The organism is Pirellulales bacterium (genome assembly GCA_019636345.1).
In the GTDB taxonomy this organism is placed as follows: domain Bacteria; phylum Planctomycetota; class Planctomycetia; order Pirellulales; family Lacipirellulaceae.
In genome coordinates this window covers 288,358-335,430 of sequence record JAHBXQ010000006.1, presented here as the reverse complement: position 1 = coordinate 335,430, position 47,073 = coordinate 288,358, and the positions used below count along the sequence as shown (strand labels likewise).

The window sequence follows — 47,073 nt, the reverse complement described above, 5'->3', positions numbered from 1 at the left end:
AAAACGTGCGCCGCTCACGCCGCGGCTCCCCCGACGAGGGGGCCTGAGAATCGCTGGACATCGCAAGGGTCTCCTTCGTGCGTCATGCTAACGACTGTCAAGGAGAATTCCACTTCCGACTGAGGCAGGACAGGGAGAGCAGGCGGAGGGGAGCGACGAGCTCGCAATACAGTCTGTTTCCAACGGGACGCTTGGCGAACGGGTGCGCGTAATCTCAAGACCATGAGGTGGTTGGCAACGCCTGTTGACTTGCCATGCGTATGGTAGTCAGATGTCGCCCCACACTGAAGAGGCGACTCGACAATTGCAGGAAGTGTCGGGCTGCGGCAACGCCAAGAGTGAGGAAGAAGCTATTTCAAATGTCAATCACATAGACACGCTAGCCTTCGACCGCAGATTGCGGCTTGATGCCTCAGACTCGTTCACAGCTCAAGGACGCACGAATTGCGGAGAACCCCAATTCCTTCGATTTCCACCTCGCAAAGGTCGCCGTCTTGAAGGTAAACGGGAGGTCGGCGAGCAAAACCTACGCCCGGAGGAGTTCCCGTGAAGATAAGATCGCCCGGATTGAGAGGGAATATGGCCGACAAGTACGAAACGACGGACTCGACCGAGAAAATGAGCTGATTCGTATTGGACTGCTGCATCGTCTCCCCGTTCAAGCGGAGGGAGATTGCCAGAGACTGTGGGTTGGGAATCTCATCCTTCGTGACGAGCCAAGGACCAATCGGAGCAAACGTCTCAAACGATTTTCCGAGCGTCCATTGTCCTCCCGGTTTCTTGAGCTGCCAGTCTCGGGCCGAGACGTCGTTGCCGATTGTATATCCGGCGACGTAGTCCATGGCCTCGGACATTGGGACGTGGCGTGCTCGCCGCCCGATGACCACGACCAGTTCCGCTTCGTAGTCGACCTCGCTGCTCGTGGAAGGCAAGTGTATCGCCTCGTCCGGCCCCGCAAGGGCGGAGACGCACTTAACGAACACAATCGGCTCTGACGGGATGGGCATGCCGCTCTCGAGAGCGTGATCGCGATAGTTGAGCCCGATACCGAGGATGCCCCCCGGCTTGAGTATCGGGGCTGCGAGGGGCGGGCGGGCGAGGCGCGGAGTTGATTTGTCGTGAAGAACTTGTTCCGCTTCGGCGAGCAGATCAAGTTCGAGAACTTCCTGAATCGAGGACGGACGCGCATCCAGGTGCGTCGAAAGGTCGATCACGTCGTCGCCCGACATGACTCCAGGAAGGAACCGGCCATCGGCGGAAACAAAACTGACAAGTCTCATTGGATCAGATTCGCTCGGTGTGCGTTGAAGACAGGGACGCGAGCAGCGTCCCGAAACGAACGGACGGAGCTAGATCGCGGTCCAGCCGCCGTCCACCATCAAGTTGACGCCAGTGACGTATCGACTGGCGTCGGAGGCGAGAAATACGACAGCCCCTTGCAGATCTTCCTCGTTCATCATCCGTCCCAGCGGACAGCGTGCGCAATAGGCTTCCTGAAACGCCGGGGGACTTTGCGGGTCGAATCCTCCTGGCGAGACGGCATTGACGCGAACCCCGCTCCGCCCGTACTGGGCGGCCAATGCCCGGGTCAGATTCGTCACGCCCCCTTTGAGGAATGGATACACGATCGGCGGTCGATTGCCGGCCGAAGCATATAGCCCCGGGTCGTTCCCCACCACGCCGTAGATGCTCCCGATGTTTATCACGCTTCCTTGGCCGCGTTCGACCATATCGGCGCAGAATCGCTTGCAAGTCCAGATCAGGCCCACCAGATCCGCCTGCGCTGAGCTAGCAAGGGACTCGAGCGTGACGCTTTCGATCGGGTTCATGTCTGGAGGACGCGACAGTGCGCTGTTTACCAGAATATCAACCGGACCGAAACGAGAGGCGATTTCGTCATGGAGCGCATCAATTGACCGGCCGTCGCCCAAATCGACCGAGAGACCGTGAGCCGCGAAACCCAGCTTGCAAAGCTTTCCGGCGTAGGCTCGGTTATTTTCCAGCGAACGTGACGCGGTGATCACCGTGGCGCCTGCTTCCGCGAGCGCCTGCGTGCAACAGGAGCCGAACAGCGGACCGGCTCCTCCGGTCACCAACGCGAGCTTTCCGTCGAGGCGAAATTTATCGAGAACGGACATGGAGGCGTAAAGTTGTGATCGTACTGGGCTATCAATAAGGGACCTGAGCTAGCGACTTGCGTATGAGACAGCTATTCGAGCGGCGGATGGACGGCAATCGCATCAACTTCGAATTTGAGAAGATCGCCCAAGCATCCGACGATTGTCGTCCGCGCAGGATACGGCTGGTCGAAATACTCGCGGTAGATCCGGTTGAACTCCGGCAGATCCTCCTGTTGCGCGACAAATGCGGAGAGCTTGACAACGTTCCGTAGCGTAAGTCCAGCACCCGCCAGCACATGCCTGAGGTTTTCGAACGAGCGTCGCATTTCCCCGGAAAACGTATCGCTGACAATGCGCCCTTCCCCGTCGACCGAGGCTTGACCGGACACGAAGACGAACTCGCCGCAGCGCACGGCCGGGCTGAAAGGGAGATCGCTGCTCGGAACTCCCCGCCCGGCAATTGATTCGAATAGGCGATAATCACTGCTCATTGATCGATCGATCCGTTGGGTAAGCTTGCCACCATCAAGTGATTTGAATCGGTTCGACCCACCGCTGCTCGCGCCACGAGTCGAGCACTGCCTGACAGGCGGCAAGAGTCGATGCGCCCTCGACAAGACTGCAGGGAGGATCGACGTGTCGTTCGACTGCGTCGAGAAACGCTTCGGCTTGTCGCTGATAGAGATCATCGCGGTTGCGCAGCGGAGTCGGAACGTCGTGCCAAGAGCCGGCGACGCCGTCGATCCACTGCCACCGAGACAAGTGGTTTTCGAAGCGGCACATTCCCCGTTCGCAGACGACTGTCATCGTCAATTCGTCAGCCCCTTGAAACTGGTTTAACACGTAACAACCCAGAGCCTCGCCTTGTCGGGTCAAGACGGCGGCGGCGTCTTCGACCTCGACGCCTGGCAGAGCCAAATGCTCGGCGTCGGCGCAGAGGCGGGTGATCGGACCGACAAGCCAACGCCCGCAATCCAGTAAGTGGGTGAGAGCATCCTGGACGGCGCCCCCTCCCTGAGCGGGGTTGTTGTAATAGATTTCACGGTACTGAGGACGATACGTCGGGAAGTGCTGGCCGCCAACGATAATGAACTGCTTGGGTGTACCCCAGCGTTGCGACGCGAGTTCCGCCGCCATTGCAGTCAACGCTGGGTGTACGCGGTATACGTAAGCGACGCCGGCAATGAGATCCTGACTCTTCACGATGTCGAGAAGTTCGGCGACCCGCTCCAGTGACGTGCTCAACGGCTTCTCGATCAGCAGGTGCGATCCTCGACGGGCAAGTGCGATCGCTTGGTCAACGTGCAAGTCAGCGGGCGTCGCAATCACAGAGATGTCAGGAACGTAATCCGTCAGTTCATCCGTGCTCTTGAAATCTGCGGCCAGATCGTACCTGTCGGCAAGTTGTCGGAGACGTAACTCGTTCGGTTCGCACACAGCGACGGTACACCGTCTTGTGGCGAGAAAGGATCGGACATGACGCTCGCCGATTGATCCGCCGCCGATCACGAGAACTTGATGAGTCTTACTCACGCGCATCTCCTTGACGATACTTATCCGTCCTCTCCGGCGAAGCCGGCCCGCGTTCGACCACTCGTCCATCGTCGGCCTCGTCGACGTCTCCCTCGCGCAGGGCTCGCCACAGAAACCTGAGATCGAACGCTCCGCCGACTGCGACAACCAATGTAAATAGTGCGCACAAAACGGCGTTGATCGCTACGTACCAGAAGACGAACTGCGACCAGGGGGCAAGGTCCGAGTTGAAAGTGATAGTCCACATTGGAAGCGGAGAGGAGGGGGTGCTGCGGGGTTCGCGTGAAATGCTATGCCTCAGCTTCGTTCTGAACTTGCACGTCGCGTGCAAGATCCCAGAACCGAGTGGGCCCGCCGGATGCCAGCGAGACGACTACCAACGCGACGAGCGCAATGACGTATGTCCCGAGTCCCGTCGTTTCTGAAGCAATGGGATAGATGCCGTCCGGATGTCGCATTGCGTAAATCTGTCGCGAGGCCAAGTCCGCAAGCGGAAGTATCAAACAGATCAGGACGGCCGCGTAGGCTCCCGCTGTCGTCGTTTTGGACCAATACATGCCCATGAGCATTGCGATCCCCGTGCCGCCGATGATATTGGCACACAGCCACAAATAGTCCCACAGCGGCAGAGTCGGCGAGTAGAACATGCCGAATACGAAGAAGAGGCCGCACAAGGCGACGATCGTCATACGAACGGCGCGGATGTGCGTTTCGGGCGACAGGGGACTCTTCAAGAACGGGCAAATGCAGTCGTTGACGATCGCGGTCGACCAACTCAAGACATATTGATCTGTCGTCGAGATATCGGCGAACACCAGACCGGACAACAGCACGCCCATCAGTACGGGCGGTACCACGGACGACAGGTAGTAAGGCGTCGCCAAGGTACTCCATTCGGCCTTTGACGCTCCCAGCGCGTCTGGGGGAGTTTCGCCGAGCGCGGCGAGCGCGCACACACCAAGCCCGAGAACCACGAACGTACGACCGTTCGTAAAGAGAGAGCTTAACAAGAATGCGCGCGAGACCGTCTTGGGACGGTCCATCGAGGCGTACTTCTGCAGGTAGGGTCCATAGGAGAACTGCAGCAGAACGCTCATCGTCATCAGCCAGGAAAACCAGACGAAGCCGTAAGCGTCGCCTTCAGCGGCAAACGGATAAAAGCCTGCGAGTCCTTTAGTATTCTCCAACGTCGTCCATAGGTTTTGAACGCCGATGTCGGCGATCAGATAGAAAAATAGCCAATAGATCGCCACCATTATCACGATCATCTGCAGAAAGTTCGTGACGATAAGCGTCACGTAACCGCCCAGAAACGTGAATATCACGGTGCAACTCAGGAGCGCTCCCATGAGAATCCATTCCGTGGGGGCGGTCAGTCCCCACTGGGAGACGACGGCAGGCGCGTCGATTAGAGCCCGTAGAAAGCGAGCGCCGATGATCGGAAAAATGCACATCTGCAGCACGCCAGCCAGTGCATTGAGAATGCCGGAGAGGATCCTCAGTCGACGCGAATAACGCATCTCGAGGTACTGCGATACGGTCATCACTTTCGACGCTCGAAATCGCTCGATGCCAAAACCGAAGATTCCGAACAGGGGTGCCAGGATGAGTGTGCTGAGCAGGCCGATAAGAATGAAACCAAATCCGCGGAGATAGCCCTGCTCGCAGATGGAGACAATCGTGACTAAACCGACCTCGCCTGCGATGCCAGCGCCCATGCCCAGCCACAGTCGCACTTTGCGGCCAGAAATGAGATAGTCCGCCACGCTGCGGCACTGCTGGTTGATCTTGACAGCGATCGTCAGGAGCAGAACAAACGAACCTCCCAGTATCCACCAATCAACCGGGGCCACGTTCATCGCGATAAGCAGCGACTGAGTCGGCGTCATTGATCTTTGGAGAAAGGGAACATCAAGCGAGGGACGATCGGTCAGCGTCGGATCGCGCTCCAAGATGCCTGGTATTGCAGCCCAACTCGTGCAAAACCAGTCCAAGTCAGCGCCGACTTGCGGTGGTTTATTTTGCTCGTAAAATAACTCTCTGTCAATGGCGTATCCCAAGCCTATCCTGCTGCGCATGAGTCGAGACCCATGGGGACGATTGAAGTTGTCGGCACGGGAATCGTTTATCGCAATCCGCTGCCCCATTTGCACAGTCGCCATGCGTTCTTTCCGACGGCGGCAGAACTTCCGTCGGGCGAGGTCTTCGTCGCTTTCGACCTCGGCAGCGCCTTTGAGGCGATCGACGTTCGATCGGTATGCAGCCGATCGTGCGACGGCGGCGAGTCGTGGAGCGAGCCGGTCGCGATTCTCTTGCCCGACGAGCGGACGCACATTGTCTCGACGACGTGCCGCGTGGGACAGGTCAGGCCGGGCGAATTGTTGGCCTGGGGATGCCTATTCGATCGGAGTCGCCCGGACCTGGGACTCTTGAATCCCGAGACGCGCGGGTTCTGTCGTACCGACTTCGTAACTCAGCGATCTCTCGACGGAGGCCGCACATGGTCCCGGCCGCTCTCCGTCTCGCTCCCCGTGGACTGGCCATCGTTTGAAACGTGCGCCCCCCCCTTCTCCATAGGGGAGGACCGACTCTTGGTAGTCACCAGCGCTTGGCCGGATTGGTCAGGCCGAGAAAGCCCTTGGCGTCACGACGGACTGGCGTTCGCCTCTCGCGACGGGGGCGAAACGTGGGGCGAGTTGGTTCAGGTCGTTCGTCAAGACCATCCATCGCTAGGCGCCTTCGAACAAGCCTTGACTCGACTCAGCGACGGCCGCGTCCTTGCGATCTGCTGGAACTACGACATCGCGCAGTCTCGCTCGCTGTCCAATCGGATCGCCTTCTCGAACGACGGATTCGCGTTTGGAGCATGCCGCGATGCGCCGCTGAAGGGAGAGACGTGCCGCGTTTTGGGATTGCCGTCCAATCGCGTGCTGGCAGTGTATCGTCGCGTCGACAGACCGGGTCTATGGGCGCAACTGGCGCGAATTGACGGCGACCAATGGATTCCAAAGGCCGACTTGCAGTTGTGGACGGGGAGCCCCAGCTATGGCGACGCTGCTGACTTGGACGGCGGAGTTGCGAAGATGAGTTCGCTTAGATTCGGGTGTCCGACCGTTGTTCACCTGTCCAACGGCGAGGCGTTCGTGGCATTCTGGTGTTTTGAAGATTGCATTTCGGTCATCCGCTGGTTTCGCCTCGCCATTCAAGCTGAATAGGTTTGTCATGCCCTTGGACTCAGCGCTTGCGCCCTGCTTCATTTCGGCGATCGGCACCCCCTTGGATGATGGCGAGGAGCTCCATCGCGAAGGACTACGAGCTCACTTAGAGGATCAAGCCCGCGGCCAAGTGGACGGAATCCTGGCGGCCGGCACGATGGGCCTTCTGCAACTGCTGTCGGACGCGGTCTACCGCGAACTGATTAAGGAATGCGCAGAACACTGGGCATTGCACGGCCCTACGCTGGCGGGAGTCGGTGATTGCAGTTTTACGCGGACGCGTGATCGCATCCGTGTCGCCAACGAGTTCAAGATTGACGGCGTCGTCGTCCTTGCGCCGTATTTCATTAAGTTCTCTCAGGAAGAGTTGATCGATTACTACCGGGCGTTGGCCGACGAATCGCGGACGCCGCTCTATCTTTACGATTTGCCCCAGCGAACAGGAACGACGTTAACCTTGGACACCGTACGGACGCTGGCGGTGCACCCCAATATTCGCGGCATCAAGTGCTCCGGGGACGTCGCGCAAGCGCGCTTGCTGGCCGATGAGTTGGCGGGGCCCGCATTTCGCGTAATTCTTGCACAACCTTTGCTCGTCGATGCATTGCTTCGGTCGGGCCACGCCGAGCACCTCGATGGGGCGTTCAGCATATTCCCCAATTGGGTGCGGCTCATGAAACAGGCGGCGAAGGACCACGCGTGGAATCGCGGACAGGAGTTGTCCCGAGCAATGGCTGCTTTAGTCGGGGTTTTGCAGCGCTACGGCGTCTTTCAGGCCATGACTGGCATTCTCAACGCCCGCGGGATTCCCGGAAATTTCGCTCCCCGCCCGTATCGTCGATTGTCGGAAGCTGACTTGTCTTCTCTGCATGCCGAGGCGGCGGTCGTCGCGCTGCGCCAAGCGTAGCAGAAACCCTCACCGGACCTGTTGCCGTAGCAACATATTCTTGCGAACTCGACATCACAATTGTCGCTTTCTGGCAGACGCGAACAGGGTTGCCGCCAGAACTAGGACGAGGTGCCAGCGGCCCGTGGTCCGTTGTCAATCTCCCGATAGAGATGAAGCACAATGTTGTTTTCGCCCGGAGCAGCTGGTGCATCGTAGTGATACTCGACCCAGACGGGGCGATCAGGGCCTGGGGTGTCCAGCAGGTGTACGACGCCGGCTTGCGGATCGTAGCCGCCGCCAAATTCATAATCTGCAATGATTGGCGTGCCAGGGCGCTGCTCGGCGTTGACGCAGTAGTAAGTCGACAGCCAGTCGCCGCCAAAGTAAGCGTCCAGGTATAGATTGTAGCGGACGCGTCGACCCAAGTGACTGCGGAGAAAACTCGCGTCGTCGCCATCGATTTCGAAATTGCGGTTGAAGTCGTAAGCCGGAACGAAACCCTCGGCGCCGACGTCGCCGTCGAAGTACGAGTTGGCTGCGTAACCGACTTGGCCGAAGCAGAAGCGCGCGCCTATTCGTCGCTCGAGTTCGTACAGATCTCTCGCATCGATCGTGCCTGTCGTTTCCGCCGGAACCTGAATAGTCCGTCCGAACGAACGGTTCCAGGCGGGCCGACCCGAGACGCGAATCATTCCAAGTCGCGGCTCGTCGAGCGGCACGTGCATCGCGGCTGCCAAATACTCCAAATCGCCGCATTCGCCAGTCTCGGGATCAAACACTCGCGTCAAGGGATCTTGGGTGTCCGTCAGGTACAACCCGTGGCACTGCACTACCGGCGTGCGGGGCGTGGTCACGTAGACGGCGTTGTGCATCGACAACAGCTGGACGGTGCGCTGTGTGTAGTAGTTGCGACCCGTCCTTTCAGGATTGTCCCACACTCCGCGCACTGCGCTATTGAGCAGCGGGTATTGCACGTTGCCTTCGATAGTCGTACTGAGAGGCTTGTTCGCAACGAGCACGGATCGACCCGTCGCCGCGTCGGTTGCAGCTTGCTCCAACGGAATGTGCGTTCGGAATCGCGTATGCAAATGGCCGTGAACGAGATCCCACTCGTATTCGTGAGTGTAGAGACCGTGATCGGCGTACGGATAGCACAACAACGTGTGCGACACAGCCCATCGGGGACGACCGGCGGGATACTCGACGCGCGGATCACAAGGATAGATGCCGCCATCGGTGAACGAATCGTCCTGCACATGAAGGTCGTCGCTCCATGCCACTCGTCCGGACGACGGGTCGCGGAGCGCGCCGGGAAAGAACGTGGTTCGACCGTCGCCGCTCAAATGAACTGTCACGCGATTAGCGCGTCCCCATCGCTTCTTGTGAACACGCCACCCCTGCGGCGTCCAAATTCCCATCCATTGCGCGGGGTCGTGAATGATGTTGGGCTCGAACAGTCGCTCAGGGTATTTCATCGCTGAACGGCATCTCTGAAAACGAGAATCGGGGCAGACAGAACAGTATGCAATGAGTCAGAGGCGATCGCGTGCAAGTAGGTAAGCTCGCGCGAATCGGCGGCCGATTTCGAGTTTAGCGTCTTTGCCGAAATGGATGCCGTCGGACTTGAGCGCGAGGTCGCGAGTCCCGACGAACGACGCATCGTCTCGATGTGTCGCCAGTGCGAAGTGCTGGCGCGCCGTCTTCGCACGGCGGGGGTCGGACTGGCTGGCGGCGATTTCTCCGATGACGGCGTGCATGCCGTCGCTCGCTCCGGCGTATCTCGCCTCCAGCCATGCGTGCAGATCGTCGATAAACGCGTTCAGGCGCGGTCCAGCCGCAGCCGCTTCAGCGTCGCTGTTGCTTTCCCCCTGGAGGTACAGCAGGCCGCAGACGCGAAATCTCACGCGTTGCTCCACCAACGCATCAAGGCAGCCTCGGAGAACGTCGAGAAGGTGTCCCCACATGTGCCCTTGCGCCGGAGCTTCGCAGAACGCACGGCGGCTCCAATAGGTGTTGCCCCCTCCTCCACGACTGACCTTGATCAGCGTGAGGCGACGCCAACCGGCGACGTGCATCGCACGAGCGAAGGCGAACTCAGGACCCCAAAACGTTCGATCGGCTCCTTCGCCTTGTTGGGCGTGCAGCGTCCGGAATTCGTTGTTTGAGTTGCCGTACAACCGCGGCGGGTATTCCGTATTCAAGGCGTGAACGTTCGACCACGCGAATTCCACGTGTTTGTCGGCCGTGTTTCGACCGGGATCGGAGGCCTGTTCCTCCAGGCACGTCGTGCCGAGCATATTTGACTGCCCGACGAGGAGGAACACGGGCGTAAGCGGGGCCGGTTCCGCAAGGAGATCGGACATGGGCTCGTCTTCGTCCTACAGCGCGGATTGCGGATGAGCCAACCGGGGAAGGTCGAACAAGTCCCGCGCCACGAGTACGGCGGCACCCAGAAGCGGGGCTTTCTCCTTGGCGGCGGCCAAACGGACCGTGAGGTGCCCTCTCAATTGCGGCAGCACGCGCTCGGAGATCTGTTCTCGAATCGCCTCGAGCAAGATCTCTTCGGCCGTATCGATCGATCCGCAGACGACGAGTGCGTCAGGGGCCAGCAAATTGACCAGATTGGCCGCGGCCAAGCCGACGTATCGCCCGACGTCGCGCACAATTTCCGTGCAATCTTCATCGCCCTCCTTCGCAAGTCGATAGACAAGCTCGGGCCGGAGCAATTCGCCCTTTGCGACGGCCGCAGCGGCGGCTCGGCAGCGGCCCTTCCGCAACATGTGCTCGACTCGTTTCCTAACGGCGTCGGCGCTGACAAACGTTTCCAAGCAACCCCGGTTTCCGCATTCGCACAACTCGCCGTTGAGGTCGATAACAGTATGCCCGACTTCTCCGTCGAATCCTCCGGCGCCTTGATAGACTTCTCCCTGCCGAACCACGCTCATGCCGATGCCGGTTCGTAGAGACAGGATCAATTTCGTGTTGTTTTGGCTCGAGCGATCAATCCAATCCTCATGCATCGCGGCAAGGTGAAACGACCTTTCGAGTTGCGGTGCATGCCCGAGCCGTTCGGCGATCATGTCGCGAATCGGCACGTTCCGCCACTTTGGTAAGTTCGTGGAACTGATCAGGATTCCTTGCTCGCGGTCTATGAGTCCGGGAAGGCTCAAGCCTATGCCGTCGATACGACCGCGCCGGCCGTGACTGAGCATATCCTCGCACAGCCGTATGATCTCGTTGATTACAGCAGCCGGCTGGCTATGCCGATCGACTACCTGCTCCTCGTACTTCACCAAATTGAGCGTCAGGTCCACGATCGCGACGCGAACGAGCTCAGGCTCAATATCGATCGCCAGGAATCGACGAGCATTCTTGTTGAGTTCGAGCATCGTGGGAGGGCGCCCTCCAGTCGGCCCTGGCGCCGGGACGCCGCCGGCGACTTCTTTCAGCAAATTGCTCTTGATCAGGTCGGTCACAATGCCAGTGACGGTCGCCGGGTTGAGATTTGTCCAACGCGACACCTCAGCTCGGTACGTCGGCTGCAATCGGCGCACTGCTTGGAGAACGAGACACCGATTCACCTGGGTGATCAGTTCCGAATTGCCTATGTTGGGAGATTCCATGATCCGCTTTGAGTGAGATGGTGCTGAAATGCACGATGACAGTGTGGAGGTCGGACGCGGCGCGGCCGGCAGATCAGGAAACTAATGCATCTCGGAGAGCCATAATCGCCAGGCTCAGTCCTCGGCAACCCGCCTGTTCACGTGCTTAATCATGCTACCCGTGGCGCGGGGGGAAATGCCAGATCTTCTCAATTTCTCCGCGCTCCGTTACGAGCCCGCACAGTCATTCGCCGCGGCGGATTGCCGCGGCAACAAAGTCGACGGGATCGAGTTCGACTCTCCTGTCCTCGCTTGCTGATTGCCTGCAGCCAGCCAGGACGGATTGTATCCACAATCCTTGGCGTCCCGAAGCGACGGGCGGACAACCATGTCGAATCGCATCGCAGAAGTCGACGACCTGGGAGTGATACAGATTCCCCTGGGGCAGGGAGTATGCCACGGTTGACGCAGGATTCACGAGTGAAGGGTCGACGACGTCCTTGTCGGCGGGGCCCGTGGCAGTGAGCTCCAGCGTCCCGGTTTGAATTTGGCCGAGCGTGTTCTCCGCCAATAGCGAACCTTGGGAGCCGTAGAGTTCCAGCCGATTGCGTACGCCCGCATCCGGGGTGCTGAACAGGCAGTCGACTGTCGCAACGACCCCGGTTGAAAACTCCAGGAGTATCACGATGGTGTCTTCGACGGAGTACGAATGGACCCGTTGGGCCTTATGACAGAAGACACTGTGCACTGTCGCCCCAAGGATGTACTCAAGCAAGTCGATGCAATGCGAAGCAAGATCCGGCAAGGCTCCGCCTCCGCCGCGTTCGGGCATCTGACGCCAAGCGCCCGCCAGCGGCGGATACCAGTACGACAGTTGGGCGCGCGCATAGACCGGAACGCCAATCGCGTCGCTTTGCACCAGGGCTGCGGCGCGCTGGTGATGAGGATGGTGCCGCATCATGAACCCGACGCCCAGCAGAACCCCAGCGTCCTCGCATGCCTCGACCATCGAGCGTGCGTCGTCGACGTTCAGGGCCAGCGGCTTCTCGCAGAGGACATGAAGCCCGGCGGCGGCCGCTTGCTCGACTTGCCGACGATGGCAATCGACGGGGCTAGCGACGTACACGGCGTCCAGTCCGGCGGCATAAACGTCTTCTTCGCGATCTGCCGCGCGCACGCCGAATTGCTTGGCTACGTCGTGCCCCGAGTTCGGAGCGTAGACGATCTCCAACTGTGCTTCAGGAACTGTGAGAATCCCTTCAGGAATCATGCGGCGGCGGGCGATCCCGCCAGCTCCAACTACTCCCCAGCGGACGACTGCCATTGCTTAAGCTCCTGCCGGCTGTGGTCGGGCAATAGGTCGACGGGCAAACCTGCGGCCGCTGTGACATGGGGCGCGATGGCGATGCCCCCAAGTTCGAAATGACCCGCTTGGCTGACTAACTGATAAGCGTCCCAGCGATTGAGCCCAAGATCCGCTGCTAACCAATCCAGGAGTCGTGCGTAAGCGGTGCTCACTGCGGTTCGCAGATCAGACGCCGTAGCGACGGCGAACAGCTTGCCGTCGACGAGCAGCCGGGGCGCCGGCGTTGGCCGATTGGGAATTCGCCGGACAGCGATATAAACGACTCCGCTGGTCTCGATTCCGCCCCCCACGATCTCGCCGGGCCCTTGCGCGGCGTGAATGTCGCCGAGCATGAGCAGCCCTCCCGGTTCGTAAACAGGCAGCCAGATCGTGGCGCCGGGTCTTAGCAGCGGCAAGTCCAGATTCCCGCCGTAGACTCCAGCGCATAAGCTTGACTCTACTTGCCCCCGCGGCGGACAGACTCCGAGGCATCCTAACGTCGGCTGCAAAGGGATTCGTAGCTGGTCGCATCCCAGGGGATTCGCGACTTCGGCGAGGCCGTTTGGGACATCGATTCGCCAGCGATAGAGATGGCGCGGGATCGATTCGCCCGCAGCCGGCTGCATCCCCAATGCCTCGGTTCTCGACAGCAGTCCATGGTCTGGGGCAAGCAGCGTTAGGCCGTAATCGCGGGTGAGTTCGATGGCCTGCAATTCTACGGCCAGCGAATCCCGTTCAGTGACTCCTTCGACGTAAATCGGCCCTGCCAGAGGATTCGCTTCGAGAAATGTTGCGCTGGAGGGGACCTGCCGCCGATGCCGAGGCAGGTCGCTGCCGTCGGCCAGGCCGTTGTCGGCGTCGGGACAAGCGACCGCCACGGCGGAACCGCTCGGCAACCGAAGAGTCGGCTGATGCGGGCCCCAGGCGTAGCAGAACGTTTCGCTATGCCAATGCAGATTCATGAGTTGGGACTCAATGTCCTGTCTCATGGCGAGCCGCGACCGCCGCCGCGTTCAGGCTCTCGCCGGATCGCAAGAGCTCGGCCGTCAGCAACTCGCGTTCGAAAATTAGCGCAGCTTCCGCCGCCGTTTCTTCGTACATGCTGGCCGGAACGATTGTGACCCCCGACCGGTCGGCGACCACCCAATCGCCGGGATTTACTGGGACGCGACCGCAACAAATCGTCGTTTGCCATTCTCCGATTTCAGCATGAGTCCCGGCACGCGGACAAATATGACGAGCGAAGACCGGGAGCCCGATGGCAATGATTTCGTCGACGTCTCGAACGGCGCCATCGACGACAGCGCCTGCCAGTCCGCGAGAACAAGCTCGCTGCGACATCAGCGCCCCCATCACGATGAGGTCGGGGCGTCCTCCAGCGTCGACGACCAGGACGTCGCCGGGCGAAGCCAATTCAAGCGCCTGCTCAAGCGCCCATGTCGCTCCGGGATAGCAGCGAACTGTAAAGGCCGGCCCCGCGAGACGATGCTCCGGCGTCAAGCCGGGGAACGAGCCTTCGAGAGATTGAAACGCCCGACCGAGCGCTCGCAGTGCATCCGAAACGCAGGCGCTGCCCCACTGGCCCCAGAGGGCGGGTTCGATTCGGAGCGGTGAGGACGACGTAAGTAAGGATTCGGGCATAACTGCCATGATTTCCTAGGAACTCCGAGCACCTGCTTGCCGGCAGTTCGCTTCGTTGCCTCTTCACGGAACACCAGCCTGCATTGTCGCCCGATAGCTCCTCGATAAGGATCGAGAACTCTAGCGAGTGCAGCCGGACCATGTTACTTTAACACATCAACATTCTATCTGGGTCGTTTGACCGCCGCAACCTGAAACAGCCTCACGGGGGAGGCCGGCCATGGATTCCCTCGCACTTTGCCCGGCGGGTTGTCGCACCCGGCAAAGCCGCCTTGTCAGTCAGTTCGCCGGTTTGGCGATCGAAGGCGCCCTGATCAAAGATCGCCGCCACATTCAATACTTCACAGGTTTCTGGCCGACCCCCCACGACGCTGCGCTGCTGTACGTTTCCGCGGAGGGCACCAGCGTTTTGGCCGTTCCGGAACGTTTGGCGACTGGTGAATTTGCAGCCGATCGCTGTTTGGGCGTAACGGAAAACCGTCTCGGGACGATGCTGCAGGACCCGTACGCCGCCTCCTTCCATCGCATCAAGGACGTGCTCCCGACTTCAGGGCGGGTGGGCACGGATTCCCCGGAATTGCTATGGCTCGAGTCGCCCCGATGGAGGGACATTTCCCCCACATTGCTAGATCTTCGACGCACCAAGGATGCTGACGAAGTCGAGCTTGTTCGCCACGCCATTCGAGGATGCGAAGCAGCCTACGCACGGGCCCGCCAGATACTGGCTCCCGGCGTGCGAGAGATCGATCTGTACGCGGAAATGCAGTCTGCGGCTGTCAAAGAGCTGGGCGTCCCGATCGAGGAACTTGGAAACGACTTTCAGGCGGGGACCCCGGGGGGACCGCCGCGGCGAAGAGCGGTTCTGGCGGGCGAACTCATGCCTCTAGACGTTGCTGTGAGCGTGCGCGGCTATCGCTGCGATCTGTGCCGGACGTTCGTGGTCAATGGTCAGCCGACGTCAAAGCAGCAGGAGGCCGCCTTGCTCGTCCTCGAAGCATTGCGTTACGTTGAGCAAAATGCGAAGCACGGCGTCTCGGGAATGCACCTATACGACGAAGTTCGCGGTATGCTGTCCGGCGTACACCCGTGGACGTTTCCTCATCATCTTGGTCACGGGACGGGGCTCAACGCTCACGAATCGCCGCGACTCAATCCTCATTGGAACGATACGCTGCAACTTGGCGACTTGGTGGCTGTGGAACCAGGTCTGTACGGACCGGACTTGGGCGGCGGCGTTCGCATCGAGGACGACTATTGGATTACGGCGGGCGGATCGACGAAGCTCAGCACGTTCCCTCAGGAACTGGTCATACCTGACCGCTAGGCCGACTTGACATCAGCTCGCTCAGTTCGCAATCGTCCACCAGGGGACAGGCCGACAAGTCGCACATCGCTTCGGCAGCAGCCAAGTCTTTGAAGCCGCTGCCTGTCACAAGGCAGACGCAGGAGTCCGTCGCGTCGATCTCGCCTGTGGCGAGGGCCTTGAGACATCCAGCCAGCGCAACGGCCCCCGCCGGTTCGCAAAAGATACCCTCGCTGCGAGCCATACGACGCTGTGCCTGGAAGACTTCGTCGTCAGAGACCGTGAAACCGGTCCCGGCCGACTCTCGACAAGCGGCAATGGCGCCGTCGCCGTCGATCACGGTGGGCACCTGCAAGCCGCTAATGCGCGTCTTCGATTGAACGGCCACGGCATGCTGCCCTCCGGCCCGCAGCGGAGCGGTGATCGTTGCGTTGCCTTCCGGCTGAACGCAGTGAATGCCAGGCATTCTCGGCAAGCAGCCGTTTTCGACGAGGTCACGAAAGCCTTTGGCGACCGCCCAAGTCAGTCCTCCTCCTCCGGCTGGGGTGAAGACATGGTCAATCGCGTCCAACTGAGTCGCCAGTTCGTAGCTGATTGTCTGCACTCCGACCATGCCGTCGGGACTATAGCGATAGGCGCTGATCTGCAGCGACGCGTCCTGCTGGCGACCGATCGCTTCGAGCGTCGAAAAAGTCCGCTCCGTGACAAGCGGATCAAAGCCGAAGCCTCGAACGCGAAACAATTGAGCTCCGTAGGCCAGCATCTGCACAAGCTTCCCCGCTGGCGCCCCCTCGACGATCGCGATATGGCAGTCGAGGCCGTAGGCCGCGCAGTAGGCAGCCAATGCTGAACCGGTGTTACCGCTCGAAGTTGTGACGCAACGTCGTTTGCGGGTCTCTCGCATGTGGGAAATTGCCGCCGCTGCGAAACGGTCCTTGTAGGAACCGGTTGGGTTGCCGCTCTCCAGCTTGAACCACAAATGCGGAAGCCCAACCTCGGCCGAAATTCGTCGCGAGGCGATTGTCGCTGTGTCTCCTTCTCCGAGCGACGCTTGGAGTCTCTGGTCGACCCGCTTGCCTAGTTCACGCCATCGCCAGATGCTCATGCATTGCCTCATTTGCCTAACGGCAGTTGGATCGTTGATCAACGTCGCATGACGTGCGACTCGGCACTGGCAACCGATCGGAAGTCCTCGGAACTTTGTTGCCGTCGTCAGGACGCAGCGCGACGTCTCCGCACATGGCGAGCGTCCTCGAGATCACTGTCCGAGTGAACCGTCCCCGCTTTGTCGCGAACGGCCCCTTTACTGCGAAGATGTGCACTCAATCATGCCAGCAGGAAGAGACTCGTGACAGTCTTTCTTGCTACGTCAAGGGACCGGAGATTCAAGAAACGACTCGATGCTGCAACCATGAGCTTGCCGTCGAGGCGTTCCGCAAATCCCCTTTAGTGCATTTGAACCTCGACTTCGCCAATGCCGCCTCGATAGTAACTAAAGCGTACGTTGGGATGCTCAGCCAGCAGCGACATGGGAACCGAGGCGTCCGCGATACCTTTGCTGATCATGAGCGCGGATAATCGGATGCCAAACGGATTGTCGTGATGCCCGGGGTGCCAAATGGAAACGCATTCGGACTGCCAAGTCTCGACCGGCCCGACGGTAACCGCTGTCGTGGGCACCTGCGGCACGTAGCCGCCGCCCGACGTGCGTGCGTTCTGAATGACCGTCATGGGATGGAGATCGGTGATTCGCGTTGCGAGTTGACGATATTCTGACGGGCTCGGAGGTTGATCCTTGTAGGCGCCGGTTCGTCGAGGCGGATCATTGAACGCCCAGTGCTTTACCTCGCCTTGGCCGCCTTGCATGAGGACGCAACGAATGTCGCGAAAGCTGCGTTGGTACTCAGCGATTTCGATCGGAAAGTGGATGTTCGCGTCGGCCATGCGAAGTTCGCGTCGGATCCGATTGAAGCACAACTCCAAATCGGCCTTCGCGAACGAAAGAGGGTGATCGGGAGCGACCGGTCGCCCGTCCTCGACCCATTCGTCCATGCCCCAGAAATGCGCGTCGCGAAGATCGAGATCCAAGGCGTTGACAATCGTCGCCACCAGCGGGAGTTGTTCGGTAGGGCCGATCGGGCCGCAAATCCCTGCCGGCGCATCGGCCGACGATTTCCGCCACGCTGCGACGTACTCCAGGGCCTCGGCGCAGTAAAACTCTTCGAGCGTGTCGTAGATGGCGACATGAAAGCCGTCTCGCGACAGTTCCGCGAGGTCCGTCGCGGAAAGGTTCGCCGCGTCGCGCAGCAGTTCCGAGTCAAGCGTCGTGTAGTCCCACCAGTCCGGAGCGACTTTGCTAAGCGGACGTCCCATCGCCTACGCCTCCCCGAACAGTTCGAACAAAAGATCAGTCTGCGGATAGGCATGACCGCGGTGCTGGGCGAATGCTTCCGCGTAGGGAACCCCTCGTTCACGTCCCCGCCGCGCTACGTGCCTTGTCATGGCGAGAACGTACTCGTCAATTCCGTGATGGGCGCGCAGCCACTCTCGTTGAGAAGCATGACAAGCAAGCATCTCGGTTTTCCGTTGCAGCACTTCGGCGATATTGACGCTCGTGGTCGCGGGAGCCGGTTCGCCCGTGTAAGGGTCGTAACCATCCAACGGATCGCAATAGTACAGCCACGGCACGATCGACCCGGCCTGCACAGGAATCGTCGATGCATTGGGAATCGGAAAGCTGAAGCTTGCGGCTCGAGCAAGCAAGTGGACCTGCTCGTGGTCCAACATGTAGTCGCGGCGCGGATGCGTGAACACGATCGAAGGAGCAATTTGACGGAACAGATCGATCGCCTTGCGAAGGGTCGGTTTGTCTGCGACCACTTGCACGTCTCGCTCTTCCAGGCAGTGGTAGCGGGCGCCAATCTGTCGAGCAGCGGCTTCGCTCTCGCCGCGGCGGATCGAGGCGATGACATCCGGGGCCAGCGTAGTGGATCCGCAATCGCCCGCCGTCGCCGTTGCGAGATGGATCTCCCAGCCAGCGTCGGCAAGTCGAATCAATGTCCCGGCACACAGGATCTCCGCATCATCAGGATGCGCAAGAAATGCCAGGGCGACTTCGCGAACGGGCGGCGAGGACATCATGAACGAGATGCGATGGGTGGAAGAGTACGAGACGCCGCCGCAATCTGCAGGAGCATGAGGGCCACGCGCGAACCCGCACAATCTAACGAACATCGCCTATGACTTCGCCGCCGTCCCGCGTCGTCAATGCGGCGAGCACCCGTTGATCGATCGACTCGTTGATGAATTGCACGCTGGAATCGGCCAACGTGAAATGACAGCCGGAGGGGTGCAGGCTGGCAAATCCGTTTTGGGAGACCACCCAGGGATGCAGCGGCGGCTCGCGCAGCGGCAGATTGATGCCATTCGCCGTGTGGAGCACGTTCCAAGTCACCCAAAAGAACGCGTTATTTGGGCCTGAGCCGATCGTCTCTCCGACCAGCAGCGTGTGACTCGTGCCATCCACGATGTCCTTGACGGCCGTCTTGGAGCGTTGGTAGAGAACGCCATTGGCGCTCGCGCTGGGCCAAGTGCCGTCGCAACTCCAATCGAGACTGTCCGCAACGCCCGCCCAGTTTGTTTTGGCGAGATCCTCGTCCGGTGCGCTGCCGTTCTGAAGCGTGCTGCAGCAGAACACCAACTCCTGGCCGAGCGGATCGGAAGGGCAGGCGTAGGCGGGAATGAATTCCGCGCCCGCCGCGAAGTTCGGACCTTCCGCGTAAGAGGCGCCGGACCGTTTCTGAAAGTCAAAGCGACTGTAAACGTTGGAAGCTTCCATGTAGGGAATGACATAGACTCCCCAGCCCCAGCCGTAATAGCGATCGGAATCTCCCTCGGGCGCTCCGCAACTCGCGCGGCCTCGGGAGCCCGCCCCCCACATCTCAATGCCCGTAGGAAAGCGTCGAAGCGCCGCATGGTAATTCTGAAACGCGATCCCGATCTGTCGGGCGTTGTTTGCGCATGTTGTGCGTCGTGCCGCTTCGCGGGCCGCTTGGACGGCGGGGAGCAAGAGCGCAACAAGCACGCCGATGATCGCAATCACGACCAACAACTCGACCAGCGTGAAACCATGTAGGGGCCGAGCGAACCGGGAAGATCTCGACGTCGGGGCCGGCGTCGCTTGCGGGCACGGATAAGTTACGAAACGGCGAGACAGCTTCGTGCGTCTGTGGCCTTGCACGCGCGTCGCCGCTGATCTTGAACTCAGACCATGCGTTCGCCTCGCCAATCCGCGAATTGTGTTTCGATCGAGACTGAGCGAATCAGGGCGTGGCATGCTTCGGGCCTCTACTTCTCAGGGCGTTAGGTCAAAGTCCTGCACGGCGCTGGCGGAACCTGCCTCGAAGGTGGCCGTCAACGTAGATTGGCGGTTAAATTTGTCGGGCAGCAGTTGACGGACGGGCGGGTTGCCTGGACCGCGCGGGGCGTTCGCGTACTCCTCGGCATCGTACGCCGTAATCTCGACCCGGTGCGTGCCGTGCGGGACTCCAGACGAGGCTTGGGTCGTATAGCGACCGTTCTTGATGGCCGTGACCGTGATGGGGCCGCTGGTGCCCTCGGCAGGAATGAATCTTATCTGACCGACCGCCACCGGTTGCCCGTCAAAGTGCACATGGCCTGCGACGAGAATGCGACCCTCTCCGGCAGATCGGCCGCACCCGGCAGCGAACGCCGAGACAACGACGGCTGAAAACAGGGCGAATTCTTTGCAGCGCTGAGGCAAGAAGCAGTGCATAAGTGCGTATCCTACCGCCTGGGCTATGTTTATTCAAGACGTAACGATACCTCGGCGAGGTTTTTCAAGCCGGGACAATCCTGCGTGCGGGGTGGCGTCGCTGTCACCTAGAGCACTCCGCTGGATGAGCCCCTTGCACAGGTTGATTGTGAGAACCGAATCCGTTCTGAGATTCGAGGACCACGACTCGCGGCAGTTTTGAGAAATCGGGGCGAGGGTTTGTTTATTGCTTGACAAAACCGGTTGCGACGACAACCCTGGGAATACCGACGGGGAGGCAGCGACCGGGGGTGAACCCGAACCGCAGCCTGTCGGGCGGCGTCGAGTCCGTGATCGGCGTTGATCCAAAGTGAGCAATTGACAAGGACGACACGGAACAGCAGGGCGAGAGGCTCGTAGTCAGGCGGTTTCACTTGGCCATTCACCATCGCGAGTGGTCGCAACCTGGAGAACGCTAATGTCGAAAGTTCTGCCCATTTTTGCTGTCGCGTGGTGCGCAGCGACACTACAGATGCCGCAAGCGGCGGCAACGCTGTTGTTAGAATTCAATGCCGCCACAGCTGGGGCCGGCGTGACTCCCAGCGATCAGGGTTGGACCCGCTTTGGGACGCCGATGGTCAACAACGGAGTGTATTTGCTCCAGGACAACACGGGCGTTCCCGGGGAGCAATCGGGCGAGTATCTCTCGCCGACTCTGCCTGCCGGGACGTTCAGTCGCGGCGGAGCGCCCTACGGGATCGAATTTCGGGTCCGCCCCCTCACGGACGTCAACTTCGTCGGCGCCGCTTGGCCGGAGATGTATCTGACCTGGAGCGACGATCAATTCAACTACAACATCACGGTCGACAAGTTCGGCAACGCCGCCACGAGCGGCACGGGAGACATCGTTTACGGACGCAACAGTTTTAGTCCCGCCATCACGGGTATCGACTGGTCTTCGCCTCACACGATTTTCATCGGGCATCGCGGCAGCGGAGGAACCAGCGTGTTTGACTTCTACCTCGACGGCGTCCTCCAGTCGACTATCACCGACGGCAGCATCGCGAGAACCGGCAGCTTTGCTCGCGACGCGGTCGATTTCGGCGACGGGACCACGGGCAACCAGGACGTCGCGGGCGAGTGGTATTTCGTCCGCGTGTGGGATGTCAACAATCCTGCTGCCGCGGCCGTTCCCGAGGCCTCCTCGCTTGGCTTCGCGGCAGTTGCGGCAACGGCGGGAGGTCTTTTCGCTCGGCGGAGAAACCGTCAGGTGCGATCGTAATGTGGTCGGCAAGGAAATCATGGCGGCAGAATGCGAGGAGAGTTCTATGAAGCAGCCTTGCTTCTTGTTTGCGATGATCGCCTTGTTTGGCTTGACGTTCACCATGCCCCGCGCCGCGCTGGCGGCCGGGGCCATGGACGAGGCGGCGTTGGGATTCGGACTCTACTGCGCCACGTTCGAGACCGAAGCGGAAACGACCGCCTTTATCGCGAAGTGTCGGGAATTCGGCGTGCGTGCTCTTTTCCCTTCGCTCTCCGGGGGGAGTACGGTGTATTGGAAGACTGACCGCGAGTCGCTAGGCGCGGTCTACAAAAGGGGGCTCGACGAAGGCTACGATTCGCTCGCTTCGATGATCGAACGCGCTCATGCCGTGGGGATTGCGGTCTATCCGTCCGTCGCAGTCGGTCCTGCCGGAAAGCTGCTCGAGCAGAATCCAGAGTGGGAAACTCGCGATCGCGAGGGCCGCGCCTCTTCGGAAACGACGACGCGTTCCGTATCGCTCGCCTATCCCGAAGCTCGAGCGGCGAAGGTCCGGCTGCTGATGGATCTGGTCGAGGGCTACGCCGTCGACGGCGTGATGCTCGATTATTGCCGCTACCCCGAGACCACGGCTCAACCAAAAACGGCTTACGGTTTCTACGGCTACGATCCGCCGTTGATTCAGGCCTGCTTGGCGATTTACGGATTCGATCCTCGCGAAGTGCCGATCGATTCGCCGGAGTGGATGCTGTTCAACGACATGCGCAGCGCCTCGGTGACCACCTTTGTGGGCGAGTTCCGCGCTGCCGTGATGCGCAGCGGGAAGCACATTCGCGTAGGCGGATTCGGAGACACCGATCCCGAGCGGGAAAGACGCATGTGCGGACGCGATTGCCCAGGGTGGGCTCGCGCCGGCTTAATCGACGACTATTTCTTGGCGACATACAACGACACAATTGAAGAGATGCCTGCCAAGGTGAGCCAGGCTCGGCAATTGGCGGGCGACAAAGTCATGCTGCGATCATCACTGGCGCCGTTCAATCGCTTTCTTACGACGAATGAACAAATGATCGCGGCCGGAAAAGCTCAGTTGGCCGGCGGCGCGGACGGCCTATGGATCTATCGCTCGGATTTTCTTGAGGATCTTGGTCTTTGGCCAGGAGCTGCCGCCGCCTCGCAGCTGACTCCGCAGTGACGACGAGTCAAGGTTGACTTTGCGTCAGTTTGAATCACGCCATGCCGCTTGGGGAGTGTTGTTCCATGATCAAGCAAGTTCAATCCGCCTTCTGTCTACTGCTCGCGTGCGTTCCGACCGCTGCCCCCTGTTCGGCAGCGACGAAACTGCTGGAGTTTGACGCCTCGATCGCCGGAGCGGGCGTGACGCCGACGGATTTCGATCCGAATTGGGCGAGGTCGGGAGCTCCCATGGTGAACACCGGCCAGTTCCTTTACCAGGACCATGACGCCGACGTCGATTTCAACTACGGGGAGTATTACTCGCCGTTCCTCGCCCCGGGCACGTTCACGCACGCCGGGGCCGACTACGGAATCGAGTTCCGCGTTCGGCCAGTCGACGACCTGCCGTTCTTGAACCCCGCTTGGGCGAATCTGTATCTCACGTGGAGCGACAACGTCTATAATTACAACATCTCAATCGATCGCGACGGCAACGACGGCTCCGCACCTGAGCCGAACGGCGATATTGTTTACGGGCGCGGCAGTTTCACGCCCGCCATCTCGAATATTGATTGGTCGACGCCCCATACGATCTTCATCGGACACCGCGGGGACGGCACGACCAGCGTGTTCGATTTTTATATCGACGGGGTAATCCAATCGACGCGAATCGACGGCAGCATCGCGCGTTCGCTTTCAGGATTCGAGCTGTTTCAGGATTCGATCGGATTTGGCGACGGAACAACCGCCAGCATCAACGTTCGCGCCGAGTGGTACTTTGTCCGGGTCTGGGATGTCAGCAACCCGGCTCTGATTGCAGGCGCGACCGCGAACTTCAACGGAGACGAGGGCGTTGACGGCTCCGATTTCATGATCTGGCAGCGCAATTTCGGACGCAATGACGCGGGGGTGTCCGTCGCCACCGGCGATGCGAATAACGACGGCATGGTGGATGGGGACGACCTTGACGTCTGGAGGACTCAGTTTGGAAGTGCTCCGATCGTTGCGGCAATTAGCTCTGTTCCCGAACCTTCTTCTTGGATCAGCATATCAGGCGTGATCGTTGTGATGGCGCGAATCCGCAATCGCATTCGCCGTCCAGCTCTTCGTCGCGCCTAGAATTTCGTCGTTGATCGCATTCCGCGACAGGCGGACTCCGATTTACGGCATCAGTCTGGCCTGGTCTCGAGTCGGCGGGGAGAGGGGCGGGGCGGCGCCGCTGACTCGGATCAGGCCTTCTCTGACGACTAATTGCACCCGGTGTTAGCCCTCGTCATGGCTCGTCGTACACACAATTTCGCTCTCGGCAGCGCAGCCTTAGATCTCGGGGGGCGATTAGCCCTCTGGGCGGTGATCTCAGCCGCGCCGGCGCGAGCGGCAACCCCTCTCCTGGCGTTCAACGCCGCCTCGGCGGGGGTCGGGGTCACGCCGACCGACTTCGGCTGGACGCTCTCGGGGTCTGCCATGACCAACAATGGCAGTTATCTGCTTCAGGACCAGCGAATGGTCCCAGGGGAGCAATACGGCGAATACTATTCGCCATTGTTGCCTGCCGGAACCTTCACGCACGGCGGAGGAGCCTACGGAATCGAGTTTCGAGTGAAGCCGCTCTCGGATATTGCCTTTTCGAGCAGCGCTTGGCCCAATTTGTATCTCACTTGGAGCGACAATCTCTACAACTACAACGTTCACGTCGATCTTTTCGGCCAGGCGGCTGTCAGCGGAGTCGGCAACGGCGAAATCGCCTACGGCCGAGGCAGTTTCACTCCGGCCATTACGGGAATCGACTGGTCGACGCCGCATACGATTTTCATAGGTCACCGCGGGAACGGTTCGTCGAGTTGGTTTGACTTTTTCCTCGATGGCCAAGCCGTATCGAGCGTCCCCGACGCAAGCATTGCCCGTTCCTTGACGGGTTTCCAAGTCTTTCAAGATCGAATCGGGTTTGGCGACGGGACGACCGGCGGCGCCGACGTCGCCGGCGAGTGGCACTCCGTACACGTGTGGAACGCCAACAGTCCGAGCCAAGTCTTGCCGCAGCCCGGACATACGCAACAGCCCAGACAGACCCGGGCGGTCGACGTCTTCGTCGGCGGCGTGGGCTATGCCAACTACCGCGTGCCGACATTGGCAACAGCCCTCGATGGAACGTTGATCGCCCTAGTCGAGGGGCGAACTGGAGAGGAACCAGGCTTTGGCGGCGACACCGATCTGGTCATGAAGCGCAGCTACGATCATGGAGCCACATGGTCTGCGCTCCAGGTGATCGAGAGTCCGCGGGCGTTCGGCGAGAAGGTGGCAAACCCGGCGACGCTGGTCGACGAAACTAACGGGCGCGTCTGGGTGCTGTACAACCGATACGAGGGCGACCTCGGCACGGTCGACTCGCTCCCCGGCACGACGAACAATACGGCATGGGCTCGCTACAGCGACGATAGCGGAGCGACATGGTCGGACGCGATCGACATTACGGCGGGAGCCAAGGACTACGACAATTGGAACGTCGTCGCCTTCGGTCCGGGCAGCGGCATCCAGGCTCGTGACGGGCGTCTCATAGTCCCCTCGGCGCGGTGGGTCAACGGTTGGCGTTCTTACGCCGTCTACTCCGACGATCAAGGCATGACTTGGCAACGCGGCGATTTGACTCCCGGTGGCAACCTCTCGGGCGAGGACAGCATTGTTGAACTTGCCGACGGATCGATCCGCATGGACGCCCGCTCGAACAACTCCGGCGAAGTCCCGCGGAGCAACTTCATCAGCACCGACGGGGGTGAAACTTGGGGCGCCTTCATTCCCGGGCAGACAGCCGTATCAGTTCACGCTGCACTTCAGCGGTACTCCCTTGAGTCGGAGGGCGACGACCACAATCGAATAATGTGGACCGGGCCCCGCGGTCCGGACCGCAACAACCTTGTGGTGCGTACCAGCTACGACGAAGGAAACTCCTATTGGCGCGAGAGGCTTCTGTACGACGGCTACTCCGGCTATTCGGATATGACGCTGCTCGCAAATGATATGACCGGAGTGTTGTTTGAGACGAATCAGGCCCGCAGCATCACCTTCACGTCGTTCAACATCGAGTTTATCGAGCCTCCCAGCGGTCTGTTAGCGTACGAAGGATTTCGGTATCAATCGGCGACGTTGCTAGGGATCAAAGACGGCGGCATTGGCTTTCGGGGGGGGTGGAAGCGCACCGGCGAACTGACGGGCACCTCCAACGCTTTGATCGAGGCCAGCGATTTGCAGTACGCAGGATTTCCGTTTATTACGGAAGGACAGCGCCGTGCGGTCTTACTGTTCAACGTCGGCGGCAGCATGTCGCGAGAGTTTGATACGCCGCTCGATCTGGGGCTGGACCAGACCTATTATCTCTCGATGTTGATCCGACAGGATAATTTGTTGATCGACAACGAAGGCCCTAACGAAGCTTTCCGCGTCGCATTGCAGGCAGGGGAGAGCCAAGTCGTCGAGTTCGGCGTGCAAGGCAACGAAAGCCTATTCGTCAGTTTTCTCGGCAACCAGTCGGCCACGGGAGCCAATGTCTTCGCCAAGGGAATCTCCTACTACCTCATCGCTAAAATTGCCGCGGAAGCGGGCGCCGGCCCGGGAAGCAACGATCGGCTGTACTTGGCTGCATTGCCGTCCGGGACTGAAGCGCCGGCGACCGAAGCTGGGATGAACTGGACGCTGGCAAGTTCGCTGGGCTTCAATTCCAGCGAGTTGCTCGATCGAATCCTCATCTCCGGCGGATCAGGCGCCACCTGGGTGCTTGACGAGCTGCGCATCGGTTCGGATTTCGGTGCGGTTGTGAGCAATCGATTTGAGGGCGAGCCGGGCGACTTCAATGGCGACGGCAGCGTTGACGCCGCTGACTTGGCAGTCTGGAACCAAGGATTCGGAATGTCGGCAGATGCAGACTTCTCTTACGGCGACGCGAACGGCGACAGCAAAGTCGACGGGAGCGACTTCCTTGTATGGCAGCGTAAGCTGACTATCGGCACGAGCCCAAGCTCTCCTAGTGCTGCAGCTCCGGAGCCCACGGCATGCGCGATGCTCGCTGTTGCGATCATGATGGGCGGGGGAGCTGTCGCGCGGAGGGATCGCCGGCGGTAAAGAATTTAATCAGGACGCTCGGCGCGGGCTTTCGCAGACCAGCCGACTACAGGGTGATCCTGGATGTCCGGAAGCATAGAGCCCTGCAGTGCGGCGACTCGAAGTTCGGCCGCCGCTACGGCCGGAGCGTCTGTGAGCCAATCCATTTCTACCTCGGCGCTCCATGAGCTTGCCGGATCCAAGCGAACGACTCTTCCTTGCCGTTCCTCAAACGGCCGCGGATTAGGAAAGTTCGTCCCCGGCTCGATGCTGGTGACGTATCCGTCGCCAGGCGAAGCGTTGCTCCGCCAAACGGTGAGCCAAGGTAGATGCTGCTTGTTAAAACGAACTGCTAGCCCCCGTTCGCCTGCGGGCTGGATGAGAACAACCTCGGTAGCGCCCGCGTGATCCGCCCGGAGCTCAAAAAAGAACGATTGCGGGATTGAGTTTGCTTCCACGCCAGGATACGCACGGTAATCTCGCAACTCAGCGTCGACAGGATAATCGTCGTGAGGCGAGACACTTGTTACAGGCGCTACGAGGCGAGCTCCGGGAGCCAATATCGGCTCGCCGACATTGATGTGATAGAGCATCTGCATCGTTGCGGTCGAGCCGCCGAGATTCGTCACCTCGTCGTGCCATTTCCAAGACGAACTGCCGAACGCCGTGGTGAGCGTCGTCATCAGGCGCAGCTTCTGAGATTGCAGGCGACTTTCATCAACGACTCCGCGCAAATTGATTGTGCCTTTCGTCGCATCAATCGATGCCTGCAGACTGTGAGCCGGCTTGTTCGCGATTCGCCCGTGAAGGGGAAACAGCAGTCGTCCCTGTCCGTCAAAAACTGCCGAACCGTTGCTTTCAAGTCCGCACCGCACCATCAGTTCGTCGAATCCGTCCAGCCAACCAACCCCGCTTGGTTCCATCAGCGAAACAAACTGAGGATGAACTGGTCCTTGGACGGGGGCCTTCCAGCCCAATGTTTCTCCCTCCCTTTCAGCCCTCCAAAGTCCCATGCCGCGCGTGGGAATCACGATGAGAGTCGTTGCTCCGTTATTAATCTCGATAACCTCGACGCCAGCCGACACCCCCGCGGTCAGTACTCGACCGACGATCGACCAGCTTGAAGGGGTTCCTGGAACATCCTTGGCAGTCAATGAGAAGTTGACTTCCCCGGCTCTGATTTGCGAGGCAGGCAGTTCCCAAACGGAGTGGTCCATGTCGCTGAGCCTTTGTTGTTACAGCTAAGAGTGCGTTGTAAGCGTTCTCGTAAGGCCTGCCGCGACGCTCGTACTCGGCGAAGTTCGCGGGATTGTCGGATCGGAGTCGATCGCGTCGTCAATCGGCCTTGCACCAGCGTTGAGTACTTGTAGCGCAAATCCTGAGTCTTACGACAAGAGGACTTGCATGCTCACGTCGATCGCCTCTTTCGCGAGCGTTAACGCCTCGTCGTCGTGGCTGGCGCCGACATACCAGCGACCGTCGGGAAGCAACAAGACTCCTCGATCGAGCATTGCCATCTGAAAGCGGTCGCGAAGCGACAAGCTGGCTCGCAGCGTGTCCCGATAGTCTCGCGGTCCCGTCTCAAGTCCCCAATGCAGGCTGAATACCGTTTCCACGCCGGACAATGCGAGCGGTAGCCCGTTCCGAACGCCTCCGTTCTCGATCGCATTGCGAAGTTCTCTGCCATGCCGCTTCATCCCCTCAAACACACCGGGTTCCGCCAGTGCTTGGAGTGTGGCATAGGCGGCCGCCAAGCAGATGGAATTGCCATTGTAGGTGCCGGCGTGAATCGTGCGTCCGTCGCGAAGAACGTCGAACATGTTCGCTCGCCCCCCGACGGCCGAGAGCGAAAAGCCGCCGGCGATCGCCTTTCCATAGACCGACAGATCCGGTTCAAGCTGATAGAGTTCCCGTGCGCCCCCCAGCGCCACGCGGAACCCCGTGATCACTTCGTCGAACACAGACACAGCGCCGTGTTCGCGGCAGAGATCAATGACGGATTGAAGAAAGCCTGACTTCGGCTCGCAACAGCCGCTGTTGGCCAGCAGCGGCTCGGTCAAGACGCAAGCAATCTCTTGGCCTCGGTCGACTAACAACTCGCGCAACGCAGCGACGTCGTTCCAAGGTAGAACGAGAGTCTGCCCGTACTCGGACCTGGGCTGACCCCCGCAAGTCGGCTGGGTTTCGCAAGAACCGCCGGTCGCGGGGTGATAGCTGACCAGCACGTTGTTCATCCAACCGTGATAGTGGCCTTCGAACTTGACGATTTTGTCTCGCCCAGTAATGGCTCGGGCGATTCGGATGGCTGCTTGTACGGCCTCGCTGCCGGTATTTGAGAAAATTACCTGCTCAACGCCAGGAACGATGGTCGTGATGAGGCTCGCGAGTCGGAGCTCGAGCTCATGCTGCGCTCCGAATGTATAGCTTCGCGACAATTGCTCGACGATTGCCGCATTGATTCCCGCGTGATTGCTGCCAAGTATCAAAGGCCCCCAGGCGAGCGTGTAGTCCAGCAACCGCCGCCCGTCGACATCGAAAAAATAAGGCCCGTCGGCTCGGTCGAAGTACAGCGGCAACGGCGTCGCTTTTCTGCGCATCCCGCTGGACACGCCTGTGGCCAGGACTTTCTGTGCCGCGGCAAACAGCTGTACGGAATTGGGAACGTCGCGGGCATCCATCGGACACAACCATCGTGAAAGGTCGTTGCGAAATTGGCTTTCGACTGTTATTTTACCCAATGAACAAACACTGAGCTACCTGATACGTTCATCTGGGAAACGAAACGCGGCAGTTCGAGGTTCGACGGCCCGCTGCCGGAGTTGTCGAGGATTGCATGCGGGTCGGAATCGTAGCGCTTCTGCAAGAAACGAACACGTTCGCTCCCGGAGTGACCACGCGCCGGGATTTCGCTGCCGACGTGTTGTTGCACGGAGAAGCGATTCGCGAGCGATTCCGAGACGCCCACCACGAAGTCGGCGGATTCTTCGCCGGACTCCAGGAAGCTGGCGTCGAAGCCGTGCCACTCTTCGCGGCTCGAGCGGTCCCCTGGGGACCACTTTGTGCAGCAGACTATGGAACTCTGCGGCGAGAACTAATCGGAACGCTCGCCGCCGCCGGTCCTTTAGACGGCATATTGGCTGCGGCTCACGGTGCGACGGTCAGTGAGAACGTTCTCGACGTGGACGGCGATTGGCTGTCGGCAGTGCGGCAAGCATTGGGGCCTGATGCTCCGTTGATTGCCACGCTGGATCCCCATGCCAATTTATCGCCTGCCATGACGGCGGCCTGCACCGCGTTGGTCGCCTATCGGACGAACCCTCATCTCGATCAGCGCGATTGCGGCATCGAGGCGGCTTCGTTGATGGCTCGGACGCTCCAAGGCGAGGTGCGGCCGTGTCTAGCCGCAGCGTTTCTCCCTCTAGTCATAGCAATCGAGGCACAGCACACGGCAGAATCGCCCTGTCGAGAGTGGTTTGCGCAAGCCGAAGACGCCCGCTATCGCGACGACGTCCTGGCGGCCAACGCGCTGCTTGGTTTTCCCTACGCTGACGTTCCCGAACTCGGTGCGTCGACAATCGTGGTCACAGACAACGCCCCAAACCTTGCAAAGCGATTGGCGAACGAACTGGCCGATCACGCTTGGCTGCACCGGCAGCAATTCCAACGTCAGTCGATGTCCATCGCAACGGCCATCGAGAAGGCTGCTGTTGCTTCCGGGCCTATCTGCCTGCTGGACATGGGGGACAACATCGGGGGAGGCGGGCCGGCTGATGCCACGGAGTTAGCTCATGCAATTCGCCACGCTGCCATCGGGCCCAGCCTCGTCTGTCTCTGCGATGCAGACTTCGTCGCAATTGCACAACAAGCAGGAATTGGCGCACAGGTCACAGCTGCCGTCGGCGGCAAGCACTGGAAGTCCGCCGGGCTGCCGTTATGCGGGACTTGGACAGTGAAGAACCTAACCTCCGGGCGGTTCGCCGAAGCGAAACCGCGACACGGCGGTTTCACGGAGTTCGATCAAGGGGCGACGGCTGTCGTCACCGACGGGTCGGTGTTGACGCTGATCGTCACGTCTCGACGCATGCCGCCTTACAGCCTTTCTCAAATCACCAGTTGCGGGCTTGACCCCAGTTTGTTTCGTATTCTGGTCGCCAAGGGAGTCCATGCACCTACGGCCGCCTATCGCGAAGTTTGCTCGCAGATGATTCGAGTTGATACGCCGGGATCAACAGCAGCCGACTTCACGCGTCTTGAGTATCATCGTCGGCGACGACCGCTCTATCCCTGGGAGGATCTAAGCCGCTGGAACGACGACTTCTCCACGAATGCTGAACACGCCCCCCTTCCTCGCGATGAGGAAAGGTGAGTGCGATGGAAGTCGAAAGGACGACAATCTCAGGCCCTGTCAGCGGACCTCGTCTTCTCATCATGGCGGGCGTACATGGCGACGAACTTGAACCGATCCTCGCCGTCCGGCGCCTCGCACGACGCCTTCGCCGCAGTCCGCCGCTTGCGGGCAGCGTGACTCTCGTACCGATTGCCAATCCGTCCGCTTGTCGCCTCAAGCAACGCTGCGGCAGCGATGGACTCGACCTAGCCAGAACATTTCCCGGTCGTTCACACGGCAGTCTGACCGAGCGAATTGCCTGGGAACTGACAAAACTGATCCAATCCGCCGACTGCTTGATCGACCTGCATACAGGCGGCGCGAAATACGATCTCTGGCCTCTGGCAGGCTATCTGCTGCATTCCGACCCGCTGGTCTTAGCCGAACAGCGTAGAATGGCACGGGCCTTCAATCTACCCGTCGTTTGGGGAACCGACGCTAACGTGTCCGGGCGATCGCTCTCGGCGGCGCGCGACGCAAATAAACCGGCGATTTACGTAGAATACCGCGGAGGGAGGGCAGTCGATCGGGTCGGCGTGGAACGCCTCGTGGACGGTTGCCTGCACGTCATCGCAGCACTTGATATGAGTCGTCTGCCGGAAGCGACATGCCAAGTGCGTTATTTCGCAGAAGACGCCCGGGCCGGCGCCGGGCATCTCCAAGCCGCTCATCCGGCCCCTGTAGTCGGCCGCTTTTCCGCTGTCGTACAGCCTGGAGATCAAGTGACGAGAGGCCAACTCTTGGGAGTGATCAAGACGCAAACAGATCAATCGATCGAGATTCGTTCCCAGCAGGATGGACGCGTTGTCTGTATTCATCGGCCGACGCCCGTGACGGCTGACGAGGGTGTGGCCGTCGTGGTCAGTTTTCTTTCGGCGCCAGTCGCGGAGCAGCTATGACAACTACGGAATCGCCAGTCGTTCTAATTACCGGTGCATCTCGCGGCATTGGCTTGGCAGCCGCTCAGGCCTTTTCGGCAGCAGGATATCGCTTGGCGACCGTGGCGACCGACGCGTCCGCGCTTGCTGAAGCAGGAGCCCGACTGCCGTCTCCCCCATTTGTACTCGCCGGCGACTTGAGCGACTTCTCCTTCTTGGAAACTGTCGTTCCGAAAACGATCGAACAATTCGGGCGGATTGACGTGCTGGTGAACAATGCAGCCTGGCGCTCGCTGGGCTCGCTGCGGCGAACCTCTCTGGACGACTGGGAGCGTACCCTGCGGATCTGCTTGACTGCGCCGGCTTTTCTCTCTCGTTGGGCAGCGGCCGATATGGAACGCCGCTGCCGCGGAGTCATCCTCAATGTCGGCAGTATCATGTCGCAGCAGGCGGTGGGCATTTCGCCCGCATACGTCGCTTGCAAAGGAGCCCTCGAATCGCTGACTTACGAACTGGCCGCGCTCTACGGTCCCGCTGGCATCCGGGTCGTGACGATACAGTCCGGGGCTATTGACACCGACTTAAGCCGCGACCTCCGTCAAGATGACCAACCCGACGCCATTCGCGAGTTCAGCGAAGATATGATCATGTTGCAGCGGTGGGGCCGAGTGGAGGAAATCGCTAGCGTCCTGTTGTTTCTGGCCGGCGAAGGTTCGTCTTACATTACCGGGACGACAATTGCGGTCGACGGCGGTTGGCTACGACAACATCTTCCGTTGTCCCTAAAGCGAGAACTCTTTGAAGCTGACTTCAGCAGCAACCGTTCAACCCACGGGGAGGAATGACGGAGTCGTGTCGCCTACGGCGTGGGCTCGGAAGGCCAGTAAGTGGCATTCGAAAAGGGTTCATCCTCGCTGTTGGTGAACGATTTGGGCGCGATCTGCATGGTGGTCTGCGAGGTCGTCACGACAAGTGTTACGCAGCCCAGTCCGCACAAAGTAACTCCGCCTGCTTCAGCACCGTCTCGGTCGCCTGGGCCTGCTTGTCGGGCGGGTAGCCATACTTCTTGAGGATGCGTTTTACGAGCACGCGGAGTTTTGCTCGCACGCTTTCCTTCACGGTCCAGTCAATCGTGACATTGCGGCGAACCGATTCGACGAGTTCGCGGGCAATGTCACGCAACGTGTCGTCGCCGAGCACCTTCACGGCGCTGTCGTTGACCTCCAGCGCGTCGTAGAACGCGATTTCGTCTTCGGTGAGACCAAGCTCTTCGCCGCGGTCCTGGGCGGCGCGCATGTCCTTGGCCAAGTCGACGAGTTCGGCGATCACCTGGGCGGCGTCAATTGACCGATTCTGGTACTTCTTGATCGACTTTTCGAGCATCTCGGCGAACGACCGCGACTGCACGAGGTTCTTGCGGGAACGGGCCTTAATCTCGTCGCTCAACAGTTTCCGCAGCACTTCCAGCGCCAAGTTCCGCTGGGGCATGTCGCGAACTTCGGCGAGAAACTCGTCCGACAGAATCGAAATATCGGGCCGCTCCATGCCGGCGGCGGCGAAGATGTCGATCACCTCGTCCGACGCGACGCTGCGGGAAATAATTTGCCGCACGGCGGCGTCCAGGTCTTCCGGCGTCGGGCCGCCTCCGCCGCTGCCGCCGAGCTTGGCGAACTGTGCCCGCAGGCACTGGAAGAACGCCACCTCCTCGCGAATCTTCACGGCCTCGTCGTGCGTCGCCACGAGGGCGAACGCCTTCGATAGCTCGGTGACGGCCTGCACAAAGCGGTTCTGGCCGTCGTCCTGCTGCAAAATAAAATCCATCGCGGCGGGGATGACGCCGACTCGCTCCGACGCCGTGCCGGTGAAGAACGCCGAATAATCGAAGCCGTGCATCAGGCCGGTGACGACCTCGTACTTCTCGAAGAGCACCTCCAACGCTTCGTCGATGGGAATGCCCGTGTCGTCGCGGTCTTGCTTGGTGTACTGGGCGAGCGCCTTTTTGAGTTCGGCCGCCAGCCCCAAGTAATCGACGATCAGCCCGCCCGGCTTGTTCTTAAACACCCGGTTCACGCGGGCGATGGCCTGCATCAGGTTGTGGCCGCTCATCGGCTTATCGACGTACATCGTGTGCATGCACGGTGCATCGAACCCCGTGAGCCACATATCGCGGACGATCACCAGCTTGAGCGGGTCGTCGGCCTTCTTGAACCGCTTGGCCAGCGCCTCGCGGCCCCGCTTGGGGCGGATGTGCTGTTGCCAGTCGGTCGGGTCGCTCGCCGAGCCGGTCATCACGACCTTGAGCGTCCCCTCTTCGTCGGCGTCGCTATGCCAGTCGGGCCGCAGGCGAACCAGTTCCTTGTAGAGTTCGACGCAGATTCGGCGACTCATGCAAACGATCATCGCCTTGCCGTCCATCACCGCGAGCCGCTCGGCCCAGTGGTCGACGATGTCCTGGGCAACCAGCTTGATCCGCTTGTCGCTGCCGACGAGTTTTTCGAGGGCGGCCCACTTGGTCTTGAGCTTCTCTTTGGCAGTCTGCTCCTCCCCCTCGGTGATGTCCTCGAACTCTTCGTCGATCTTCGGCCGCTCGGCCGCGTTCAACTCCAGCTTCGCGAGCCGCCCTTCGTAGTAAATCTTGACCGTGGCCCCGTCCTCGACGGCCCGGCTGATGTCGTACACGTCGATGTAATCGCCAAACACGGCCTTCGTGTTCTTGTCGCCAAGCTCAATCGGCGTGCCGGTGAACCCCAGATACGAGGCGTTCGGCAGGGCGTCGCGCAGGTGCTTGGTAAACCCGTAGCTGATCTCGCCGGTCTTCTTCGCCTTGGCGTAGTGGCCGTACTGGCTGCGGTGGGCCTCGTCGGCGATGACGACGATATTCCGCCGGTCGGAAAGCACTGGGTACGTCTTCGCCCCCAACTCAGGATCATCGTCAGGGGCGAACTTTTGCAACGTCGTAAACACCACGCCCCCCGACGCGACGGCCAGCAGCTTCTTCACCTCGTCGCGGTCGTCGGCTTGCGTGGGCTTCTGCCGCAGCAGTTCGTGGCAACCGGCGAAGGTGCCAAACAGTTGCTCGTCCAGGTCGTTGCGGTCGGTAATCACGACGATGGTCGGGTTCTGCATCCCCTGGTGCCGGATCACCTTGCCGGCGTAAAACGCCATTGTCAGGCTCTTGCCCGACCCCTGCGTGTGCCAGACGACGCCGACGCGGCGATCCCCTTGCGGCGACACGGCCGCAAGCGTGCAATCGACCGCCTTGTTCACGGCATGGAACTGGTGGTACCCGGCCATCTTCTTAGCGATGTTCGGCCCGTCCACCTCGAAGACGATGAAGTGCCGCACAAGATCGAGAAACCGGCCCTGCTCGAAGACGCCGCGCACCAGCACGTCGAGTTCCGGCTTCCCCTTGGGGGCGATGTCGCTGCCGTCCACGGTGCGCCACGGCATGAACCGATCCCAGCCGCCGGTGAGCGAGCCAATGCGGGCCGTGATGCCGTCGCTGGCCACCAGGCAGACGTTGTAGGTCATCAACGTCGGCAATTGCGCGATGTAGGTCTGCAACTGGGCATAGGCTTTTTGAGTCGTTGCGTTCTCGTCGGCCGCGTTCTTCAGCTCGATCACCACCAGCGGCAGGCCGTTGACGAACAGCACCACGTCGGGGCGACGATTGTGCTTGTCCTCGATGACGGTGTACTGATTGACCGCAAGCCAGTCGTTGTTCGCCGGCTTCTCGAAGTCGACCAACCACACCTTGTCATGCACGGTGCGGCCATCGGCCTGATACTCCACATCGACGCCATCGACCAGCAGTCTGTGGAACCGGCGGTTGTTCTCGATGAGGCTCGGCGTCTCGGTACGCAACACGCGGCGAAACGCCTCGTCCAGCGCCTCGGCGGGCACTCTGGGGTTGATCCGGGCCAAAGCGTCGCGCAGCCGATCACCAAGAATCACCTGCTCGAACGAATCGCGCTCCGCGGCCGGTTCGTCCGGCGCGATCTCCGGGCCGTGCAGAATGGCATAGCCGAGTTCCTCGGCCCATTCCAGTACGGCTTCTTCAATGGTGGATTCGGTGAATGCCATAAGCTACTTCTGCTTTGCAATGTACGCGCAGTACGTCGATTCTACAAATCGTCTTAGACCATCTGGGATTCTGGCGCGCGGTCCTATAATCGCCATGCCATTCTTCTGTGAAAACGTAACATTCATTCGCGGACGTGAGGTCAATGACGCGCATAAGGACACAGCGTCTCGATTTGCAGCGTTACAGAATTCGACTAGAAACCACAGAACGTACTTGCCGCGTGTAAGCCTCTTGTAAGCGTTCGCATTCCGCAGCTCGGTCTCGAAGGGATGCGTGTCAATTGAACAGTCATGCGGCACCTTGCATTGTTCATGAATGTATTGCACTACATCGCGTTTACCTCGCGGCATTCTATTCTCTCGCAGAATACCTCCCTGTATTTCAAAGAGGTCCTGCATTCGAATATCTGACAGGTTTGCTCTCACTCCTTTTCGGCGCCAAGCAAGAATCCATGCCATGACGGAGACAAGGGAATCCAGAAACGTGTTGAATTGCTGTTCAAACAAATCGCATAGCGTGTCTACGTCGCTATGGATGGTTGAAGCGAAGCCGCACAATTCCGTCAGGACGCGACGTGCTGTTGCGCGATTGACGACATCGATCTCAATCGAATAGCCCTCTGTGACGTAGATATTGCGATCTGACGGAGTACGCTCTCGCGTAAGGTCAGACAAGTCGCGATCCACAAAAAAGCAAATCCGTGCCTTCTGGAATCGCCGCCAGTCGATATCCTTGTGAATCCGTAAAACGGAGTCTTTGTTGCCAGCAGGCCACAACTCGACTTCCCAGCAGCTTGGGAGTAACTGCTCTATAAAGCCCCGATAAAAGGCCGGGTCTTCACGACCTTCTACGAAGCCATAGACCACCTTGCGAGTCTTGGAAAATCTAGCCAAGAACTCATGGTAGCTGGCGATCTTTGACGAAATTGCTGCGGCATGTACCGCAGTCATCGGTATGGCCGCTGTCGCTGCCTTGGCCTTCATGTCACGAACTCTCCGAGTCCATGCGCGTACTTCCTTAGCTCATTGTCATAAATAAAGGGTGAGTGGGTGACTGCAACCAGCCCTGAGCAGTAACCACCGTTTCTTATGTCGAGAAGGAAACGACGTTGCCACGGCACTGACAGTGATAGCTCCGGCTCGTCGATTAGAACGAAATAGTCATCGGTGCCAGATAAATATAAGTGACTAAGAAGTGATACGATTTGCTTCTCCCCCGAAGACAGATGATGCAATTCGATCTTGACGTCCTCGGCAACTCTTGATGTCGGAAGGATAGAGAATGAGAATTTGGATGTGTCGTAGTGAAAGTCTTTGTCCACTAAATACTCGTTGCACACACGACAGAAAGCAGCGATGCGAGCCTCCTTTGCCTCAAGCTCCGCGTGAAACTCCATAAGTTTTGCAAAGTAGTGGCAGATGACCTTAGTGTGCTCGGTCTGCGCCTCACCCTTCTTTACACCATCGATGATTTCGCGCAGGTGCTGCTTGTTTTCGGACGATAGAATGTGATCCTGAATGCGATCGAGGATGCGCACCACTGTCTCGTCGGGAGCGCCCTTGATACTCTTGAGCTTCACTTCAGAGTACTGCTTCTCTACCACATCGCCTAAATACCCAAACGTCAGATTATTGAGCCGTTCTCGCGCGAATGCATTTAGTTGCTGAAGCGTCTCCGAAATCGCGCGCTCAACATCCTTCATGCCGAATTCAATCAATTCAACAAAGGTATTGTCGCCTCGTCTAGCTGAAAGCATTTCTCGTCGATTGCGCAGCTCTCTTTCATCCATACCTTTGAAGATGAGATGTAGCTCTTGCTCGATGCGGCGATAGGTGGGAAGGTACAGGAGTTGGGCTGTAAGTGCATCGCGAATGCCCTCCAATATCTTGCGAATGGGAGCGGATTTTCCTGTCGCTTGCGACAGCTCTTCAATTTCATGTAGTACAAACTGCAGTGGAATGTCGTATTGATGGCAGAGTAGTTCTAGCTCTGGAGTGACAAGGCGGCCTTCCTTTTCTTCCACAAGTGCAATAAACCTTCTTCTTACATGGGGAGGTAACCGTCGTGAGAGACGGCGATCAAGTCCATCCAACGACTTTGCGAAATCGGAGTACTTAAGTACATACCGCGTTCCTCCGATCGTGATAGCCAACTCGGAGAACCGATATCTGGCGATCGATGGCCATTGGCCCGAAAGGAGGTAATACAACAGGTGTAGGATCGTAGTTTTCCCAGCGCCGTTCTCGCCGACCAAAATGAGTGTGTTATCCTTGAGGTGAAGGTCAACATCCTTCCTGCCGTGTAGTGCTTTGATCTCAAATCGCGTTATGTGTGACATTTAAGTATCCTTAGTAAATAGAGTTCAGCGCGCCCGCTCAATAACACTGGTAACAGCCGATCTCGTGCCGCCGTCAGTGTTAGCGACTCTTCATCGTTCTGCTTCATTTGCGAAAGAGCCATCGAAGCAAACGCGCCAAATCGGTCGGCAACTCCGTTGGACGGGACGATAACTGGGTATGTGTTGAGGCAGTTAGCCGGGACTCGCTGCCGTCCGGATGTCCCCGTCATGTTCGTAATGAGGTGCTGCCGGAAGTCGTCGTTGCGGGCGAGGAAATACCCAAACTCTGCCGGCAGTGGGTCTTTCGGGCACAGAACAATATATTCTGTCGACCCGGCCCCAATTTCTCCGTCGTTGAGGAAGTCGACGTAGGCCGTCTTGCCGTTCTCCAAGCAAGGCGTGATGCGTGCGACGAGCGTATCGCCGTTCTTGAACTTCGTCCCTGAGCCAAACGGTCGACGTTCCCATGCAAGAGCACGGGCTGAACGAGTCGGCATATTCGCCATTTCAAGCCATGGTGCCTCGACACCTTTCGGCAGAGTACGAGAAGGATTGACCTCGATAGCATTGGGAACTGTCGTAGCACTCCACCCCTTCGGGATCGGCCCCAGCGTTGATTCCTCAAACTCATCCGGAAAGAGTTCGGCGATTTTGGGGTCGAGGTTGGGGAGGGCTTCGCGGCTGACGCGGGGGTTGTCCCAGGTGGGGTGCTGGCGGCGGACGGCGGCTTTGGCGTGGACGGGGTCGAAGTCGACGAACCAACTCTTGAACAACCGCCGGGCCAGCGACTCCAGCGTCTCATTCATCCGCCGGTTCAACTCGATCTTGTCGTCGATCGAGCCAAGAATGTCGGCTATGCGGCGTTGTTCGATGAGGGGCGGAAGCTCCAACGGAAAGCGACGCAGGATGCCCTCGTTGAGATTCGGCATGACAGCACCAACTGCATGCTGTTTGAGCCATGCGATTGACTCGTCCCATGCCAAACGGAATGAGAGGTAGGTAGGATCGATGTCTCCATCAAGGATGCGGAGTAGTATTGCGCCAGTGCCACATATCCAGCCCTCATGCTGAGGTTCGACTATTGCAGAATACCCGGTTGCTTGAACTCCGCGGCGGGCAAAGAGGATGTCTCCAGGTTTCAGGCGATGTCGTCCCAGTTCATTTGCTTTTTCGAGTTTGATCTGCGGTACGCCGTCAGTCCGAAGCCGGCGATGTCCGATTGCCTCGGTCGGAACAACGGGGACGCCAAGCGGACAGTAGTCGTGCTTGTGAAGCTGTGAACCAAACGGCCCCGTTTGAATGAGCAACTTCCCCTCATCGACAAGCTCACCGAGGGTTTGCATCTTGTGTGTTCCGATCATGACTTCGCCCCGGAACGTGGCGGCTTCCGCTTCTTGCTTTTGCCCTTGGCTGGCTTCTTCTTTGTCGGCTTTTTCCCCTTCTTTTGAGGGACCTTCTTCGCCGTGGCCTCCACTGCCCCAATCTCCGCCTCGATCTCCTCGACAGTCGGCAAGGCCGACTGCAAGGCCGGCGGCAGTGCCCGCGTGAGTTCGTAGCTCGATACGCCAATCGGCTTGTCGATGCCGGAGAGGGCGTACTCGGCCAGCACGTTGTCCTTCGACTGGCAGAGAATGAGGACGATGGTCGGCTGGTCGTCGGCGTGGCGAAGTTGGTCGTTGACGACGTTGCAGTAGAAGTTGAGCTTGCCGGCGTACTCCGGCTTGAAGCTCCCCTTCTTGAGGTCGATTACCACGAAGGCCCGTAGCCGCAGGTGATAGAACAGCAGGTCGATGTAGTAGTCTTCCTCGCCCACGTCGAGCCGGTACTGCCGGCCGACGAACGCGAACCCCTGCCCCAGCTCCAGCAGGAATTTTTCCAAGTGGGCGAGCAGACCCGTTTCGAGTTCCCGTTCTTGGAACGGCTCGGTGAGGGTGAGAAAATCGAAGATGTACGGGTCTTTGAGCGCCTGCTGGGCGAGGTCGGATTGCGCACCTGGGAGAAGCTGGTCGAAGTTGGTGACCGCCTTGCCGGCCCGCTCGTGGGCCTGGCTGTCGATCATCAGCGTGAGAATGTTGCGGCTCCAGCCGCCCGCGAGCGTTTGCTCCATGTACCAGCGGCGGTGGGCGGGGTTCTTAACCTTCTCCAGCAGCCAAGCATGGTGCCCCCACGGAACGGCCCAAAGCAGCGAATCCCCGGCAGTTTTTGCCACAGCTTGCGGCAATTTCTGGCCGGTCGGCAATTTTGCCACAGCTTGTGGCAAAATTAGGGCTGGATCGGGATACTCCCGAAAAAACGCGATCATGCGGCCGATGTTCCGCGCAGAAAAGCCCTTCACTTCGGGCAGTTCGTTGCAAAGTTCGGCAGCCAGCCGGGGGATCACCGACGCGCCCCAGCCCTCGGTCTGCTGGCGCTCGTCGATAAGGCGACCGATGTCCCAATAGAGGCGAACCAGTTCGGCGTTGACGGCGGTCATGGCCCGGGTCTGGGCCGACTGGATGCGGAGTTTTACGTCGCCGAGCAGGGCGGCAAACCCCATGGGCAGGGCGTCGTGCTTGGCCGTCGCTGGAAGCCGCTTCTTGGTCATACGGCCTCCGGGGATCGAACCCTTCGGAGATTCCGAAGAGTTGGCATGGCGCGAGGGCCAACTGTCCGGAAACCCCGGATAGTTGGTTTGCGAACCGGTACAAGCATCACTTGCACGATTTCGACGGCCGGATTTAATCGACGGCTCGTCATGACAGCTTCTCCGGGGTAAAGCCGAGACTGGCGAGGTTCTTGGCGATCCGCTTTTCGAGCTTGGCCGATTCGGCGAACTGGGCGGCGAGCGTGTTGGTGAGCCGCTGCATGGCTTCGTCGAACGGTTCGTCGTCGTCCTCGGCCGCCTCGGCGCCGACGTAGCGGCCGGGGGTGAGCACGTGGCCGTGGCTGGCGATCTCGTCGGTCGTGGCGCTTTTGCAGAAGCCGGGCACGTCTTCGTACTTGCCGGCGTCCTTCTCGCCGCGCCAGGCGTGGTACGCGCGGGCGACGCGGTTGATTTCTTCCTCGGTCAACTCGCGGTGCGTGCGGTCGACGAGCACGCCGAGTTTGCGGGCGTCGATGAAGAGCGTTTCTATTCGACGATCCCTGAACTTCCCGTTCTTCTTATTGCGGGCCAGAAACCACAAGCAGACGGGAATCTGCGTCGTGTAGAAGAGTTGGCCGGGGAGCGCGATCATGCAATCGACGAGGTCCCCGTCGATGAGTTGCCGGCGGATGTCCCCTTCTCCCGACTGATTGCTGCTCATCGAACCGTTGGCGAGCACGAATCCCGCGATGCCGCTGGGGGCGAGGTGATGCACCATGTGCTGCACCCACGCGAAGTTGGCGTTGCCGCTGGGGGGTGCGCCGAATTTCCAGCGGGCGTCTTCGGTGAGTCGCTGGCCGCCCCAGTCGCTGACGTTGAACGGCGGGTTGGCGAGGATGTAGTCGGCCTTGAGGTCTTTGTGCAGGTCGTTGTGGAACGTGTCGGCGTTCTGCGTACCGATGTTGCCGTCGATGCCACGAATGGCGAGATTCATTTTGCAGAGTCGCCACGTCGTGTTGTTCGACTCTTGGCCGTAGATCGACAGGTCGCCGACGCGGCCGCCGTGGGCGAGGACGAACTTCTCGCTCTGCACGAACATGCCGCCGCTGCCGCAGCACGGGTCGTAGATGCGGCCCTTGTAGGGTTCGATCATTTCCACCAGCAGCTTCACCACCGATTGCGGCGTGTAGAACTCGCCGCCCCCTTTGCCCTCGGCGTTGGCGAACTTCCCCAGAAAATACTCGTAGACACGACCCAGCACGTCTTTGCTGCGGCTCTCGGCGTCGCCGAGTCCAATCGTGCCGATGAGGTCGATCAATTCGCCAAGCCGCTGCTTGTCGAGCGACGCGCGACCGTAATCTTTGGCGAGCACGCCCTTGAGCGAGGGGTTGTCTTTCTCGATAGCGGTCATCGCGTCGTCGATGAGCTTGCCGATGGTCGGCTGCTTGGCCTGCGCCTGGAGATAAGTCCAGCGGGCCGCCTTGGGGACCCAGAAGACGTTCTCGGCCGTGTACTCGTCGCGATCTTCGGCGTCGGCGTGCTTGTCGGCCGCCAGCTTGTCGTGGAGTTCTTGAAAGGCGTCGCTGATGTACTTGAGAAAGACGAGGCCCAAGACGACGTGCTTGTATTCCGCCGCGTCCATGTGCCCGCGGAGCTTATCGGCGGCGGCCCACAGCTTTTCCTCGAAGCCGAGATTGGCGCTGGCGCCGTTCTTCTTGCCGTTTCTGGGGGAGGCAGCTTTCTTCGCCATGCGGCCGGAATCCTTACCGGATGGGGAGGCAAAAGGTAAAATCAGACTCGGCAACAGTTTACGCGATGTGCGGGTTGTTTCCCAGCAGTGCACACACCCCATCTCGAAGCGAAGATGGGGCGGCCGGGCCGGATCGCAGGTGCGGCTGCTCGCCGTCTTCCTGTTGGGCCATCATCGCTGGCCAATAGCGGATGCCTCGAACGTTAAAGGCGTCGGTCTTGACGGAGTGACTGTCTGAGCAGTCAAGGCAAACGACGGTCATCGTGGCGTCGTCAACCTCCTCGATTTCGAGTTGGCCGCTGCATTCCCGGCAGCGGCCAGCTTCGAGTTCTACGAGCATGGCGAGAATCTCCTCAAGCGAAAAGGATCGATCCGCACAAGGCAGGCCTGGTTCACAAGCGAACCAAGCGCGGCGATGCTGCCGGAGAAGACGCTAAGGCGCAACAAGTTGGTCGCCTCAGAAGAGCTGAAGCTGCTGCGTGCCGGGTCGGTGGTCGTCAGTTGATGACACGGGCGGCGATTCGTCGCGTGGCGACGGGGCACAGTCGCCGCGCGCGTCACACGCTGGCGCGGCGACGACCTGCGACTTCGCTGGTGCGCTGCCGGACTGCTGCGCGCCGAAGCGGGCCTCCGCCGCGTCAAAGGTCACACGCAGATCGCACAACTCGTCCAAGAACTTGATGGCTCGACCCACCCCGTTGACGAACGCAAGAAGACCGCGTGAAATCGATCCCAGCGGGAACCGCCATGTTTTTCAACTAAACCAGGGACAAGCTCCGAAGCGCCGCCCTTGATCCGCCTGTTGCCGGCCCTGCTCTCCGCTTGGCGTGAAGGCGACGTCAAGGGGCCTCGCGCTCGCGGAGGCTGCCAGGTCGACATTGCCTGGCAAGACAGCCGAGTCACCGCCTATCGCATCGCGGGACCGCGCGAGGGCTCCGTCGTCGTTCGCGTAAACGGCCAAGTCGAACAAGCGCACGCGGTGCGCCTTGCCGACGAGTTGCGCTGACGCCTTACGGCCTGGCAACCCTTTGGCTCACCGCTTGTGGGCGGCTCTTGAACAGGGTTCTTCCTCACTCTTGATGTCGCGGTTTCAGTGACTGCCTCACAGTATTCGGCAGGCGTCCGGAACGTTGGCAGGACAATACAGCAAACAATCACGTTGTGGAAGCTCGCCTCACTCTCACTAGGTACGTGCCATGCGGTTGAGGACGACCGACTGCAGGTGAGTTTGCCGTCGTTGAGTTTTCACGCTGTCGGACTTTCGGCTTTGTTGCAGATACGACCAAGCCGGAAGTAAGCTTTGGAGTGAAGTGCCGTAATCTCCGCTACAGAACGGAGTTAGGTTGCGTCGAGCATTTCCAGGCACGATTCCATCGCGCGCGGCGTCCGCCATGGGCAGAATAGAATCGGAAGGCACGGCTTGAAGCGACCGAGCAAACGCAAATCACGCTCCTGAAATGGACTTCTAAATCGACCGCAAAAGCGGGGCAAAAGAATATGGCAGACAAGTAGCTGTCCCGCGTGTTGGCGAGCCGCAGCCTAGAAACGCTCGCTCTGGTCCTACTTAGGAGCAACCCTTGGGGGAATCTGATCGAACTGAAGAGAATGGCACGAACAACCAGGCAGTCCTCTCTCAAGTCAAGCGGGAATTCGCCGCCGTTGTCGCGGAAGCCTTGGCAGACTTGTGGACGAAAGACCGAGCGACTGTGCCACATGCAGCCTCCAATCAAGATGGCATTCGCGCTAAAACCCGCCGCAAGTAGAATGGACTAGGGATGCCTTGTGCAGATTCGGGAAAGGAGTTCGCATGGCCAAGTCGAAACCACAGTTTGCGTCGCGTTCGGCGCGTACGTCAGTTCCGAACCGACCGACGACGACGGAACTCCGGGCTCCCGTTGAGCGACATTTCCAGAATTGGGAACCGCCCGGGATGAGCGTCGAAGAGGCGACCGTTTGGCGAAACATGCCCGCAAGAGTCCGCGAACTGCTTGTACTCGCCGAGTCGAGACTCAATCACTTGAATGCGTTTGAGCGGATGTGGGAGCAGCTTTTGACTGCGTTCCAGCGTCGCCAATTCAATGACGATCTTGAATCGGCTTGGCGTCGCTTCGGCACTCTTCGCGTCTGGATGCGCGCACAAGACTTGACCAATCGCTTCGCTGGGCTGCATTCTCTGGAGTCGCGCATGAGATATGCGTGGTCGGCTCTTGACCTGGATTTCGTTGGCCAGCACGTGTCCTTAGCGGCGAGCAAGACCGAGTTTGAGGAACGGCCGGCCTTCGACGAGTCTACAGGCGAGCTGCGGTTTCAAGGCCGGATCGTAAGGAGGCTCCGCCTCACCGGCAAGCGGACCAACATTGGCCGCATCGCGCGCGCGTTCCAAAACGCCGGCTTCCCGCGGGCGATCAAATTCCCGCTTGGCAGCAACTCGGAACTGACTGCAGTGACGTATGCGGTCTCGCAATTGAACCAGGGTCTCGAAAGCATCCGGTTCCGGTCGCGCGAGAACGGCGCCGTCGTTTACTGGGAGCCACGCTGAAGGTTTCAGACCTTGTCAGCGAGTGCAATTTGAATCGGCTGCCCCGCCAGAGGACAGCGGTCTGTGACGAGGCCGGCGAGCCTCTGCACAAGCCAGCGTTTCTTGACAGTTCGCCTCGCCCTCGTCCACTTCTCTAGGGACTAGATCCGGACATTTCACGGCACGGTCGTCCTGAAGGTTGACCATGCTGAAGAAACTGCTTCGTCCGGACTTTGAGCGGGCTTGATTGAGATTCGCTTCATCCCTCGCCGCAGCTGACCGCTAGGCGCCTAGATCTGGCGATGTTCGCACGAGTGTTCAAGTCTGCGAACGGCACATCGACGAGGTCCGCGAGCCAGTTCTGTGTCTCGCGCGAGGAAATGTGTCGAGATTCTCCGTCCACAAGTGCGCTGTCTTTCGATCGATCTGATGCGCACAGCATGCGGGCCGAAACCCACTCGAGTTGCGATCTCGCTCCGATCGCTCTGCGAAACGCATTCTGCTGAGATGAGGAAGTCCTCGTGTTCTTCACACCTGGACATCGCAGCAAACAAGTCTTTCCTTCGCGCGCCAGAACAACTATGTCACGCGCCAATCGAAGCATCCTCACGGCGTCGGAAATCAAGATCGCATTCTCCGATGGCACATGGGCCGAGACCTATCCGCCTTCGTTGTCGGTGAAGCAAGCAGCGGAACTCGCGCAGGTGAGTGTTGGAACGCTCTACGACTGGTCGTCGCGCGGCCTCCTTGCTCGATGCGCAAAGCGTCGCGGAAAGCGTCTGCGCATCTGGCGCGATCGCTTCATTGAATTTCTCTTCTCGAACGACGAAAGTGAAACGACACATGCCGCAAAATGAGGGGCGGAAAGCTGAGAAGGCTGGCGAGCTTGTATCGATCTATCGCCGCAATCGGGTCTGGCAAGCACAGTATATGGTTGGCCGCCGCCAAGTGCGACAATCTCTTCGCACCAAGTCGAGGAAGACTGCGCAACTTCGCGCCAGCAAGTTGGACCGCGACCTAGTGGCCGGTGCGGTCCATCCGACGTTTCAGGAACCCCCTCTCAATGCAGTGATCGAGCAGTACCTCGCTTACCTGCGAGTCGAGGGGCGGACCGATAAGACAATCAAGAAGTACGAATTCGCGCTGCGGATCGTCGAAAAGCTGGCAACTGCCGCGCGAATCGAGAAGGCGTCTGAACTCTCGGTGTCGTTTGTGGACCGTTTTCGAGCCGCTCGCAAATCAGGAGACGAGGCGTCCGGTCGTCGACCGTCAAGTCCAAAAACGATCCATCACGACACCGTTCTTATTCGCCAGCTTGTGAACTATGCCCTGCGGCGCGGACTAATCGAGCGAGATCCTTTGGCCGGGCTGCGGATTCCCAAGCCGCGGCGAAATCTGCAACCGTGCTGGTCGCAAGCCGAGGTGGAGAAAATTCTCGACGCGACTCGACCGCCGTATCGTTCCGCGCTCACGATGCTCGCCGAGACCGGAATGCGGGTCGGCGAACTGGTGTGGCTGACGTGGGACGACATCGACTTCGTCGGCGCCTGGATTCACATTCGCCCCAAGGACGGGTGGCGCCCGAAGTCCGGCGATCATCGATC

The 47,073-nt window shown here is 59.7% G+C and carries 39 protein-coding genes (1 of these 39 only partly in view); 14 read left to right on the top strand and 25 right to left on the bottom strand.

What is annotated here, in order from left to right:
• Positions 1-422 precede the first annotated feature (422 nt).
• The 5 genes from KF688_15825 to KF688_15805 form a co-directional block, all read right to left on the bottom strand.
• Positions 423-1,280, bottom strand: coding sequence for a fumarylacetoacetate hydrolase family protein (locus KF688_15825; GenBank protein MBX3427146.1), 858 nt, complete (start codon positions 1,278-1,280; stop codon positions 423-425).
• Positions 1,281-1,349: 69 nt separating this feature from the next.
• Positions 1,350-2,138 carry an SDR family oxidoreductase gene (locus KF688_15820; protein ID MBX3427145.1) on the bottom strand — a complete coding sequence of 263 codons (789 nt, stop codon included), beginning with the start codon at positions 2,136-2,138 and terminating at the stop codon, positions 1,350-1,352.
• Between the two features lie 71 nt (positions 2,139-2,209).
• On the bottom strand, positions 2,210-2,611 hold the full coding sequence (locus KF688_15815; protein ID MBX3427144.1) for a RidA family protein: 402 nt from the start codon (positions 2,609-2,611) through the stop codon (positions 2,210-2,212).
• A 34-nt stretch (positions 2,612-2,645) separates the two neighbouring features.
• Complete coding sequence (locus KF688_15810; protein ID MBX3427143.1) at positions 2,646-3,722, bottom strand: Gfo/Idh/MocA family oxidoreductase; 1,077 nt, start codon at positions 3,720-3,722, stop codon at positions 2,646-2,648.
• 221 nt (positions 3,723-3,943) lie between these two features.
• On the bottom strand, positions 3,944-5,986 hold the full coding sequence (locus KF688_15805; GenBank protein ID MBX3427142.1) for a sodium:solute symporter family protein: 2,043 nt from the start codon (positions 5,984-5,986) through the stop codon (positions 3,944-3,946).
• 258 nt (positions 5,987-6,244) lie between these two features.
• Between KF688_15805 and KF688_15800 the strand changes: the two genes are divergently transcribed.
• Positions 6,245-6,868, top strand: coding sequence for an exo-alpha-sialidase (locus KF688_15800; protein MBX3427141.1), 624 nt, complete (start codon positions 6,245-6,247; stop codon positions 6,866-6,868).
• A 7-nt stretch (positions 6,869-6,875) separates the two neighbouring features.
• Positions 6,876-7,775, top strand: coding sequence for a dihydrodipicolinate synthase family protein (locus tag KF688_15795; GenBank protein MBX3427140.1), 900 nt, complete (start codon positions 6,876-6,878; stop codon positions 7,773-7,775).
• 101 nt (positions 7,776-7,876) lie between these two features.
• Here the strand turns inward: KF688_15795 and KF688_15790 are convergent, their stop codons facing one another.
• The 6 genes from KF688_15790 to KF688_15765 all read right to left on the bottom strand — a co-directional run bounded on the left by KF688_15790 (position 7,877) and on the right by KF688_15765 (position 14,345).
• Positions 7,877-9,232 carry a hypothetical protein gene (locus KF688_15790; GenBank protein MBX3427139.1) on the bottom strand — a complete coding sequence of 452 codons (1,356 nt, stop codon included), beginning with the start codon at positions 9,230-9,232 and terminating at the stop codon, positions 7,877-7,879.
• 57 nt (positions 9,233-9,289) lie between these two features.
• A complete protein-coding gene (locus tag KF688_15785) occupies positions 9,290-10,120 on the bottom strand; it encodes a hypothetical protein (protein ID MBX3427138.1) in 831 nt (276 codons plus the stop codon).
• A 15-nt stretch (positions 10,121-10,135) separates the two neighbouring features.
• The gene (locus KF688_15780) at positions 10,136-11,278 is read right to left on the bottom strand and encodes an ROK family protein (GenBank protein ID MBX3427137.1); all 1,143 of its coding nucleotides are present in this window, start codon (positions 11,276-11,278) and stop codon (positions 10,136-10,138) included.
• A gap of 325 nt (positions 11,279-11,603) precedes the next feature.
• Positions 11,604-12,683 carry a Gfo/Idh/MocA family oxidoreductase gene (locus tag KF688_15775; protein ID MBX3427136.1) on the bottom strand — a complete coding sequence of 360 codons (1,080 nt, stop codon included), beginning with the start codon at positions 12,681-12,683 and terminating at the stop codon, positions 11,604-11,606.
• Positions 12,659-13,666, bottom strand: a complete 1,008-nt coding sequence (locus KF688_15770; protein ID MBX3427135.1) for an acetamidase/formamidase family protein — start codon at positions 13,664-13,666, stop codon at positions 12,659-12,661. Before KF688_15770 ends, KF688_15775 begins: the two co-directional genes overlap by 25 nt.
• A 10-nt stretch (positions 13,667-13,676) precedes the next feature.
• The gene (locus KF688_15765; GenBank protein MBX3427134.1) at positions 13,677-14,345 is read right to left on the bottom strand and encodes an RraA family protein; all 669 of its coding nucleotides are present in this window, start codon (positions 14,343-14,345) and stop codon (positions 13,677-13,679) included.
• Between the two features lie 292 nt (positions 14,346-14,637).
• On the opposite strand from KF688_15765, the gene KF688_15760 reads away from it, so the two are divergent.
• The gene (locus KF688_15760) at positions 14,638-15,669 is read left to right on the top strand and encodes an aminopeptidase P family protein (GenBank protein ID MBX3427133.1); all 1,032 of its coding nucleotides are present in this window, start codon (positions 14,638-14,640) and stop codon (positions 15,667-15,669) included.
• Here KF688_15760 and KF688_15755 read toward each other — a convergent pair.
• The 5 genes from KF688_15755 to KF688_15735 form a co-directional block, all read right to left on the bottom strand.
• A complete protein-coding gene (locus KF688_15755; protein ID MBX3427132.1) occupies positions 15,653-16,753 on the bottom strand; it encodes a pyridoxal-phosphate dependent enzyme in 1,101 nt (366 codons plus the stop codon). The two genes, KF688_15760 and KF688_15755, sit on opposite strands and share 17 nt — an antisense overlap.
• Before the next feature lie 341 nt (positions 16,754-17,094).
• On the bottom strand, positions 17,095-18,021 hold the full coding sequence (locus KF688_15750) for a glucosamine-6-phosphate isomerase (GenBank protein MBX3427131.1): 927 nt from the start codon (positions 18,019-18,021) through the stop codon (positions 17,095-17,097).
• 3 nt (positions 18,022-18,024) lie between these two features.
• Complete coding sequence (locus KF688_15745) at positions 18,025-18,789, bottom strand: PIG-L family deacetylase (protein MBX3427130.1); 765 nt, start codon at positions 18,787-18,789, stop codon at positions 18,025-18,027.
• 82 nt (positions 18,790-18,871) lie between these two features.
• Complete coding sequence (locus tag KF688_15740) at positions 18,872-19,750, bottom strand: DUF1559 domain-containing protein (GenBank protein MBX3427129.1); 879 nt, start codon at positions 19,748-19,750, stop codon at positions 18,872-18,874.
• A 252-nt stretch (positions 19,751-20,002) separates the two neighbouring features.
• The gene (locus KF688_15735) at positions 20,003-20,443 is read right to left on the bottom strand and encodes a hypothetical protein (GenBank protein ID MBX3427128.1); all 441 of its coding nucleotides are present in this window, start codon (positions 20,441-20,443) and stop codon (positions 20,003-20,005) included.
• 457 nt (positions 20,444-20,900) lie between these two features.
• Between KF688_15735 and KF688_15730 the strand changes: the two genes are divergently transcribed.
• The 4 genes from KF688_15730 (at position 20,901) to KF688_15715 (ending at position 26,972) form a co-directional block, all read left to right on the top strand.
• The gene (locus KF688_15730; protein ID MBX3427127.1) at positions 20,901-21,704 is read left to right on the top strand and encodes a hypothetical protein; all 804 of its coding nucleotides are present in this window, start codon (positions 20,901-20,903) and stop codon (positions 21,702-21,704) included.
• Between the two features lie 73 nt (positions 21,705-21,777).
• Positions 21,778-22,878, top strand: coding sequence for a family 10 glycosylhydrolase (locus KF688_15725; GenBank protein ID MBX3427126.1), 1,101 nt, complete (start codon positions 21,778-21,780; stop codon positions 22,876-22,878).
• Positions 22,879-23,111: 233 nt separating this feature from the next.
• Complete coding sequence (locus tag KF688_15720) at positions 23,112-23,978, top strand: hypothetical protein (protein MBX3427125.1); 867 nt, start codon at positions 23,112-23,114, stop codon at positions 23,976-23,978.
• A 912-nt stretch (positions 23,979-24,890) separates the two neighbouring features.
• Complete coding sequence (locus tag KF688_15715; protein ID MBX3427124.1) at positions 24,891-26,972, top strand: exo-alpha-sialidase; 2,082 nt, start codon at positions 24,891-24,893, stop codon at positions 26,970-26,972.
• A gap of 5 nt (positions 26,973-26,977) precedes the next feature.
• Here KF688_15715 and KF688_15710 read toward each other — a convergent pair whose 3' ends face one another.
• Together KF688_15710 and KF688_15705 are read right to left on the bottom strand one after the other, a co-directional pair.
• Positions 26,978-28,168 (bottom strand): DUF4432 family protein, encoded by a 1,191-nt coding sequence (locus tag KF688_15710; GenBank protein ID MBX3427123.1) that lies wholly within the window; start codon positions 28,166-28,168, stop codon positions 26,978-26,980.
• Positions 28,169-28,336: 168 nt separating this feature from the next.
• Positions 28,337-29,629 (bottom strand): aspartate aminotransferase family protein, encoded by a 1,293-nt coding sequence (locus KF688_15705; protein ID MBX3427122.1) that lies wholly within the window; start codon positions 29,627-29,629, stop codon positions 28,337-28,339.
• A gap of 155 nt (positions 29,630-29,784) precedes the next feature.
• Between KF688_15705 and KF688_15700 the strand changes: the two genes are divergently transcribed.
• The 3 genes from KF688_15700 (at position 29,785) to KF688_15690 (ending at position 33,061) form a co-directional block, all read left to right on the top strand.
• Positions 29,785-31,317: a M81 family metallopeptidase gene (locus tag KF688_15700; GenBank protein ID MBX3427121.1), complete on the top strand. Its 1,533-nt coding sequence runs from the start codon at positions 29,785-29,787 to the stop codon at positions 31,315-31,317.
• Positions 31,318-31,379: 62 nt separating this feature from the next.
• A complete protein-coding gene (locus KF688_15695; GenBank protein ID MBX3427120.1) occupies positions 31,380-32,237 on the top strand; it encodes a succinylglutamate desuccinylase/aspartoacylase family protein in 858 nt (285 codons plus the stop codon).
• Positions 32,234-33,061 (top strand): SDR family oxidoreductase, encoded by an 828-nt coding sequence (locus KF688_15690; GenBank protein ID MBX3427119.1) that lies wholly within the window; start codon positions 32,234-32,236, stop codon positions 33,059-33,061. The genes KF688_15695 and KF688_15690 overlap by 4 nt, the downstream gene beginning before the upstream one ends.
• A 130-nt stretch (positions 33,062-33,191) precedes the next feature.
• On the opposite strand, the gene KF688_15685 is transcribed toward KF688_15690, so the two are convergent.
• The 7 genes from KF688_15685 to KF688_15655 all read right to left on the bottom strand — a co-directional run bounded on the left by KF688_15685 (position 33,192) and on the right by KF688_15655 (position 43,291).
• Positions 33,192-36,299, bottom strand: coding sequence for a type I restriction endonuclease subunit R (locus KF688_15685; protein MBX3427118.1), 3,108 nt, complete (start codon positions 36,297-36,299; stop codon positions 33,192-33,194).
• A gap of 3 nt (positions 36,300-36,302) precedes the next feature.
• Complete coding sequence (locus KF688_15680; GenBank protein MBX3427117.1) at positions 36,303-37,283, bottom strand: DUF4435 domain-containing protein; 981 nt, start codon at positions 37,281-37,283, stop codon at positions 36,303-36,305.
• Positions 37,280-38,638: an AAA family ATPase gene (locus KF688_15675; GenBank protein MBX3427116.1), complete on the bottom strand. Its 1,359-nt coding sequence runs from the start codon at positions 38,636-38,638 to the stop codon at positions 37,280-37,282. The genes KF688_15680 and KF688_15675 overlap by 4 nt, the downstream gene beginning before the upstream one ends.
• Positions 38,626-39,999: a restriction endonuclease subunit S gene (locus tag KF688_15670; protein MBX3427115.1), complete on the bottom strand. Its 1,374-nt coding sequence runs from the start codon at positions 39,997-39,999 to the stop codon at positions 38,626-38,628. The genes KF688_15675 and KF688_15670 overlap by 13 nt, the downstream gene beginning before the upstream one ends.
• The gene (locus tag KF688_15665) at positions 39,996-41,174 is read right to left on the bottom strand and encodes a DUF1016 family protein (GenBank protein MBX3427114.1); all 1,179 of its coding nucleotides are present in this window, start codon (positions 41,172-41,174) and stop codon (positions 39,996-39,998) included. Before KF688_15665 ends, KF688_15670 begins: the two co-directional genes overlap by 4 nt.
• Before the next feature lie 196 nt (positions 41,175-41,370).
• The gene (locus KF688_15660; GenBank protein MBX3427113.1) at positions 41,371-42,951 is read right to left on the bottom strand and encodes an SAM-dependent DNA methyltransferase; all 1,581 of its coding nucleotides are present in this window, start codon (positions 42,949-42,951) and stop codon (positions 41,371-41,373) included.
• 58 nt (positions 42,952-43,009) lie between these two features.
• Positions 43,010-43,291 carry a hypothetical protein gene (locus KF688_15655; GenBank protein ID MBX3427112.1) on the bottom strand — a complete coding sequence of 94 codons (282 nt, stop codon included), beginning with the start codon at positions 43,289-43,291 and terminating at the stop codon, positions 43,010-43,012.
• Positions 43,292-43,741: 450 nt separating this feature from the next.
• On the opposite strand from KF688_15655, the gene KF688_15650 reads away from it, so the two are divergent.
• The 4 genes from KF688_15650 to KF688_15635 all read left to right on the top strand — a co-directional run.
• The gene (locus KF688_15650) at positions 43,742-43,957 is read left to right on the top strand and encodes a hypothetical protein (protein MBX3427111.1); all 216 of its coding nucleotides are present in this window, start codon (positions 43,742-43,744) and stop codon (positions 43,955-43,957) included.
• Between the two features lie 924 nt (positions 43,958-44,881).
• Complete coding sequence (locus tag KF688_15645; GenBank protein ID MBX3427110.1) at positions 44,882-45,490, top strand: hypothetical protein; 609 nt, start codon at positions 44,882-44,884, stop codon at positions 45,488-45,490.
• A gap of 500 nt (positions 45,491-45,990) precedes the next feature.
• Positions 45,991-46,326, top strand: coding sequence for a helix-turn-helix domain-containing protein (locus KF688_15640; protein ID MBX3427109.1), 336 nt, complete (start codon positions 45,991-45,993; stop codon positions 46,324-46,326).
• 148 nt (positions 46,327-46,474) lie between these two features.
• On the top strand, positions 46,475-47,073 hold the 5' portion of the coding sequence (locus tag KF688_15635) for a site-specific integrase (GenBank protein MBX3427108.1). The gene runs 409 nt beyond the window's last position; 599 of the gene's 1,008 nt are visible here — the first part of the coding sequence; it begins with the start codon at positions 46,475-46,477; its stop codon lies off the right edge, out of view.

What these genes read in the sequence shown, in the direction of transcription:
- KF688_15710 (MBX3427123.1), bottom strand. Translation starts at nt 28,168, where the DNA reads ATGGACCACTCCGTTTGGGAACTGCCTGCCTCGCAAATCAGAGCCGGG.
- KF688_15770 (MBX3427135.1), bottom strand. Translation starts at nt 13,666, where the DNA reads ATGAATCTGCATTGGCATAGCGAAACGTTCTGCTACGCCTGGGGCCCG.
- KF688_15700 (MBX3427121.1), top strand. Translation starts at nt 29,785, where the DNA reads ATGCGGGTCGGAATCGTAGCGCTTCTGCAAGAAACGAACACGTTCGCT.
- KF688_15695 (MBX3427120.1), top strand. Translation starts at nt 31,380, where the DNA reads ATGGCGGGCGTACATGGCGACGAACTTGAACCGATCCTCGCCGTCCGG.
- KF688_15670 (MBX3427115.1), bottom strand. Translation starts at nt 39,999, where the DNA reads ATGATCGGAACACACAAGATGCAAACCCTCGGTGAGCTTGTCGATGAG.
- KF688_15660 (MBX3427113.1), bottom strand. Translation starts at nt 42,951, where the DNA reads ATGGCGAAGAAAGCTGCCTCCCCCAGAAACGGCAAGAAGAACGGCGCC.
- KF688_15725 (MBX3427126.1), top strand. Translation starts at nt 21,778, where the DNA reads ATGATCGCCTTGTTTGGCTTGACGTTCACCATGCCCCGCGCCGCGCTG.
- KF688_15765 (MBX3427134.1), bottom strand. Translation starts at nt 14,345, where the DNA reads ATGCCCGAATCCTTACTTACGTCGTCCTCACCGCTCCGAATCGAACCC.
- KF688_15645 (MBX3427110.1), top strand. Translation starts at nt 44,882, where the DNA reads ATGAGCGTCGAAGAGGCGACCGTTTGGCGAAACATGCCCGCAAGAGTC.
- KF688_15675 (MBX3427116.1), bottom strand. Translation starts at nt 38,638, where the DNA reads ATGTCACACATAACGCGATTTGAGATCAAAGCACTACACGGCAGGAAG.
- KF688_15790 (MBX3427139.1), bottom strand. Translation starts at nt 9,232, where the DNA reads ATGAAATACCCTGAGCGACTGTTCGAGCCCAACATCATTCACGACCCC.
- KF688_15750 (MBX3427131.1), bottom strand. Translation starts at nt 18,021, where the DNA reads ATGGGACGTCCGCTTAGCAAAGTCGCTCCGGACTGGTGGGACTACACG.
- KF688_15685 (MBX3427118.1), bottom strand. Translation starts at nt 36,299, where the DNA reads ATGGCATTCACCGAATCCACCATTGAAGAAGCCGTACTGGAATGGGCC.
- KF688_15820 (MBX3427145.1), bottom strand. Translation starts at nt 2,138, where the DNA reads ATGTCCGTTCTCGATAAATTTCGCCTCGACGGAAAGCTCGCGTTGGTG.
- KF688_15665 (MBX3427114.1), bottom strand. Translation starts at nt 41,174, where the DNA reads ATGGGGTTTGCCGCCCTGCTCGGCGACGTAAAACTCCGCATCCAGTCG.
- KF688_15705 (MBX3427122.1), bottom strand. Translation starts at nt 29,629, where the DNA reads ATGGATGCCCGCGACGTTCCCAATTCCGTACAGCTGTTTGCCGCGGCA.
- KF688_15735 (MBX3427128.1), bottom strand. Translation starts at nt 20,443, where the DNA reads ATGCACTGCTTCTTGCCTCAGCGCTGCAAAGAATTCGCCCTGTTTTCA.
- KF688_15655 (MBX3427112.1), bottom strand. Translation starts at nt 43,291, where the DNA reads ATGCTCGTAGAACTCGAAGCTGGCCGCTGCCGGGAATGCAGCGGCCAA.
- KF688_15775 (MBX3427136.1), bottom strand. Translation starts at nt 12,683, where the DNA reads ATGGCAGTCGTCCGCTGGGGAGTAGTTGGAGCTGGCGGGATCGCCCGC.
- KF688_15795 (MBX3427140.1), top strand. Translation starts at nt 6,876, where the DNA reads ATGCCCTTGGACTCAGCGCTTGCGCCCTGCTTCATTTCGGCGATCGGC.
- KF688_15785 (MBX3427138.1), bottom strand. Translation starts at nt 10,120, where the DNA reads ATGTCCGATCTCCTTGCGGAACCGGCCCCGCTTACGCCCGTGTTCCTC.
- KF688_15815 (MBX3427144.1), bottom strand. Translation starts at nt 2,611, where the DNA reads ATGAGCAGTGATTATCGCCTATTCGAATCAATTGCCGGGCGGGGAGTT.
- KF688_15690 (MBX3427119.1), top strand. Translation starts at nt 32,234, where the DNA reads ATGACAACTACGGAATCGCCAGTCGTTCTAATTACCGGTGCATCTCGC.
- KF688_15810 (MBX3427143.1), bottom strand. Translation starts at nt 3,722, where the DNA reads ATGGACGAGTGGTCGAACGCGGGCCGGCTTCGCCGGAGAGGACGGATA.
- KF688_15745 (MBX3427130.1), bottom strand. Translation starts at nt 18,789, where the DNA reads ATGATGTCCTCGCCGCCCGTTCGCGAAGTCGCCCTGGCATTTCTTGCG.
- KF688_15680 (MBX3427117.1), bottom strand. Translation starts at nt 37,283, where the DNA reads ATGAAGGCCAAGGCAGCGACAGCGGCCATACCGATGACTGCGGTACAT.
- KF688_15730 (MBX3427127.1), top strand. Translation starts at nt 20,901, where the DNA reads ATGTCGAAAGTTCTGCCCATTTTTGCTGTCGCGTGGTGCGCAGCGACA.
- KF688_15825 (MBX3427146.1), bottom strand. Translation starts at nt 1,280, where the DNA reads ATGAGACTTGTCAGTTTTGTTTCCGCCGATGGCCGGTTCCTTCCTGGA.
- KF688_15755 (MBX3427132.1), bottom strand. Translation starts at nt 16,753, where the DNA reads ATGAGCATCTGGCGATGGCGTGAACTAGGCAAGCGGGTCGACCAGAGA.